This is a genomic window from Bacillus cereus (assembly GCF_002567495.1).
Lineage (GTDB): Bacteria > Bacillota > Bacilli > Bacillales > Bacillaceae_G > Bacillus_A > Bacillus_A cereus_AQ.
Window position 1 is genome coordinate 1 of sequence record NZ_NVAP01000032.1, and the last position, 42621, is coordinate 42621.

Consider the following 42621-nt stretch of genomic DNA (forward strand, 5'->3'; position numbering starts at 1 on the left):
GCATAAAGTTTATGAAAAAAATGAGAGTATAATTTGGTATTGTGTAATAAAGAAAAAACCCACCTACGGAAATAGGTGGGTTTTTTGTTGGGTATTTCTATCTCATTGCACAAAAGGGAATTTCTATTAAAACCATAGCATATTTTTATAGCTCTTATATTGAGAAAAAAGAAAAGACACCCAAATAAGAGTGTCTTTTCCCATAGTTTTTAGCAGAAGCAAGAAGCTCCAACAATAATTAATAAAATAAATAATACAACTAATAAAGCGAAGCCTCCAGCAAAACCGCCGCCGCCGCAACTACCGCAGCTACCACCATAACTCATATTAATCTCTCCTTTTAGTAAGAGGCGAAAAAATGAGGTCACTCATGTATTTTAATGGATTCTCTTTACCTTATGTTTTTAAGAGTTAAATGAGCAGGTCCTTTTGAAAATAAGGGAAAGATGATCTAAGGCGCTCCACCTAAATATAAATAAATTGCACATTTTTTCAAAAACAAACTATCTAATTATATCAATAATATAATTATTTAATATAATGTATTAATCCTAGCAGAAGGGAGGAATAGCCATGCAATTAGTTTGTTTTAAAGTAGTAAGTGGACAATACTTCTTAGTTGTAGAAGGTATCGAGATCCCTGTGCCAATTCCAGCGTTTGCTGCAGCTCTATTAATTGGTTTAGGAGTAATCCCACTTTGTTCTTAATTTAGGGTAATTCCAGACAGCTCTACCTTTCAATTGATAAGCCCTCAAGTGTATGAATGCTTGGGGGTTTTACATAAAAAAAGACACCCAAAGGTGCCTTCCTCCGACTTGAACCATCTTAATTTTAATAATATATATTGGACGCCAATCCAAATATTATTTTATTACTTGCTACACATATTTACTTTTTCTTGGTACTTTACAATACTTTCTTTTATGGCCGGATTCTGTTCTGCATTTTTTAATTGTTCAAGAACATTTTTCGCGTCATCACAACTCATTTTTTCTCGTTCTTTATCCTCAAATGATTGTGCTTTCCTTTTTGCATACTCCAAACCTTCTCGTTCCTGGCGTTCTTCTTTTTCTTTAAGTTCTTTTTCAATCTTTTGCTCATTTTCCCATTCTTTTTGAACGTGTTCACATGTTATTCCAACTTCTAGCGAACCGCAAAGTTCAGGTTCTTCTTTCTTTTGTTGCTTCACTTCACGTTGCTTTTGCGCTTGTGCTGCTTGTTGTTTACGGGCTTGTTCCTGCTCTTGACGTTGTTGTTCTTCTCTTTCTGTTTGTTCTTGCTTCGCTTTTTCTTCTGCCTGTCTTTGAGCTTCTGCTTCTTGTTTTGCTTTCTCTTCTTCCTCTTTTTTAACTTCTGCTTCTTGACGTTGCTGTTCTTCTTGCTTCGCCTTTTCTTCCGCCATCTTAGCTTTTTCTGCTTCTTTTTGTATTTTCTCTTCAGCTTTAGAGTCATTAGCTGTACTTGCGTTTTCGTTAGATGAGCATGCTGCCGATCCTATAATTAAAACGCAGCTTGTTAGTGCGAGTAATAGTTTATTGTTCATAATATGTATCCTCCGGTGTCTAAAATGTAAGATTTCTTGAACTATCATAACAAACTGTCAATCTGTATATTGTCATATTATGTCGAATGCTAATAGAAAAGACACCCTAAGGTGCCTTTTTTGACTTGAACCATCCTAATGCGGTGGCGATTAATAAATTAAATTATAAAAATAATTTGTTATACTTCCGTGTACCCTAGCTGATATAATGTATAAGGAAATTATTGGTTAATTAATGATTCACATATATGAGGGAGGTACATAAGTCATGGAGTTAATAATTTCTTCATTTGTATTAGTGGTAGTATTCTTTATTCTTTCTATATCTTTAAGTGGTAAAGGTCAGCGAATTGCAAAAGAAGTTTTAAAAGAGCTTATTAATGGTCCTGAGGGGAAAATGTTGGTAGGTGCTGCTATGGGACTTGTAATTTCTGTAATAATTTTTGGTTATTGGTTTATGACGATAATAAATTTTTAACTAAGAAGAAAAGTATTAGAGAAAACAAGATATTAAATAATATACAAGGATCTCGCCATTTCTGTTGGATGGTGAGTTTTTTAATGTACAAAAGAAAAGACACCCTAAGGTGCCTTTCTCCGACTTGAACCACTTTAATTTTAATAATATAGCTCTAATTTAAAAAACTATAGGGATTTTTCCTGTGGGCTTTGTAAGTAGTTTTTACGAAATTATGAGTGGTTATATTTTTTTACGAAATATTCTTTTTTAATTATTTTTAATTTATTTTCGTTTTTTGTTAATTCAAATATAAATAACGCTGTTTTCATGTTATTAGCAACATTTTCGTCATTAGATTGTTTAAGCTTTAATAAGTTTGAACCTTTTCCATAGTATAGTTCACCCAATAAGTATAAAGTATTTAGATTAATAGCTAATTGGATGCCCTTATCAATGTATTTTAGTGCCTCTTCGTATTGACATGTGTAACTTAAACATTTTGATAAATTATAAATGATTTTTAATTTAATTTCTCTATCTCTAGGAAAATCTAACTTGTTAAAATTAGTTAAACATCTTCTTAATATATTAATACTTTTTTTGTATTCTTTATTTTTTGCATGAAATATAGCCATTGTTTGCATAATATCTATTTCTCTCTCAGATAAAAAATTAATATTTGTTAAAGTTAGTTTTAATGCATTATTTAAAAGAGTTAAAGCCGATTTTATTGAGTTATTCACAAGATATATAGCAATTGCTTCATGCCATAGTAGAAATTGTTTATCTTCTTTTGTTTGAAAATTATTTAAGTTTTTTTCTTTTGTTACTATTTCATAAAGCTCTGTATATTGATGTTGTCTTATGCAATCCTTTATTACATATTTTACATTTTCTATATATTTTAATTTTTTATTTTGAGTTAGTGCAAATATATTATTTGGATCAACACCAAGTCTTTCTGATAATTGATATAACAATATGCTAGATGGATAAATCACACCTTTTTCGATCTTGCTAATTTGGCTTTGTGAACATATTCCATGACATAATTCGGATTGAGATATATTTTTTAAAATTCGAAGTTCTTTAATGGTAATACCCAAATCGTTAAATTCCATTTTCTCCACCTACTATTTAGCGCTTTATTAGTATAGTATTCTCTAATCTTAATGTAATGTAAAATTAATTTAGTTGCAATTATTGTTTTTAAGGGCTTACCGTTTCTATAAGATGGAGAGGCTTTTTTCTACATAAAGAAAAGACACCCTAAGGTGCCTTCCTCCGACTTGAACCATCTTAATTTTAATAATATGTATTGGACGCCAATCCAAATACTATTTTACCATGTTTAGCTGTTTCAGACATTGATAAATGTTGTTAAAATCTATATTTTATTGAGATCTTCTTTTTATGTATTTGGCTATATTATCATAATCTCCATAAATAAATTTCTCGTTAATACCTATAAAATCAAGTTGATTAAGAATATTTATCTTATCATCAATGATAAGTATTTTATCTGGCCAAATTCTCTGTACGCTTACAATATAAGGGGGATTTAAAAATTTACCCTCCTGAATATAATTTTGATATACAAACAATCCTTGTTGGCTACGTCCTCGTTCGAAAGTTAATATGGGAGCATATTTGAAATGAGGAAGTATATTTAACAGTGTGCCCTGGTTTGGCATGCTATCTATATTTTGTAATAATATTTGTAGATGAGCTGTGTAAATAAATACTGAATAAGAATTATCATGTATCTTTGTAAAGAACTTGTTAAATCGTGATGATTCCAGTAACCTCATAAAATATTCAAAGAATTTAATTTCATATCTACCTTCGTCATAAACTGGGAATTCATTTAATTTCATCATAGGAATAAAAGCAGGGAAATTTTCGAAGTGTTTATGAAACTCAATGTATAGTTTTTTAAAGTATTCATAATATGCTTCGGGATGTTCTGCTTTAAATTTTAAAAATAAATTATAAATATCTAAGAATACATCATCTTTATCTGATGCGAAAATTTCTAATATATTTGCGTCTTCAAATTTTGTTAAAACGTTTGTAATGTCAACAAATTGATCTTTAAATAAATACACAAATCCTCTTTGTTCATCGAATTGGAATTTATTTTGATCTTTGGGATTTTTATAGTCCTGACATGCAAAATATAATGATACTAAGGGTGATGTAGTTATATCGATGAGATTTGTTGGAATTCCATGATGTTGGGAAAATGCCGAAAAATGTGTACGCTCATCAGGAGTTAATTTGTACCAAACTTCTCTTTTGAAATCTTTTTGCATATTGAGAAATGTATTTTCGTTTTTAACTCCTTGTTTTGGATTATAACCAGGTATGGTTATATCCCTTAAGGCAGAAGAGACGGTTTCATTGTAATTTGTAGGCTCCCCCCTAAACAAATAATTTGTGAATTCCCCACTTGAGAAATACTCTATATACTCAGATAAGTTACATATCATAAATTCATCAGGCGTATTAAGCCCTTCTACTTTGCGGTTTGAATATCGTTCTGTATTTGTCATAATAACCTCCAAAATTAAAATAATAAAAGCACTCTTTCGAGTGCCTTCGACTATTCTACTTTTAATTTAATTTCTTTACCCATCATACCGCCACGAGCTTTTAAAACTAAGCCTTGTGCGTCAGCGGGAACATCAAAGATAATTTTCCCTGTTTGAGATAAGCCAGGGTTAAGTTGTTTTAAGAAGAAATCAGACTTACCACCATTGCCTACATCGAAAGCAGTTTGAGCTTGTGTAGAGTATGTAAATTCACGATCTTTATTATCAACTAATTTGAAGCTGTTAGCATCAACAGTAATAGCGTCTTTTTGATTATTTGTAATTGTAATTTCAACTACTTTAAACACGCCTTGCGCTTTTTCGTTTAAGTATTCGCCACCTACTGAATCTGTTGATTCAACAGAGCCTACCGCAATTTTAACTTTAGAAGACTCGCCCTCTTTAGAAAGTTCCTTTTTAGGTTCTTCTTTTTTAGGCTCAGTTTTAGCTTCTTCCTTCTTAGGTTCATCTTTCTTCATTTCCTGTTTAGCCTCTTGTTTTGGTTCAGTAGAAGCTGTTTTAGTTTCTCCTTTATCCTTATTGCTATTACCATAAGCTCCGAGCACTATGATAACAACGATAAGCCAGAACCACCATTTTTTGTAGAACGGTTTTTTCATTTTATTTCCTCCAGTTATGTAAAATGTAAGATTTCCGAGCTTATCATAGCAAACAATTAATTCGAATATTGTCATATTCTGTCGAACGAAAATAAAAAAGCACTCATAAGAGTGCTTATCCTTCAATCTAATGTTTTTTACTAGATTTTTTATGTCCTTTATTTCGTTCACAAGCTACACCATCGCCATCACGATCTAAATGCGAAGCATAAGCTGGGCTATCTGGAGTTATATCATAGTAACCGGCATTATTTTCATCTGTACAGTTTGCAAAGTGAACTTTCTCTTGTTTAGGTGTAGCTTGTTGCTGAGGTGCTGTGTTAGCTGTAGCTTTTTGTTGTTCCTGTTCTGTTGCTAGAGCTGCTTCTTGTTGTTTCTTTTGTTCTTCCTGTTGTCTTTGAGCCTCTTCTTGTTTACGTTGTTCATCTAATCGCTTTTGCTCTTCAGCCTTTTTCTGTTCTTCCAATTGCTTTTGCTCTTCGGCTTTTTTCTGTTCTTCTATTTTCTTTTGTTCCTCTTCCTGTTTTTGCTCATCTAGCTTCTTTTGTTCATCTTCTTTTTTAGTTTCTTGTTTTGGTTCTTCTGATGTACTTGCTTTATCATTTGAACCACAAGCAGCCAATCCCATAAGTAACACGCTGCATGTTAAAGCCATTAATAATTTTTTGCACATAATTTAATTCCTCCAAGATATAAAAAATGTAATATTTCTGGACAATCTTATCAAAATAAACATTTGTATATTGTTATATTGTGTCGAATAAAAATAAAAAAGGAGAGAGCCATAACTCTCAATGGGAAAATGATAAGAATTTACTAATGGATATTAGAGGAATATCCTATTTTTTACTAATATTGAATAATAGTTTTTATCAAATCTATAGGGAGATGTGTTTTTAATGTGGGTAGGAAGGAGTGTGTTTCAAAAGGTGTACCTTTTGAAGTGCTTTGAACTTTAAAGGTTCTGGTGCAAAAACTTCAAGATAATTGAAAGTAATCTCTTAAACTTTGACATACGGATAGTATTACTTTAAAAAGGTGTGTAATTCGTATGGCAAAAGAAAATTTGTTCAAATGGAAGCTTTATCAGCTGGGACTAATACATGTCTGGAGCCATAAAGATAAGGCAAGTTAGATATCTCAATTATATAGTGGAACAGGATCATCGTTTTATTAAGAAACGCGTGCGTCCTATGTTGGGGTTTAAGTCATTTAAAATTACAACTTCAATATTGAGTGGTGTTGAAGCCATGCATATGATAAAAAAGGGATAAATCTATGAAGCCAGTTTGTCCAAAATCAAAAAGAGCTCATTCACCAAGTGTTTGGACTTATAGCATAAAATAAAATTCCGCTAAAAATTTATGCACTATATTCTCTTTTATTGTATCTTTGCACCAGAATTGATTTTTCTCTATGTAAAATTCCAACCACATGCTTAGTAAAAAACAGTTAATAATTATTTTTCAGAATTTTATTGATTTTATCAAAAAACAGCATTAAAATTTATTTTAACGATTAAATAAATTTTAATGAAGGGATATTATTTTATATGCACACTCCTCTGAAAAGGAAAGAAGTACCGATTTACAAAAACAAATCATTTTTATTACTCTGGATTGGTAATGCTGTTTCTAGTATTGGAAGTGCCTTTTATTCCATGACTATTATGTGGATTGTATTTACAGCAAATAAATCTTCACTCGAATCTGCATTTGTTATTATAGCTATGATTACTGCTCAAATAATTGTTTCACCATTTGCTGGTGTATTTGCAGATCGATACAACAGAAAAGCTATTTTATTTTTTACTCACATAGCCTCTTGTACCGTCGTTCTTCTTATATTAGCGATTTACTTATCAACTCACCATATTTCACTCTACATCGCTATACTCTCGACTTTTTTATTAAACGTTCTAACAACTTTTTTAGGGCCAACTGAAGCCTCTGTTTTACCTGAAATTGTCGGAAAAGAAAACTATGCTAAATATTACGGACAATTTATGGCTGTTAATCAACTCTCTCGTCTTATAGGCAATGGTCTAGCTGGTTTTATGGTCGTTTGGCTTGGTGCTACGTTTTCAATTATTCTTAATGCCTGTACATTTTTATTTGTAGCAATTTGTGTCCTATTAGCAAAAATTCCAGCGTACTCAATCTCACGGCAAACTCCTTCTAAGGAGAAAGCACATTGGATTCAAGATATGAAAGATGGTTGGCACTATATTCAAATATATCCGTACATTAAAGGGCTCATTTTCATTGCATTTATCGTCAATATTGGAGCTGGTTTACTAAACCCAATCTTCCCTGCTCTCGCTTATAAAATTACAGGTGGACCCGAAAGTTTAGGGATGATAAATATGAGCTATATGATTGGTGGTATTATTAGTGGATTCATCGCGGGGTATATCGGGAAGAGATTCAAAAAAGGAATAATTTTAAGTGGAAGCATTTTCTTATCAGCATTTGCAATGGTTGGGCTAGCCTTCTCCCTTTCCATTTGGACAGTATTAATTTGTATGCTCACTATTTCATTCTCTCTTACTTTATTTACGATTATTGATGAAACCATCACAGTACTTCTCGTAGATCAAAGTTATCGCGGTAGGATTGATGGCCTAGCAAGTACTATAATCACTTCCACAATGCCATTTACAATGCTCTTTAGTGGGTGGCTGGCAGATATGTATGGAGTTACGCTACTTATTCTATTAGGGAGCTTATTTTTCTTTTTAGGAGCTGGAATTGCCTTGAAAAACCCTCATATTCGCAACGTATCCATAGAAACAACAGTTAATGAAAAAGCTCTCTCGTAATTGTATTCTCTTTTCCTTCAGAGTTATGTAACAATAGGAAACGTGTTATTATTGAAATAATTAAACACATATTCAAATTGAAGGAGTCGTCTTTATGAATATAAACGAACTCGCCCTATATAAATTAATTTGTGATCCAAAGCGGCAAAATATTTTATACTATGCGACTGAAAAACCTATTACTGTAAAAGAGCTAGCTGAAAAGCTAAATGAAAAACAATCCCGTCTTTACTATCATGTCAAAAAGCTAGAAGAAGCTGGCATATTAGAAGTTGTAGAAACGAAAGCTATTGGTAATTTGACTGAAAAATACTATCAAGCAAATCGTACCGTGTATACTCTATCCGATAAACTAAAAAAAGAACATAATGATGAAATTATAAATCATACGAGGCATATTATTGAAACTGGTCTAAAAAGAGTTCACTTAAATATGAAAAAAGACGATCATGATGAACTAGCTTATTTAAGTACTATGTATGATAATCAAACTGAGGAAGAATGGAAAAGAACATGTGATAACATCCTAAAGCAATTAAATCCATCAGCAGATACAAAAACTTCAAATTCATTTTCTCCTGCTCTTGCAAATCCAGATTCAAGTAAAAAAAGTACATATGCATATGTCATCATAAGCTATCCTGTAAATGACTAATAAAAAAGATGCTGCCCGGCAGTGATATGGTCCCCATATAGTAGACAGTAAAAAGAACGCACATTCATCTGTTTACTATGAGGGGATTTTTTCTATGGACAATTGATTTCTATTCTCCCTTTGTAAACAAAAGAATAATAAATTAGTGTGTCATATAAAAAATAAGTTTAATGAGAGAAGAATAAATATTGGTAGTACGTGTATTAATGACTTTCACATCTTATTAATTTCTATAGATGGAACCCTTACAGAAAAAGGATTCCGTCTATTTTATATCGTCATCCTTTATTTAGGTGAAAATTTACTTCCATTGTTATTAGAAAAACAAAAAGAACTTGTAGGAATCCCTACAAGGGGTACGGAAACGATTCTGGGTATGAGGGGCCACTATGAAAGAAAACCTAATTGATACAATAAAAACCGTAGAAATTAAATATTTCCACGGTTTTTATGTTTACCTAAGGCTCTTTAAATTATTTTACAACAATATAGAATTTACCTGGCATTTTTTCTTGTGCATCTTGAAATGTTTCTAAAATTATATCTGCCTCTTGACCTAACATATTTTGACTTTCCTTAAAAAACTCCCACTCTATTGTTAACGGAAGAATTACCCATGCCGTTAAGCAATCCCATAGTGCATCAGCATTTTCCCCATAATAATCAGGGAGATCTAATTTTTCCTTTAATACTTTGTGTAAAACTTCTTCACTTGTAAATTGTCGACCATCTAAATTTAAAAATTCCATAAAAACTTCTCCTACTTTATCTCAGTAAATGTTTTATAATGATCCGAGGTTTTATAAATTAGTCCATCACTAGAATAGACAATTCTATCATTACCTCGATAACTTGAAATATAATTTATATCCGCTTCATACCAAGTTCTACCCGGAACGTCGGGTAGTTGCTTCTTTCTGTTTTCAAAAATATCGCCACCTATACTTTTACCAGGAGCTACTCTATGCAGATTGCCATCTCTATTCACCCACCCTAGTGCTTCTGCTTGATCTTTTGTGATAAAATTATCCGGTAATTTCTTATTTTGTTTTATATACTGAGCGACTTCATCAAAACCCGTAGGATATTTCGTGAATTTTGTATTTTTGGCAGCCGCTTCTAAAGCCTTACCTTTCTTCTCAAGATCAGCAACCTTTCCAAAAACTTTACCAACAACTCGTGTTGTACCACCAGATACGGCAGCCAGTGTCCCCCATACATAATCTTCTGGACCATATTTTTGACCTGTTACTAAGTCTTCCCCTTTTATGAGTTGTCCAATTTCTTTTCCTGTACCAATTATAGGCGTAATACCCAATACGAAAGATAAATCTCCATCATTCTTACGATCATATACTCTAGATGGATCACCACCTAAATCACGTAGTGCATTACTCAAGTCAATATTTCCAATGTTTTGGGATGCTGCAGGTACATCAATTTTATAACTCGCAATTTTATTAGTAGAGTCCATAATATTATTGGCAGCATCTAATCCAGACATAATATCTGTATGTAGTGTTGGAAATGCTTGTTGAGCTTCTGCAACATGCGTTGAGACACTATTAATTAGTCCATCAGCCATTACTGCTTGTTTATGAAGTGATGCCCCAGCTTTTTGTACAGAATCTCCAAACTTATGGAAACTTTGATTTACTACGCGTAAATCACTGGCCATTTGTTTATATTCAGGTAGTCTGTTTTTGAATCCTTCCTGCATGGCAGTAAGTTGCTGTCCATAGTCGCGAACACCGTCTGCAAATTTTTCTATTTCACCTTTTGGTAATGTGCCAACCCATTTTTCTGCTGGTTCGATAAACACCTTATTAATTGAGAGTGAGTAAGCTGTTGTCATATCCATAAACATTATCATGGCATCTGTTCCTGCATCTACAGCATCTACAAACCAATCCAACATTTGCTTTTTATAGGCTGTCATACTATTTTTATAATCGGTTAACCCATTCACAACGTTAGCTTTATCCTGCTGTACTAAATATTTACCTTCTTGAATTTGTTGAATAATATTACCTGAACCCTGATTCGCTTTATCGATAATCATAACACTATCTTTTAGTAGCATTAATTTATGGATTTTCCCAAAATCCTGATTCATCATCTCTAAAGTTGCGATAGTAGAATTGTATTTTTCTCTTACAGCTGGATCAGCTTCTTTTTCATAAATCTTATCTACAGTGTTCTTCAATTCAGATTTTTTTAGTGTGGTTAGTAATTGAGAGACACTTTGTGCAAGTTCACTAGATTCAACTAAAGCCGCATCATCATTTTTAGTTTCTTTTGCTTTTTTATAGCGTTCTGAATATTTTTTTACTAACTCAGTACTCTTTTTTAAATCATCAATATCTTGACGAATTCTATCTATTTTATTAGATAGAGATTGATCAAACACGACTGCAAATAATTTTTGCACAACGTATGTTTGACCATTGTAGTTCACCTTAAACCATAGAGGACCGTCTTCCCCTACTACTTCAAGAATTTCATCCTTTCTAACTTTTATCGGGTCAAATCCCCTTACAACTGTTCTGGATTTGTAGATATTTTGGTCGAGGGATTGGATTGTTATCCACCCTTTTACCATTTTACCTGTTCTATCAAATTGGAATTGTTTTCCCTTATAGGTTACATCGCCTTTTTGAATCACACCGTTATCGTCTGCATAATACCAATGAGTAGTTTGAGAGATCCATCCTTTTTGTGCAGCTCCACTTACCGTATCAAAATAGTAGTCCTTTCCGTCTACAGTATTCCATCCTGAAGCTAGATTACCATTTTTATCGAAGAGATAGGTATCATCCCCTGAACGTAATAATCCAGTATGTTTCACGCCTGGTTTGTCATAATAGTATTTCTTTTCTCCATCTATAACCCAGCCAACCGATTCATTGTTTTTTATACCTGATGTTGCCATAATTGTTCTATATAAGAACACAGAAAATTGCTCTCTTGTGACAAGTCCATTTGGATTAAAATTTCCATCACCAGTACCATTTGTGATTTTATTTCCAGCTAATATTTTGACATATTCGTTAGCCCAATGACCTTTCATATCCGTAAAGTCAAAATTCCCTTGCGGTTTTAAATTGAATGTTCTGACAAGCACTGCAGCCATTTCAGCACGCGTCATATTATTTTTCGGATTGAATTGTTTCTCTACATTTACGCTAAATATGCCCCGTGCAGTAAGTGCCAAAATTTCCTTTTTAAAATTGCTGTCACCAATATCAACAAATGGATTATTGGTACTATCTTGCGGTTTTAAATATCGATACAAGAAAGCAGCAAGATGTTCGCGAATAATAGGATCCGTAGCACCGAAATATCCATTTCCGTATCCTGTTATGATCTTATTTTCAGCCATATACATCATTTCTTTATATGCCCAGTGGGTTTTAGGAACGTCAATAAAAGATGATGAATTCGCTTGACCATTTTGTTCTGCATACGCTGTTCCTACTGTACTGAATAATAAAATACATATCACAGAACTTAAAAATAATTTCTTAATTGTATCCATAATAGATCTCCTATTCAATTTTTAAAAATATAATTGCAAAATCAGCACTTATTTTATCCTTCATTTACGGCGTTTTATATAATTATCAAATTTCTATTCATACTAATATTTCGCATAAGGACAACCTAAGTCATTCTATCTAATCAATAATTAGTTCATAAGATGTTTCATTTTTTAAATGTAGTAGCCCGTTTATGGAACCTTCTTAATCTACAGTAAAACCAAGTTTTTTAATTTGAAAATCCCTTAGTGTAAAATTCGCATTATGTTGACGAGATCCATAATAATACCAATCTCCTTTCTCTTTGACGCGGCCTATTTGATTTAAAATTTCGACCTCCTCTGTAAACATTGGTGCATAGGTAGAAAGTAATTAAAATAATGATAATATAAGTCCTATGGTTTTCTTCATACTCGCATCTCCTTATCAATTCGTAAAAAACTTTTTAATTATATATTAGGTTTCATTACTATAAAATAAAAAAATATAAATATGCATAATTGCATATTTACCTTCTCAATAGAGTGTACCCTATTGAGAAGAAATCCTTTCCTTGATATTATTAGTCTCAGAGACTCTCAATAACACTTATCAAAAATATATTTGAAATGAGGAGAAAAATGGTCTATGGATACGCTCGTGTAAGTGCACAAGATCAAAATCTAGATACACAGATTCAACAGCTCATGAAATATGGAGTAGATGAAATTATTAAAGAAAAAATAAGTGGAGTAACAAAACAAAAGCCAGAGTTAGACACTATACTGTCAAAACTAATTACTGGGGATACTTTGGTCGTAACTAGAATGGATCGTTTAGGTCGAAATACCATTCAGCTATTACAGTTAGTAGAACAACTTCGGGAAAAGGATGTTCACTTTGCAATTTTAAATTTAGGAATTGATACAAGAACTCCAACGGGCAAGTTCTTCTTAACTGTCATGGCTGCCTTCAGTGAATTAGATCGTGAAATGATTAAAGAAAAACAACATGCGGGAATAAAGCTAGCAAAACAAAAAGGAGTATATAGAGGAAGAGTGAAGAAATACACAGATAAACATCCTGGCATGAACCATGCAATTGAATTACGAAAACATACCAATAAAACAGTAAAGGAAATATGTCAGATTACAGGAGTGAGTCAGGCCGCTCTATATCGTAGATTAAAAGAACTTGAATAAAGTTCTTTTTTTGATTTGTAATTAAATTCCAGAGTGGCCCCTCATACCCAGAATCGTTTCCGTACCCCATTACGAGATAAAAATTCTTTAAAAAAGCAATAAAATGAATAACCGATTCCTTAACGTACAGGGAATCGGTTAATTTGTGTCTAAATTGTGTCTAAACGTACAATTTTCTCGAAATGATATGGTGACCCCATGCCCATCAACTTAAGAGACTAATTGTTCCCCAAAATGAAAAAAATGAACTGAATTTTCATAAACAACTATGGAGAGATACAATTTTCGTTTTGGGGATACTCTAAAATATTAGCTTGATAGCGATGTGGCGGTACCCCTAATAAACATTAATCAAAAAACCTTCAGTAAACCTGAAGGTCTTTTGATTAATATTTATTTTTCGGTTCATATAAGTAAAAATTGCCTTCTCCAGGAAACTTTATAACAATAACTTTTCTATTTTCCTTTTCAAATACAGTAGTAGCTCCTTCTTCATGCGTTTTTTTCCACCCTTTAGCTCTTATAGACATTAAAGGTAAATATCCAAAAGTATATTGATAATCTGCTGGCTTATCATCTTCAACATGGTTAGAAAAAATAAACACAGGAAAATCTTTAATTTTTGACTCTTTCGTCATTAAGAATGTAGAGAGAATCAGTAGTAATAAGACCCCTAGAATTATCTTTGTTTTTTTAAACTTCACAATTTATCACTCCTATTGATATTGTACTAAATATCATAATAGAAAAATATAAAAATTAGTTCATTTGGCGAGATAAACACAAAAAGTAATATGTGTTGATGTGTAGAGATAATAAAATCATATAATTTCGAACGTAGAAATAAAGTAACCATCTATCGGTTAAATAGATGGTTATGGAGTGCTGACGCATCGCCATAAAGCTAAAGCTTTACACTATCCATTATGTAAAATAGACGTTATTCTTTTTGTAGAAATATACAGAAAGGATGGCGTTTTGTATGAATCTATCGATTCAGGATGAGTTTCATTTGTTCGCTAAAAAACTACAGCGATATCTATCTCCACATATTCTTCAACAACTTGCACAAGAGACAGGTTTTGTAAAACGTAAAAGTAAGTATGGTGCACGAGATTTGGCTGCTTTATGTATCTGGATTAGTCAACAGGTAGCAAGCGATTCTCTAACTCGATTATGTAGTCAGCTTTATGCAAATACAGCTACACTTATGAGTCCAGAAGGACTTAATCAACGTTTTAACCGATGCGCTGTTTTATTTCTACAGCGTGTATTTTCCCTTTTAATCAAAAGCAAACTAAACGATTCGTCTCAAATCTCAAACCAATACACCTCTTATTTTCAACGTATACGTATTTTAGATGCTACTATTTTTCAAGTACCCAATCATTTGGCTCCTATTTATCCTGGTTCAGGAGGATGTGCACAAACAGCCGGTATTAAGATTCAGCTAGAGTATGATTTACATAGTGGGAAATTCCTCAATTTTCAAATGGAACCAGGTAAAAATAATGATAAAACCTTTGGTACACAGTGTTTAGATACCTTACGCCCAGGAGATTTATGTATTCGAGATTTAGGATATTTTTCTCTAAAAGATTTAGACCAGACGGATCAACGGGGAGTATTCTATGTTTCACGTTTGAAATTAAATAATAGAGTATATGTAAAAAATGAATCTCCAGAATTCTTTCGGAATGGGACAGTAAAAAAACAATCTTTATATGTTTTGCTTAACCTTGAAGATATTATGCATCAGATAAAACCAGGAGATACTTATGAAATTCAGAATGCCTATATTGGGCAACAAAAATTACCCTCACGAGTTGTAATATATAGACTCACATCAACTCAAATTCATAAACGTAGGAAACAACAAACTTATGTTGAGAAGAAAAAAGGAGTTACATACTCTGAAAAAAGTAAACGTTTAACAGAAATCAATGTTTATATTACCAACATCCCATGGGAAGTTGTTCCGATGGAACATATTCACGATCTCTATTCGCTACGTTGGCAAATAGAGATTGTATTTAAAACATGGAAATCTCTTTTTGGTATCAATCGTTGTCATAATGTTAAGCGGGAACGTCTAGAATGTCATCTTTATGGCCAATTAATCGCTATTTTACTTTGTTCTTCAACTATGTTCAAAATGAGACAACTGCTACTACAAAAAAAGAAAAAAGAATTAAGTGAATATAAAGCTATTTACATGATTCAAGATCATCTGTATTTGGCATATGAAGCTCTACAAAAAAGTACTCAAGAAATAACAAAGGTTTTTCTCCATCTTTTTAATCTCTTACAAAAAAACGGACGGAAATCCCACCGGTATGAGAAGAAGACAGTCTTTGATATTCTGGGCATTGTATATGAGTATAGTGGTTTGAGAAGACAAAAGAAAGCTGCATAATTTTTTGAAAATAATGCCTATCTAGGTTTATTTGGCATGCACATTTTTAAGAGTGTACCTCTACTTTAAGAATTTTTTAGTCCTAATGAACGAAAGTTCATTTTGCCTATGTTCTTAAGTTGATGGATGTGTATGGTGACCCCTATTAGCGTTTTGTTTCTTTCTCTCCCCAGGTACTGGGTTCATCGCCTGCTCGGCCAACTCTGGATACTGTAGTTTTCCCGAAAACTCTTCTTTTTTTACAGGTACCGTTGCTGCATAACTATCCTCTTCTCTCTTATTTTGCTTTGTTTCGATTCCTTTCAGCTGGTCTTTCTCCGCTACATTTCTTGTAACGGGAATTCCAGTGTCATATTTGCTACTACACCCTGTACCAATCCTAAAATCATGCACAATGTCGAAATGAACCATAAAAATTTCTTCATCGTATGCCTCCCTCTCTTCTTGTTTTTCTTCCCTTACATCATAACGAGATTGGAATCATTGTTTGCAAAACTATTGATTTCTATGATTTAGCCAAGGTTTATGTATAAAACCATTGATTAACTCCTCTACTCTTTCAAACGGAATTTTTATGATATGTATGCAGGATTCCCCCATACATGTACCGAAACCTCCACAAGGAAACATTCCACTAATTACCATTCCTATTTCATACCATTACATTTTGGAGGTTAAACAGGATGAAAAAGATGAAAAAAAAGAAGTTACAAAAATCAGCACTTTCTTTTACCCTACTCTTTTCTTTAGGTGTTTCTTCTTTTCCGCTTACAACAACAATTCATGCGGATTCACAAGTGACACAAACTGCAGAAAAGAAACCAGTCTCTTTAACAGAACGTACGTCTTTATTTTTTGACTATCTCCAGCAAGGTAAATATGCAGAGGCACTCCAGTTGACGTCTGCTGCTTTTCAATCCAAGTTTACGGCAAACATATTACAAAGCTGGTGGACACAAAGTGGCGGGAGTATGATTACAAGCATAGGGACACCTGTTATAAAAGAACGAAACTTAGTCCACCAAACGGTTGAAATTCCAGGAGCTATCGAAGGAACTACTATTCCACTACTCCTTAAATTCACACCTGGTGGTAAAATTGATGAAGTTGGCGTAAGGACGACACCAGATAAATCTTATACTATCCCGCATCCTAGCTATGACCAACCTGATTCCTACCAAGAGCGCGAAATCGTCATTGGAAATGCTACATTCCCGTTACCAGCCACATTAACGGTTCCAAAACATAAACCTGGCGAAAAAGTGCCTGTTGTTGTTCTCGTTCACGGTTCGGGTCCGCAAGATCGTGACAGTACAATTATGGGAGCTAAAATCTTTAGAGACCTTGCAGCTGGTCTTTCATCAAGCGGTATCGCAGTGTTACGTTACGAGAAACGTTCCTTAGAACACGGTTTTAAAATGAGTGCAGAACCTGCTACATTAGACCGAGATACTACAGATGATGCCATATATGCAGCAAAATCAGCAGCGCAGCAGGAAGGAATTGACCCAGATAACATTTTCATTCTCGGACATAGCCAAGGAGCTGGCACCATGCCGCGTATACTAAGCAAAGCACCTTCATCACTTGTAAGAGGAAGTATTTTAATGGCACCTCCTGCACGTCCTTTTACTGACATACTCCTTGATCAGTATCAGTACCTCGGGGCACCTAAGGAATTTATTGATGAACTAAAAAAACAATTCGCTTATATTGAGGATCCCACTTTTGATCCAGATCACCCACCAGCTGGTTATAATTATCCTTTTCCACATTTCATGTATGATATGACTCGTTGGCGTCCAGTTGAGGAAGCGAAATTACGAAAAGAGCCATTACTAATTCTGCAAGGCGCACGTGATTATCAAGTAACAGTAAAAGACGAGTTTACGAAATGGAAAGAAGGGCTTTCAAGCCGCAGTAATGTTCAGTTTAAAGAATATCCGAAATTGAATCACATCTTCACGGAGGGCGACGGGGAATTCAGTCACCCTAGTGAATACGAAGTCCCTTCCAATGTTCCTGCGTATGTCATCCAGGACATCGCTGCATGGGTCAATGAGACAAAGAAATAAAAAAACAACAAAAGCCATCATGCAATCATCATTACGTGATGGCTTTTGTGATATTAAAACATGTCATATCAGAAATTAATCGCTTTATTCGTTCATATAGGGGTCCCGCCACACATCCATCAACTTAAGGTATATTTTTATACAAAATGCGGTCTTTCCATATAGTTTTTTATTATCTTTTATAGATTTTATAAAAGTAGGCATATCAAATAAACCCTGACGGGCTTCAATTTTTTTACTATGCTACCTGATGAGTAGAAGTGGTATACTCATAAACAACACCCAAAATATCAAAGACTGTCTTTTTCTCATATCGATGAGATTTTCGTCCGTTGTGCTGTAGGAGGTTAAACAGACGAAGAAGAACCTTTGATAATTCTTGGGTGTTTTTGTGTAATGCTTGGTAAAAAAGTAAAAAATAATCCTTAATTATGTACATCGCTTTATATTCACTTAGCTCTTTCTGTTTCTTACGTAACAGGAGTTCTCGCATTTTAAACATAGTAGAAGAACATAATAGAATACTAATGAGTTGCCCATAAAGGTGACATTCTAATCGTTCTTGTTTAATAGATTTACAACGATGAATTTGAAACCAAGATTTCCATATTTTAAATAACAGCTCAATTTGCCAACGCAGTGAATATAGATCATAAATTTTCTCTTTTGGTACCCATTCCGTAGGAATGTTTGTCATATATACCGTAATACCTTGTAAAAGTTTTGTACGCTCTGTATATGTAATTCCTTTTTTCTTTTCGCGAATAGCTCGATCACGTAGACGTTTCTGTTTTTGCTCCTCGGTACATCTATAAACTACAATTCGAGTAGGCAGTTTGTCTTTACTCCCTACATATACATCATGTAATTCATACACTTGGCCAGGCTGCAATTGTTTCATGATGTCTTCCAAATGAATTTGTATATATACCGGTTTTAATTGAGCGGGTTTTGTTTTAAATACCACTGTTTCAAATTCTTTTCTATATATTTTAGTTGGTAACTTTAGACGTGATAAATAATATCCTTGCTTATCTTGAATAGACTTAAAGTCTTGTAGACGAAAACATCCTAAGTCACGAATATATAGTTCATTCTTTTGTGCCATGCCTGTTCGAGTCGCACTATATGCCTGATCACTTCGTTTTCCTGGTTCAATTTCCACATCAGAAAATTTCCCACTCAACAAGTCATACTCTAGTTGGATTTTCACACCAGCTGTATGACTACACCCTCCGGCACCAGGATAAGTAGTTGCGAATCGATCTGGAACTTGGAAGGTTGTAGAATCAAGGACGAGAATCCGCTCAAAATAAGAAGAAAGAGAATGAGAAATCTTAGATACTTCTCCAATTTCAGCTTGTAGAAGTGTAGTAAATACAGTGCGAAAGAAGGCTACAGAATCCGAATTAAATCGTCGATTAAGTCCCTCCGGACTTAATAAAATTCCTGTTGAAGTTTCTAATTGACTACAAAGTTGAGTAAGAGAGGTAGTAGCGATTTGTTGATTTAACCATACACACAAAGATAAGAAATGGTGCCCGTGGCACTTGCGTTTTCGTTTCATTCCGCCTGCTTCTATAGCTAATTGATTAAGTGTAGCGGGAGACATATATCGATATAGCTCTTCGGCAAATAAAGATAACTCTTGTTTTTGATGCATATTCATAAAAAGCACGTCACCCTTTCTCATTAACATAAGAAAATAGTAACGTGCTTTTAACTTCAAAAACAGTCTAAATCCTTAAGTTGATGGATGTGGGGTCCCGCCACATCGCTATCAAACTAAAATTTTATAGTACCCCCAGAACGAAATTTTGTGCTAACTTGTAACAAAAAGCCCATTTTTTCGTTTTGAGGTATTTCAAAATATGAGTTGGATAGGCATGTACGGTGAACCCTACTTAATTATTAGAAAAACATTAGTTTTTAAATTGTATACACGCTGATCACGGTGATTTTTCGATGCACCCATCATAATGAATCTCCCCTTTTCTTCTTTTTATCAGTATTGGTAGGTAAAGAGGGGGCCAGACACAAGAACAGGTTGTGAAGAAGACTTTCTCCACAACCTGAGATTAAGTTATATATCCAAATATGACCTGTTCTTTTAACTATTTAGTCTTTTATAATCTGTTATAGTCGATATAACTAGAGTCATAATAAATCCACTGACCTGTTCCAATTCTTATCCAGCCATTCTTTTCTTCATATACTGTAACTTTTTCGCCTTTACTTGTCTTTCTAACAATAGAATAGTTTGTACCTGATCCGCTTCGAACATTTACCCCAATACCATTAATTTGAGCCGTTCCAATTATCTTTTCAACACTACCATTTTCAATTACTTGTAGCATATTTAGAATGAATGTTGCTGTTTCACCACGAGTTGTTGTTCCTTTAGGGTCGTATTGATTGTCACCCTTACCTCTTACAATACCTAGGCCATACAATCTTTGTACGTCTTCTTTATAAATAATTTGGTCTTTGTCTGAGAATGGTAGGTTTACAACTGGTCCCCATATACCTTTATGCTGTAAAGCCTTGTTTACAATAATTGCTGATTCTTCTCTTGTAATAGGTGTGTTTGGGTCAAAATAACCATCACCTCTACCTAGAATAATACCTGCACTTGCAGCACGTTTAATACCATCTCGTAAAGTTGAGTTTGCATCGTTTAGATCTTTAAATGAAGCATCTCCAGCTGGCAGGTTTAGAGATTTAGAGATTAATTGAGCAAATTCGGCTCTTGTTATCGCTCTATTAGGTGCGAAAACTCCGTTTCCTTCTCCTACCATAATACCCCTTCTATTTAACTCTCGTATAGCTTCTTCATACCAACCTCCAGTAATGTCATCATTTGGTTGATAAAGATTATTATAATACCCACCAACACCATTTACGAATGCATCCCATTGTCCATTATTAATCATATTAGCAGGACATATTTTACCACTCCATCTTTGGTGTTTTACAATGTTATTTAACGGTACACCAGTTTCTTTCATTAAATAAGCTACAAGTTTCTTAGCATTATCTACTGCTTTACTATAGTTACCGTCACTATTAACTGCGATTTCAATTGCAATAGATTCTCTATTACCTGGACCATCACCGTCTCCTGCGTGCCATCCGTTCTCGTTTAATGGTAGGTGTTGATAAATCTCTTTATCGTCTACTGTAAAATGCCACGATGCAGCTCGGTCTGTGTTGCCTACTGCTTGGTTATATAGGTATTGGGCGTGGTTTCTAGCACCTGCTCCTACACTTGTATTATCAGTCTCATGAATTGTAATGTACTTTGGACTCATATAGTTTTGAGGACGAATATTATCGTTACCTGCTGGAACAATCCATTCAGTGAATGGAACACCATTTATTGTACTAGAGGTGCTAGGTGATATGGGAGATAGACTACGTTTTGTTCTGTTTGAATTGTTAGGAACTGTTAGTGTACCTGTTTCTTCATGAATACCTTCTGAACGTTGAAGACTATCTACTTTCTTATTGTCGACAGTACCTCCACCACGTCCGTCTACCTCTTCAAAACTAGCTTCAATACTTTTTAAAGCCTGTTCATCTGATGTTGTTTTACTTTGTTCCTGAACGTTTGTAGGTTGCTTATTGTTTACTAATTGTTGTTCTTCTGCAAACGATACCAACGGTGAAGATAATACCGTTAATCCTGCCGTGAATGCTACTACTTTTTTATTAAATTTAATGTTCATTTCTAATTTGGTATACCTCACTATTTTAATAGATATACCTTCCTCCCTGTACTTCTTTTAGTGTGAATGTTAGTTTAAATAATGGTAGCCTGAACCCTCAAAATAACAGATTGATTTTACATTTCATATGTCAAACCGACATCTATAAGTCCTACATGAAATGTTAGTACTTTAGAAGTATAACACAGCACGGTTGCAATACTTCCAAGACTCTTGCAAGTAATCTTCTAATCTTGGATATACTAATAGTATAACTCTAAAGAAGGGCATGATCACATCGCTATCAAGCTAACAAAATAAAATCCCCCCTTAAATGAAAAAACATTTAAGTCCTATAGGTTTCTTACAAAGAAGAATGGAATTTTATCTATTAGAGGTAGCACCACACATCCATCAACTTAAGGATTTTATAACACCCCAAAACAAAAAGTCATGAACTAACGAGCCCATGACTTTTTATATGCTATATCACAAATAATCTGGGAACACTTTACAGCCCTTTTCTTGCTCCATATCATGTCCAAAGAAAATAATCGGATTTTCTTTCCTAACAACATCTTTTAAACGTTTTATTGAAGATAAAGCTAAATCCGAATCAAATCCAGCAAACGGTACTTCATCTTCAAAGTTTTCTTTCGTATATGATGCATCAATAGTTAGTAACACTGGACCTGATTTTTCCGTCTCAATTAATAATGACTGATGCCCTGGTGTATGTCCCGGTGTATATATTAATTGCACACCTGGCACTACTTCATAATCCCCTTCAATGATTTTATAGTTTAAATTCGGCAATATACATTCTTTCAAATATTCCTCTCTATGGAGTGCTACCTCATATTCCGCACGCTGTACAATAATTGGTGTATTTGTAAAAACGCCATTTCCTCCTGCATGATCAAAATGCAAGTGAGAACTAATGATATAAAGAAGATCTTCTGCCTCATATCCGGCACGCTTTAAAATATTTACGATCCTATCGTTCTCATTCATTTTAGGTAAAACTTGTCCTTCAACAAATGTACCTTTAAAAAGATTCTCATTATTAAGCGCACTTTCTGGCATACCTGTATCTACTAAAATAAGTCCCTCTTCTGTCTCCAAAAGATAACACCAAACAGGTAAGTTTAGTAGTTTACCCGGTGTAAGTGTACTATTAACTGAAGAATGATCCAACATACAACGACCTGCTGGGAGGAAATAAAGCTTCTTTACTGTCATTATGTATCCACCTTTACAAATAATTTGGATAAAACAATACAATATAATATTTCGCTTATTAGAAATAAACTCCTTCTCACCTTTCATTATTTCGACCATTATTTTTTTAATTGTTCACAACTTTTCATAAAAAATTACTGCACCACAAGCTGTAATTTCTTCGTTATCTTCCACTAGCCATTGAATTAAAGTACCTTCACTTAGTTTATTTTTAAAGAAAGCATATAGTTCTCTACCAATATCTATATTAGTTTCTATCCCCTCATCAACTAATTTCTTTTTTCTTAACTCGACCAATTTATCAATATCATCGATATTTGCTTTGCGATAATTCAACTTCTCACAACTCCTTTATAAAATTACAACTGACCAGCCCCATATCATAATTAATTCTCATCATTTTACCAATGATTCTTATTAAACTAAACTGCCATCAAGTTATTTGGGGTATATGCTCTTCTTTGCTTGATAGCCGTATGTGTACTACCACGAATAGAACGATACCTTTTATATATTTTGTTTCGTAATATTAACCCCATATTCCCTATAAAAATCTAAAATTACAGATGCATTCATACCCAAATCTAATAAATTTTCCGGAAAGTAAATTTTAGAATTCGGAACCACAATATCAGATGTTTGTAAAATGTTCTCTGCTTGGACAGCTGCTCCTAAAGCAGTAAGATGTGTCTGTCCTAGCGGATCTGATATGTTCACACATCGTCTATGCAATACACCATTAGCATCATAACCTTTAAGGTGAATAACTATGTTATGTGTACTTCCACTTCCGGGTTTATAAAGAATTTTTTTTCGTAAGTCATTAAATTTTTCTCCACTAATCAGTTTCCAAATTCCTGTATTCACCAGAGAAACCAGTCCATATGTAGATATTTTACTATCAAAAGCAATCCGAAAGTTAACCGAAACAGCATGAATTGATTCTGGCAGGGTTACGTGATCAGGAGTATCCAAACGATAACATTTGGTTATATAACCGTTGGGAAAGCGGACTTTGATTGGATCAGTCATTGGATAAGCCTGTCGCATTCCCTCTCGAGCTTTGACTTCAAATGGAATCGTTAACCGGTCCATATATGCTGTTGCATTTGGTCCTGCTTTGTCTTGAAGAGAATATAGTGCGTTGATATCAACCGTAACCTCTTGAAGATCTTTTGAATACATTTTAGCAAAAAGGGCTGCTGTCCCCCCCATCCACCCTGAAGCTAATACAACAGGGGATTGGACCTCAACATTTTTTAATCGATCAATAGAACTCTTAAAGCGTTCAGTCCAACGAGTAATGTCAACCAATGGGATTTTTTTTCGAACTGCGGATAGGAGTAGTCTATCTTGCGGGTCATTAACCGCATTAACAACTAATGTGAAATTATCATCCAAATTTCTTAAAGGATCATCTGTTGTGTTGTCTACCTTGACTATTTTTACTCTCTCTGATTCAAAAGGTAACTCTTTCCCTAAGGTTCTTCCTCCTAATCTAATTTCCAAATCAGGATGTCGATCATGTAAAATCCGAGCAATTTGACTACCAACAACTCCATATCCACCAACAATTAATACTGTTTTTTTATTCATCTGAAACCTCCATTTTAATTAGTTTGAGATTATAAGTTTAAATGATTAAAAATTTAAACCTTTTAACTTATTATCACTAAAAAAAGGGACAGAAGGTGTCCCTAAACTATAACTGAGTGCCTAGTTCTTACATTCATCTTCAACTAAAGAAACAAGTTCTTTTAAAAGATTTATTGTTTCATTAAATTCAAGACAATAATACATTTCAGTGCCTTTTTTCTGAACTTGAAGTAACCCTGATTGTTTCAATATTTTCAAATGATGAGATACAGTAGGTCTTGACATGGGAATATGCTCCGCAATTTGCGTCACATTCAAGCTATCTTTATCAATTAAAAGTGATACAATTTGCTGACGAGTTGGATCTCCCAACCCTTGAAAACATGGTCTTAAATTTTCTAAAATATGCATTACTTTATCATTACAGTTCATTTCGCTAACATTACCTTCCGTTTAAGAATTTAATCATTTAAACGTATTATAAATTACATTGCTATCTAATGCAATAAAGAAGTAGCACCAACTTTAAGTATAAATATTGAACTTTATCCTCACAAAGCAACTCTATTTCCTTTCTTTAAATAACTCTATTTATTTTTTATACACTCCTATACTAGGCAAACTCTTAGCATGAATGTTTTCGTAAATGCAAACGTTCTCCCTCACGGTTCCTCACTAAAACATTAAGTACATTAGTCCATTTCTTCGTTTAAGAGGAGCTAGTTTTACATAAGATAAAGCACTAAAAAAACTGTGCACAAAAACTTGCATGGTAACAAGTTTTTGTGCACAGCTCTATTATTTTATCCCTTTCATAAGTACCTGAATCTTTGGAGACATAAAATATAAAATAACACTTAAAACAATTGATACTCCGCCAATTACGCCGAAATAAATAATCTCAGTTTCAGGAGTATATAAACGAACAAGCTGCGCATTAATACCTTGTGCAGAAGCACTCGTTAAGAACCATAGACTCATTGTTTGAGCAGAGAACGCAGCTGGTGCTAGTTTTGTAGTAATAGATAACCCTACAGGTGATAAACAAAGTTCCCCGATTACGACTAGAAGGAAGCTAATGACTAACCAAATTGGGCTAACAAGGGATTCGGTACCATGGATATATGCAGGGATAATCATCACTAAGAATGATAAACCAGCGAATAATATACCGATTGCAAATTTAATTGCTGTACTTGGTTGGCGTGAATTTAGCTTTACCCATAGCCAAGCAAATACAGGTGCTAGTAAAACAATATAAATAGGGCTTAAGGATTGGAACCATGAAGATTGGACCTCAAGTCCTGCCAAGTTTAGTTGCGTACGTTTATCAGCATAAGTAGCTAATATAATCGCTCCTTGCTCTTGAATCGCCCAAAACATTGTTGCCGCGATAAATAGTGGTATGTATGCAATTAAGCGAGATTTTTCAATTTTTGTCGTCTTTGGACTACGATACATAAAGACAAAGTAACCTGTTGGAATCAAAATACCAAAGATACTGACTAGTAAAGTAAACCGACTAATAGTCAATATACCTGTTGGGATTGTTATCGCGCACAACAGCACAATCGCTATTATACCAATACTAAACTGTGTCATGACTTTTTTTCTTTCCGTGCCCGTTAATGGATTCGGCACTTGTGTGCCTGCTAAGCCAAGATTTTTCTTTTTCGTAAGAACATACAAAATTAATCCGAATAACATACCAATTGCCGCCACACCAAAACCTAGGTGGAAGTTATACTTTTGACCAAGTGTTCCTATCACAAACGGAGATAATAGTGCTCCTAAATTAATACCCATATAAAAAATGCTGAATCCTGAATCACGCCTAGTATCTGATTCACTATATAAATCTCCAACAATACTAGATACGTTCGGTTTTAATAATCCTGTCCCAAGTACTAGAAATACCATCGAAATAAATAAAGTACTCACCGTACCTGGTAGTGCTAATATGAGATGGCCAATCATAATTAGAACACCACCCCAAAATATTGTTCTACTTGAACCTAATAGACGATCGGCTATCCAACCACCAATAATTCCAGACATGTAAACCAATGAACCATAGATTGCCATAATGGATGCAGCTGTTGCATAATCCATCCCCAGGCCACCTTTTGAAATGGAATAATACATATAGTAAAGTAATATTGCTCTCATGCCATAGTAAGAAAATCGCTCCCAAAATTCTGTAAAGAATAGGGTAAATAACCCTTTTGGATGTCCAAAGAATCCATTTTGCGGAACGGTGCGAATGATATCGCTTTTGTTAAGCTTCTCCATACGAATACACTCCTAATATACAAATATAATGATGTGAAATATAGTATATACCAAAAATTAGTAAATTTGAATAAATATTTATTCGTCTAATAATTAGATTTTTAAGAAAAAACTAATTTATCTGTTGTTTTTAATGATAATTTTATGTAAATTATATAATATAGATATATTAATTATAATGGAAATATTGTACAAATATAAATACAAATGTAGGAGGATTTATATATTGGCAATGAAAGCAGTTACGATAGAAGATATTTATCAAGAAATATTGGATGGCAAAAGGAAACGATTCCCTCCGAATACTTGGAAAAAAGATTTGGATAATAAACAGGCCCGCAGGGTAATCACATATTTACTACACAGTATTTTGAAATGGAATAAAGAAGACATCAGAAAAAAATGGAACACTCAATTGTTTGTAAAATATAAACTACGAGGCTTGCTGAAACATAGATACGAAAGTAGCCCTTTTAAAGCAATAAATGATTTATATCCAAACGAGTTTAACGAATGGGAATTTGGTATGACTCCTTTAAATTTTTGGACGAAAGAAAAGGCATTAACGATTTTGAGATGGATGATTGAAGAAAAAAAAGGTTTATCAAAAGAAAAGCTCTTACGCGTATACGGGAAAAAATGGTTAGAGAAAAACAAGCTTAGTGCCCCTCTGGCTATGTACTGGAATAGTAGTCCGTTTGCAATGATTAACGATCTGTACCCTAGTCGTTTTAAAGAATGGGAATTTCTCATGACGCCCAATAACTTTTGGACAAAAGAAAAAGCATTAGAAGCATTGAAATGGACCATTGAAGAAAAAGAAAAATTAACTCCCGAACAAATACTGGATGTATATAGTATAAAGTGGTTAAAGACTCACAGATTAGCGTCTCCATGTCAATTAATGTGGGGAAATAGTCCATTTAAAATGATAAACGACTTATATCAAGGTCGCTTTAAAGAATGGGAATTTAAAGTTACACCAGTTGGATTTTGGTCCAAATGTAAAGCACTAGAAGCATTAAGATGGACCATTGAAGAGAAAGAAAAACTGGGTGAAAAACAGCTATTAAAAGTATTTAATCAACGATGGCTCATAAAACAAAAATTACGGACACCCTTACAACGCTATTGGAAAGGAAGTCCCTATGGAATGCTTTTTGCTTTATATCCAAATCGTTTCTCTAAAAGTATGTTAAAAGGGGATTGTAATAATTAAAGTGGAAATGCAAATAGTAAAGGACTTATCGCAACTGCTTATAATCATCTTGCTTATGTTTACGCATCTATTGCGGCTATAAAAGGATTATAGCAATACCAATGTTTACAGAAATAATAAAGGTATTTAATTTTATCCTCAGAAAAGTAATAATCTCCCATCAAATATTGTGATAGGAGATTATTACTTTTAGTTAACATAGATTTTTTGTTTAAATGTTATATCTGGGCTGTCTATACTCTCTGGTGTTATCTCAACAATATGGCTAACAATAAATACACTTACCCCTTTACTATGTGTTCATACATACTATTTAATGTCATTTGTATAACTTCTCTTGTTTACATTTTTAAATTTTCATATAATACTTTACGTCTTTACTTATATGCGATTAAGATATATCGGAATTAGAAAAAAGCAGTGGATTCGCTACCTATCCATATTCTCCTCCTTACAGTAATTCCTTTAAATTATTTTATTAAATCCTACCCTTTTAAATTTATTTATTCGAATGTGTAATTATAAATGACCACTAACATTTTGAATCGAGGTGACAATCATGAGGAGTTTTGGTTCATTATTGATCTCTACTATCTGTTCAACATTCCTTTTAGTTTGGAGTTCCTTCTCTTTCTTTACTGAATTCACAACAGGACATACATACTACTGGCTTCACGGAATCATAGCCTTGGTTTTCCTTCTATTCTTTATCCTAAACATGCGAGATATTATCAAGAAAAATTACAGAACATAAGGAAAATAGGAGTTAATACATATGTGGAAAAAGATTAATAATTATAAGTTTCATCTAAAAGATTTGAAATTTATGACTTGGCTATTCCCAATTGTCGGTTTATTATACGCTTATGAATTCTTCTCTGGACTAATATTCCACCAGGAGTTTCGTTGGCTCAAGCTAATATGCACGACTATAATGATTAAAGGATTTATAGATATTAGAACGAAGCTTAAAAACAAAGATTATAGAGCGGCATGAATCAACAAAAACTCTTGAGCTCATTCTCAAATCATGGCATTATAGTTTCGAATCTCACTGAATTAAATCTACATCCAAAATAGTACATTAATAAAATTGTTTTTATTAACTGTACAAGCCTACCTGTGGCAATAGTCTCAGGTATTTTTTCGTTCATTGTATTTGTTTGTTTTATTATCTTTCCTTAACAACAAACAAGTCCCCTCTCAAATCACGGCAGAGCCTCCGATAATTGCTATAAGCTTGATCAAACTTATTTATCCTCACATTATTTATTTCTTTGCTTCCATACCCCATTATCTTTACAATAAGTATTCTTTCCATCCATGAAGTCAGCCGTTTTACCCGAAATGCTATACTTCTTATTCTTTTTCTTAGCCTTCTTCTTCAGCCTTTTCTCTTCTTGAATAGCTTGTAAATCCGCCTTCCATTGTTTCAACAAATCCTTTTCACGTCGCATCGAATTTGTACCCCTTGGATTAAAATATGAACCAAATAATTAGATTCTACCTATTTATATAGATATCCTCTAATCCAATGTACCAAGTTATTTTTTCCTTTTTAAATAGATCAACAACATATTAAAATATTCTATATATCCAAGGCGGTTTGTCATGCTCAACTTTCATAAAGAATTACCCCTATTAGGATTCTTTTTGTTTTTATACAGTTTTATTGGTATCATCTTTTTATTACTATTCCTTAGCGTATAGTAGATTTTCCTTGGCGTTCATAAAAAACATCGAAATACAGCATTAGGTTCTTTACTTTGTTTATATCGTTTAACTAAACTCTTCATAATTTGAATTTCAGCTTCAATTTTGTTTTGTCAACGCATTCCGTTGAGTTATGTATATAAACACCATCAAAGTAAAAATACTCATTACCTTAATAAACCTCTTGAGAACACCTTTCGCAATTTCCAATAAAATTATCGGCTGATGAATCATGATGATTGCCAATTAACACTGGATTCTCAATAATTCCCAAATCATTCCTTGATTTAAGGTAGGAGAAAACATTTGGTATAATATAAGTGCTTTATTATATATGTTTTCTTCAAACCGTCTTAGGGGAAAAGCAGTTTTTTATTTTTTCAATAGTACTTACTAAGTATTTCTATTAATATTTAGTTACCGATATGTGTATCAACTGGCCTGTACTTCTGTACGGGCTTTTTTGATGCTTTCACGCTTCGTAATACCCAGGAACCTGTCTATTAGTTGGGGAATTCTACTAGATTCCCGAATATTAAGACAAACAAAAGCCTGTCCTATTAACTCTATAAAGACACCATTGCAAACATAATCCCTTATAACTTCTATAGATTATCAACTTTTTCATAATACTTATTAGAGTTTTTTATATTCACATTTTTGTAACATCATTATATAACGTTTTAATATATTACGTGTTAAACTTAAAACATTCCAAGAAGTCCTTTACTTTTAGAATCGACAATTCTTCAATACCCTTAGTCTTGCCCTGCATCCCCTGCAGGGTTTTTATCATTTAGCTAGAGTTGATAAACCTTTTGTAGGTTTCTTCAACCTTATCTGTACTGTTATTTATACCTCTATCTCTTAAATTCTTTATGGTCCACAAGATTTTCTTTCGTTCGTATTCATCTCTCTGCTATTTATCCGTTATTTTCCATCCTTAATAATCCGTTCCATAACTTTATCCTTAGTTAGATTTTCAATAACAACCTCTATTTTCCTAAAATTCAATCAAATCTTTATAAATTTCTAACGAGTATTAATTGATAGGAATCCCACAGTAGGAAATGGAATTTATTCTCAAATGTTATTAATTATTGTATCTGTCAAACTATTAATTAATTTATCTCTTCTTCATATTTTCAATGTTATTTGACCACGATCAAACAAATAAATAAAATACACAAATAGGTAAGGAGCATTAGTATGATTATACAAGAAAAATTATCTTTTTCAGATCTAGATTCATTAGATTCAACTACAGATTCCATAATGGATGCGTTTAAAGAACTTTATGGAATACTTCCTGATGAAATTGCAGTAAATAATGAGACGTTTCCAATTCATAATAAGCCTGCTATTACTGAACGTTATGATCACGCTTGTTATAAAATGCTGGGCCCTTTTATATTTCGAGATTTTGAAGAACCTTCAATAAATGAAATAACCCTAAAGGAGCAATTTGTATATAATCCTAATAATGAAGAAAAAGAGATTGTAGTGACAATAAAAGAACAATGGGCCAATATACAATCTTGGACTTCGAAATCTATTACAGGTTTAACTTTAAAATCAAATCTTATTATTGCAGGTAAATTTCAATCGGGTAATGAATGTAATATTTCAACTTTTGTAGGAGAAAGTAATTCAAAATTAATTCATACCTCTCCTTCAATTGAACATTCTATTAAAGTACCTCCAAATAGTAAAATGAAAATAGCAATGATAGGAACATTAATTACTGAGGTTCTACATTTCCAATCAATTATAACAATACAAGGCATGTTTGGTGCATGTTTTCCACGTATGGTTCGTGGACATTATGTTGGGTTTAAAAGTGCCGGTCACATCCTAAATAAAACATTTGGAATAATTGAAGGATCCATTAACAATACAGTACTTCAGGATATTGAAATAAATATTAAAGAGATAGAACCTTATTCCTATAAACAAAAAGTGATCAAGTAGTAAAGTTGAAAAACAAAAAAATATACTGTTTTTTGATTCTATATCATATATAGATCATTAGAATAAGGAAAGGAGAAAATCAATTGTCAAACAAAAATGAGTTAAGTTTTTTCATTATTAGATTAGTATTAGGCTTAACTTTTTTTGCTCATGGACTCATAAAATTTCAAGATGGCATTCATAATACGGAAAATTTCTTCAACAGCCTAGGAATATTCGATTGGCTTGCATATCCAGTAGCAATTCTTGAACTAGTGGGGGGAATTTTAGTTATTTTGGGGCTTGGTACACGAATTATTTCAACCTTATTTTCTTTACTTATGGCCGGAGCCATTATTACTGTGAAATTTGATCAAGGATTTATAGGAGGATATGAATTTGATTTATTATTATTGGCTGTTTCTTTATTTTTTGTAGTAAATAAAAGCCAATCTATTTCATTAGATAAATTACTATCGAATCGTAATAATAAACAACAACACACTCTATAAACATAAAGTTTCTCCTTAACACGTAAACTCTTTTTTGGCGAAGAAGCTTATTTATATGAATTACTTAATTTAGATCCGAAAAAAACAAAAAGAATCCCTTATATTTTGAAAAGATTTTTTCAAAACATAAGGGATTTATAATTTTTTTAAAAATTATTGTATAAAAAGGACTTCAACTTTTGGTTACATAAATACCTTCTTATCTTTTTTAAAACGCTCTGTATGCATTTTCTCAGTTGTTAATACCACTTTCTGTGGAATCTTATATAATGGTAGTTTATCTTTACAGAACTCTCTTAATCGCTTTCTAAATTCACTTACACTTTCATTTGTATTTAATTTAACCACCACCTTAACCATTTGCCCTGTGATTGCATTTTTTTCACCAACAACAGCAACCTCCTCTACTCCATCCATTAGCTGTATTACATTTTCAACTTCAGCTGGAAATACTTTTTCTCCGCCAATATTTATAATCTCTGATTTTCTTCCTAAAATTTTAATATAATCTCCATCTACTTCCACCATATCTCCTGTCATAAGCCAGCCATCTTGAGTAAATGGACTTGGAGCATTAATATAACCAATCATTGTAGACACTGATTTGATCTGCAACATTCCATCCATTACTCTTGACTCAATATTCTCATCGCTTAGTTTGATCCACAAGGAATCATTCGATTTAGATTGTGAATATAAAACTCCATATTCTGATAACCCATACATTTGTATAATTTTGACACAAGGGAATATTTCGTTTATTTTACTTAGTGTAGCCTCAGGCATAACTTCTGATCCATAAGAAATAGTCTGCAAACTATTTAAATTATACCTTTTATAAACCTCACTCAGTATAAGTAGATTTATAAAAGTTGGTGATGCGGGTAAAGCTTGTACTTGATGTTTCTCAATCATATTACATACTCGATTAGGGGTACGATCATCAATAATTACCAAACACCCTAAGCTGGAAATAATTTGGAATAGAGTATTAACTCCTCCAATGTGATCAAATAACATAAATGGTATAACACGTTTTGCACTCCTTGCGACACTGTACTTCTTTTGAAGTAATGTAAAATCATGTACAATTGCTTTACTACGTCCGGTTGTACCAGATGAAAACAATACTAATCCTGGATGTTTTAACTTTTTCAGTTGTAATAATAATTCATTTTGAATGTAATCCCTTTGTATATTGATTATTTGAAAGCTTCCCCTTTCAACTTTAATTACATTTTCTAATTCAACTATTTCATAGTATTCTTTCTTCTTACTATCAACCAATGAATTTAATATCGGTACTACAGTACATCCTAATTCAATAAGTGCTAAAAACATTGATATAGAGTATGGAGAATAATCCGCTTCCAAAGAGACTATAGTATAATCCATCTTTCTATGTTCATTTAACTCCTTTGTATAAATCTTTATTTGATTTAGAAACCACTCATATGTGTAAGTTTTATCCTCCCAAACAATAGCTTCGCATTCTTTATTCATTTCAAATCTTTCAAATAAAAAATCAATATGCATACCTAACCTCCTTTTAAATTTTCTCCTTTAATATTTTGTTATGTTAGTGATTTTAATTGTTCCTGGCATTCTAAAATATACGCAACTAATGCTTCTATTGTTTTAAATGGGCTATTATGTTGTGACATTGTATCTAAATTCACCAAATCAACTGATAAACCCAATTCATCTTCTAAGCCTTGTTCAATATTTACCAATAAAGATACCAGCCCTAACGAATCTAAATATCCCTCCCAATCATAAAGATGTGCTTTCAAGCCTTTTTCAAGATCAATTTTATTTTCAAGATTTTCATTCACTTCTTCAACACAGCACAATACGATTTGAATAATCTTTTCTTTATTTGTATCTTCCAAGTAAATACACTCCTTTTTATAAATCATCTTTTTACTATGAAGATTTCCTTCCGGCAATTGTAGTAGTATATAACATCAACACTAAATACACTTATTCTTCTACTGATAAAGTTTGTAAGTATACGTAGTAGCCTTACTCTACTTCTCTCAATTATCTTTTCCCTATTAAGACTGAAGACTATAATTATGTTGCAGAAGAAATAAAATATTCTCATGTAAGACACACTCTCTATTAATAATATCCATCATTATCAAATTAAAAGATTCGAGATCACTTAAGTTACTATCTTTTTTTAATAATTTAATATGTGCAATCTTATACAGTCTTTCCCATGATTGTTTTATATCCATTAACTCACTAGTAATATGAATAAATTTATCTTTAAATAACTCGTTCATGTCTATAAGTAAGTCATATAAAAAATATCTACTCCATCTCATATCAAATAAACATTTCAAATACAAAGGAAACATATTTCTTTGTTTATGAAAATCTGCATTTATATTTTCTTTAAGTTCAAGGGCTGCAATCTTACCAAAATAATATATCTTATTGTTTTTTTGCATAATTAAACCTCGAACATACTCACTTGATATTTTTTTTAGTGTTCTCAAAAAAACATCTTTAAGATTTTCCATGCTTATTTTTTCCTGTATAATCACATCAATTGATGAGTAAGATGAAATTCTTTCTATACCTTTTGCTTGAGCCAATTCAGGTATAGCTTTTCCTCCTTTCCAAAAAGAATGAAACTCCTCCATTAATATCTCACCCATAAATTTATTAGGAACTGGATCTTGAACAAATACTCTATCTTCTGTAAGTTTGTTAATTGCGAGGTAATGGTCTGTAACATATTTATCCGTATGGACATCTATATGACTTTTTATAAATTTGGGGTTCAAATAATCATTACTATATGGTAGAAAAAAGGTACTTCCTAAGGAAATAAATACTTCTTGACGATTCAAACATTCTTTTATATATTGAAGCCCTTTTTCGAAATTAGAATATACATGTTTCTCCATACGAAATGTTTGATTATATTCTAACAACTGTGTATATCTTGCTACAGAAGGTACGGATGTGATAGTATCCATACGATATGATGGTATACTATATAGCTCTTCATTCGCTATTAAACTCATGTAACTAATACTACCCATACTTTTTAATTTATCGTGAAGAATTGGTATATAGCATGAATAATAATAAGGGACATCAAAAGTTGGAATTAATTCTTTCATTTTCACTACAGCACTCACCCCATATTTATTTTTTTACAGCCCTATCCAGTTCTCAACAGTATAATTCAACTGTAAGTCCTTAGTAGCTTTAAATTTTCTATCTGAAATAGGTTGTCCTAATTTATCCACTTCAAAGAGCCTAAAGCCCCTTGAAAACTTAAACCTGCATGCAAGGTCCCTCGGTACTTTAAAATTCCCTGCAAAACGATTTTTTTCTATTCTATCTAGTATCATGCCAACACTCATATAAATTCGTTCACCAACTGGTGTATTTTCAGGTACTTCGACTGTTACAGAAACATCTACAAATTCTGATAATGTTTCTATTACCTTATATTTTTTAGGTATCCCTTTTACACCTTGTGTAACAAAGGTAACTTCGGCTTCTCCTATTTTCTTAGGTATAATTGTTCCATCCCCCATAACCTCTAGCACGTCTGGTTTATCGACTACAAACACACCATCTAAAACACTCATTTCAAAACCACTATTGAACGAAACAATTGGATTAATTTTCACTTTCATTCCTGTTAATCCAACTACATCTCGCCCATCTAATGTAACATTAACTATATTGCCAACATCTCCAAAGAAATATATTAATGGTAGATGCATACGTTCTCCCCAGTCTTTTTCAAAATGTGCACCATTTGGATCCTGATAAAAAATTAAGTCATCTCTATATTTGTAACCACTTTCCAATAAAGTTTCTGCAATATCTCTCACATGTTTTACCAAGAAAAAACCTTCCGCACTACCTATATCCATCCATATTTTCAAGTCTTTTTTTCCTTCATACATTTCATATAATTTTAATTCCGAATGATCATCTTCAACTTTCACAAAGAATGGAGATAACATCCCAATTTTCCCAAATACTTCAGGATTGCGGAAACCAATATTATAAGTTGATAAACCACCTGCTGATGACCCTATTAGAGCTGTATTTTCAGCACTAGTCAATGTTCTAAAATTTTCATCAATGTAAGGTTTCACCTCATTGATTATAAATTTCTCATATAATAACCCTGAGCATTCTATATGTTTATCTGGTGAAATAAAATGACAAAACTCATTATTTTCTATAATTCTTTTATGTGCTATACCTACTATTATTATCTCTTGAATTTTCCCTTCATAAATTAGCATATCAGTCGTTTTGTGGACATTCCATGATTCATCATTTTTTATTAAAGGTTCAAACAGGCGTTGTCCAGCATGCATATATAATACAGGATATTTTTGGTGCGAATTACTTTCATAACCAGGTGGTAAATATATAAATAGTTTCCTACTATTCTCAAGTATTTCAGAATGAAAATTTTCAATCGTAATCACTTTAGAAGCTCGTTCCATAGTAACCTCCAATTTTCTATTTTTCACTTTCATTAATACAGATTTTTTAGCTTTAAAACCGTATTCTTTATTAACTTTTAAGAGAGTTTTTTTGTATAAGCTTTTGTTTTAGGGGACAGGATGACATCCCCCCGATTTTAATTACAATTGTCAAAAAAAGTAGCCCCATATATTTAAGACTCTACCAAGATAGTTTTTTCTGCAGTTTGCCACTTTACAACCACCTCTCCAGTTCCAAAACTCGGGGTCCGATACTTATGATTCTCTCCGCCTTCAATCAATAGTGTGTTATTGATCTTTCTAATAAATTTAAATTCAAGCAAGGTATCAGCCGGAACACTTATATCAAAATAACCCGTAGGAAATTGATACATTATTTGATTAAACAATGGCCCTACTGCTTTGCAAGGATTCATATTTCCTAATGAATATGTGTTCCCCATTATAAAAACTTCACTCTCTGGTATTTCATATCCATTTTCAATAACAAATCGAATACAAACTTGCTTTTTATTTAAGACCTCTACATGTTTATAGATATTACTCCTAGTTCCTGTATCTGTTATAACAGTAATTTCATATTTACCATCGTTCACTTCTGGAATTTTTACTTTTATACTGGTATGTGACCATGAAACAACTTCCGCCTCTTTTTCCCAAAAAAATACGGATCCTTTTTTAGAAGTAAAACCACATCCTTCAATACAAATTATTTGACCAACTGTTGTCATTTTATGTCCCACAGTTCCTATTAAAGGTATACTATTTACTCCTTTATGGTGCCAAACATGTACTGACCCAGGTCCAAGCCATAATGAATCTATATTATTATTTTCAACTCTAATTGCTTCACCATCTAAAAGGCCATCTAATATGTCCTTATACTTTCTAGAAGGAAGAATTGTTTTAACATCTTTTATTTCATATCCTTCTGTTAAATTTCGATTCAACGCTATTAAAACCACATCACTTCCAAAGTACCTTTCATATACATAAATATCATCAGTTATATATCTTTCTTTAGTATTTCCATATGGAAGTGCATAATTTAAACTACGAAGCGAAGATAAAGATTGTATTATCTTAAAGTTATCTGTATTCACATCAAAAGATTCCATTTGACCACGATTGTTCGGATCTCCATTTCCAACCATATATTGCTCTGTACCATAGTATACAGAAGGTATTCCCCTTGAAGTTAACAAGAATACTAATGATTGTTCTATTCTACGTTTACTTTGTCCATTAATGTGAAAACGGTCCATATCATGATTGTCAATAAAAGTAACAAGATTATTTACATCATTATAAGTTTGATATGTTTCTTCAATCATTTTGTGTAACCCATGCATGGAATCCATTCCATCTCGAAAAACTTCACGTACTTTATGAGCAAAACTAAAATCTAATAAACTCATACCACTATTATTTGCAAAATCAACATTTCTATGGTCATACTCATTCGGATTGATATACCATTCACCAAAAATAAATACTGGTCTATAATTATAGATTGAATTTAGCCAACTTTTTTGCCAGCCATATGACATGTGTTTTACTGCGTCAACTCGTATACCATCTATCCCTTGATCTAGCCATAGTTTAATAGCTTCTTTAAAATACAAATCAATAGCTATATTTTGGTGATTTAGATCTGCAAGATCAAATAAATTACGATAAACTCCGTCCTCATATTCTTCAAAATCCGTCCCACCATTATGATGAAAATAATGATTGTAATCATTATCGTATCCACCAAGTAACAATCCATTATCGTATAATCTACCATTTTCAGCATAGGTCGCATCATCATGTAATGCTGGTGAAGTGTGATTAGGTGCAAAATCCATAATAATTTTTATATCTTTTGCATGAGCGGTTGTTATTAAGGTTTGAAAGTCTTCAAATGTCCCAAAAAAAGGATTTGTTCTTTTAAAATCACGAGCCCAATATCCATGATATGAAGTACTTCCTACCAAATCATTTATTGGAGTAAAGATATTTTCTACCGGTTGAGATATCCATAATGACGTCACACCTAGTTCAGTAAAATAATTTGTATTTAATTTTTCAATAATCCCTATCCAATCTCCACCAAAGTATTTCTTTTTATTTTCCCTAGATTTATCGTATAATTCCCCTTTTGGATTATATGATGGGCATCCATTATGGAATCTGTCCGTTACAATTTGATATATTATATCTTTAGAAAAATTAACGTTGTTCCTATTCATCTTAAGCTTATTTTTTTCTTTCAAATGACAACCTCCATCCCATAGAAGCATTTACCAGCTATTTTCAAACGTTTAGCACTCTACCCTTAAGTACTATTTGAAAAATAGTTAAAATATATTTCGCCTCCTAACTAGTAACTCATGTTTCAATTCAATTTTTCATACAACATAATGTCTACAAGTGGGTTCTATATTTGTCCTATAAACTGTAACATTTGATTTATGTCGAAGTAAGGGAAAAAATGTCATTATATAGGGAGGATACATATAGAAAATTCTTACATAGAATTATGCTTACAAAATATAGCCCAAATAAAATGCATAGACAAAACATTTTTTATTTGGTAATATTCACCTGAAAATATTTGGTAAAAATTTATGCGGAGAGGAGTATTAAAAGTAAATACTAGATTATTAATAAAAATACTATTTATACTACTAATACCAATCTTATATTCCAAAATAAACTATAAAATATAAATATAGCTTCCGCTCTTACAAATATTAAAAATCTAGGGAAAAGCTGTAAAGAAATTTCAAAATAATCTGGAGAAATATTTTATTTTTAAAAATCTTATATAAAAATTAAAGCACTATTGTACAGTTAAAATGTTCCTCCCTAAATGCTAATTAACATTTTCTCTATAATTAAAGATTTACTTCTACAAATTTGATAGTGCCATTAGTAGATATTTTCTAGTAATTTAATTTCATAAAAATTTATATCCACTTACATTCTAAGATTTCTATGATCAATTTATATTGCATTTTGTTTTTCAAACATTTATGTACTTAAATCCATTTTATACCTACCGTTTTTACATCAAAATAACAATATTTTATATTAATATAGCTCTTTTACAATTAGATTCCATTTCATTAATCATCTAATTAACTTGATTACTAAAGTTCACCACTATTAGTTTGCAAACAAATTTTTACAAATGAGATACTTAAATTTGTGAGGTGACAATACTATGCAACAACAGGTCGAATTAGATTCCGCTCTTGCTGTTTCTTCGAAAAAGACATTATGGAAAAATCGTACATTTACTTTTGTATTTACAGGTTATACCTTATCAATGTTCGGAAATTCATTTCACAGTATTGCTTTAAACCTTTGGGTACTACAAGCAACAGGAAGTGCCAAATTAATGTCTACAATTGCCATAACTCATATGGTAATGAGCATGTTGTTTTCTTCCATTGCAGGTACTGTTGCAGATAGGGTAGATCGTAGAAAACTAATGTGGATAACAGATATAATAAGAAGTCTTTTAATACTAAGCATCGCATTTTGTATTGCAATACCCGGTACCCCCTTTATTCTTATTATTATCTTAACCGCTCTTACTTCCTGTGCAGGATTATTTCAGTCACCTGCATTCCATGCTTCCTTAGTTGATATTGTAGGAAAAGACAAAGTTCAACAAGCTACTGGAGTATTAAATGTAGCAGATAATGTATCTCGTATTTCGGGGCTAGCAATAGGAGGAGTTGTAGTTGCAGCATTTGGTGGTAGCATTGCTATCTCCGTTGACGCAGTTACTTTTATGTTATCCGCTATTTTAGTGTTGTTAAGTGGAAAGTTTCCTAATTCTACAAAAAAAACAGGAATCAAAAATTCATTTCAAGAGGACCTTGTTGCAGGATTCAAGTATATATGGCAGAACCCTTTTGCTAAATCTGTTATTATACTCTCGCCTACTTTAATCACATTTTTCACTGCTTCATTAATGCTTATTCAAGTAATGTCTGTAAAAGTGTGGAAGGCAAATCCGATTGAATTTGGGATAATTGAATCTAGCATTCCAATAGGTTATATGTTAGGCGCAGGCATTATTATCTTTTTTGATAATAAGTTACATCGACGGGGTTGGTGGATAATCCTTAGTATGGTTTTACTAGCTCCAATCTTTGTAGGGCTATCTTTTGCTCCATCTGTTCTTTATGCAGTACCATTAATTCTCCTCTTAGGAATACTTTTTTCATTTTGTACATTGCTTGTCAATGTGATTATTAAAGTTGAGGTAGATCCTGAGTTACAGGGGAGGACTTTTGGAACACTTGGTTCTCTTACGAGTATTGCATCACCGGTTGCTTTAGCAATTTCCTCATTTTTCGCTGACATATATGGTCCACCATTAATCTTATTAATAAATGGGGTCTTATTATTTATTTCAGGACTAATTGTACTGTTCTTTCTTAAATCAATTAGGTCATATAAATGATTCTTTTTCGTTATAAAAAACATTAAGTATCCAAACTTGAAAAATGCCGAAATTGTTAAGGATATCAACTCTTTCGGCATTTTTCCTATATCACTTAAGGAGAGATTTTATGCCAAAGAAAATACTTATACTCGGAACCTTTCTGATAGCGGCTAGCCTGTTAGGTTGCACAAATATAGAACACAAAGATACTCTCACCAAATTAGAAGCAACCGAAAAAGAGCCAGTGGATGTAAAAGAAAAAGTTGCGCTTAAACATATGACAGCAGAAGAATATTTAAAAAACTATAATAAAATTAAGAGTACTGTATCTACACAAGGTATTGAAATTCTTCCATTTAATCTTGAACTAGAAAAGCAATCCAATACATATAGGTTTTATTACCCTAAAGAAGTAGCTAAATCACATCAAGATATGAAATGGGTAAGTGTCATGTTAGGAGAAAACGGAAAAGTAGTTGATGGAATTATGTATACTGGCTACGCAGATATACCTACGATTAAGGCAATGATTCAAGCTACTAACATTACATGGACTAATGAATTAGATCAGTTAATTGGTTCAATAGGAAATGAAGATTTTTCAAAAACATTGGAAATTGAAAAAGTGAAACTATCTGTTAAAGGTAATTCGAAAAATATTAAAGTTATGATAGATTCAATGAAATTAGATCCACCTCAATCCCTTTAAAACAAATATAGTCCCAAATTCCTATTTAATTTCTTTAATTTTTCACTATATAGAAATTTATTTAGCTTTTAATAATTAAGTCTAGCTACGAGACAATACAAAAAATCGTCAGCGCTTTTAAAAAGCAACTGACGATTTTTTTATTCTCTTACATTTTTATTTAAATTGGCATCAACAATATGACTCTGTCTATTTATTTAATTCTAACTTCCAAAACATTATTCTATAATTTCAAAAAGGTTATTGCCATTATTACCACCTGGTAATATAAATTTCACATGTTGATCTGCTGGAATAGTTATATAATGATATTGATCAGGTTTATTTAATTTAGTTGTACATTTCCAAGTTCCTGAAGTCCAGTACGTTACTTGTAAAAAAAATGCTAGTGGCGGGAATTTCTCTGGATCGGTTGACTTTATCATTTTCTGATATACTTTCAGGCTTAATTCTAATTTTCTTTCCTGCCACATTTTTAAATTGAAAATCATTAACAATTCCATAGTTTCCTTCAAGCGTCGGGTTAGAATTTTCTAGATACCTTATAGGTGCTTCGTATTCATTAATACCAATACGAGATTGAGGATAGGCTTTACTTGTCTTTGAACCTACTTGAACTCCCCCCACTTTCACTTCGTTTAGAAGTGAGGGATTCCTAAGTAAAGAGTTCTATCGAACTCTAATTGATTAGGCTAACCCCGCAGTCCTTGCGGTTAGAAGCCTTATCGCTTCATTCTTTAGATTGATACTTGCGTTAATATCCCTATCATGGTGTGTACGACAAGAAGGACAGTCCCATTCACGTAGGTTTAGATTTTTAACGTCTTTATTTT

38 protein-coding genes and 3 pseudogenes are annotated in these 42621 nt (G+C 32.6%); 16 read left to right on the plus strand and 25 right to left on the minus strand.

The window, feature by feature from the left end; all coding sequences use genetic code 11:
* Positions 1–209: 209 nt before the first annotated feature.
* Positions 210–326 (minus strand): YjcZ family sporulation protein, encoded by a 117-nt coding sequence (locus COK05_RS14690; protein ID WP_088096962.1) that lies wholly within the window; start codon positions 324–326, stop codon positions 210–212.
* Positions 327–573: 247 nt separating this feature from the next.
* Between COK05_RS14690 and COK05_RS31740 the strand changes: the two genes are divergently transcribed.
* A complete protein-coding gene (locus COK05_RS31740) occupies positions 574–708 on the plus strand; it encodes a hypothetical protein (RefSeq protein WP_255290326.1) in 135 nt (44 codons plus the stop codon).
* Between the two features lie 164 nt (positions 709–872).
* Here the strand turns inward: COK05_RS31740 and COK05_RS14695 are convergent, their stop codons facing one another.
* The gene (locus tag COK05_RS14695; RefSeq protein ID WP_098613157.1) at positions 873–1544 is read right to left on the minus strand and encodes a hypothetical protein; all 672 of its coding nucleotides are present in this window, start codon (positions 1542–1544) and stop codon (positions 873–875) included.
* 268 nt (positions 1545–1812) lie between these two features.
* Here COK05_RS14695 and COK05_RS14700 point away from each other — a divergent pair, with 268 nt between their 5' ends.
* The gene (locus COK05_RS14700; protein WP_098391677.1) at positions 1813–2022 is read left to right on the plus strand and encodes a hypothetical protein; all 210 of its coding nucleotides are present in this window, start codon (positions 1813–1815) and stop codon (positions 2020–2022) included.
* Between the two features lie 212 nt (positions 2023–2234).
* On the opposite strand, the gene COK05_RS14705 is transcribed toward COK05_RS14700, so the two are convergent.
* From COK05_RS14705 to COK05_RS14720, 4 genes are all read right to left on the minus strand, one after another.
* Complete coding sequence (locus COK05_RS14705) at positions 2235–3125, minus strand: helix-turn-helix domain-containing protein (RefSeq protein WP_098613158.1); 891 nt, start codon at positions 3123–3125, stop codon at positions 2235–2237.
* 273 nt (positions 3126–3398) lie between these two features.
* Positions 3399–4559 (minus strand): FRG domain-containing protein, encoded by a 1161-nt coding sequence (locus COK05_RS14710; RefSeq protein ID WP_098613159.1) that lies wholly within the window; start codon positions 4557–4559, stop codon positions 3399–3401.
* 50 nt (positions 4560–4609) lie between these two features.
* Complete coding sequence (locus COK05_RS14715) at positions 4610–5218, minus strand: DUF4352 domain-containing protein (protein ID WP_098613160.1); 609 nt, start codon at positions 5216–5218, stop codon at positions 4610–4612.
* 127 nt (positions 5219–5345) lie between these two features.
* Positions 5346–5891: an excalibur calcium-binding domain-containing protein gene (locus COK05_RS14720; protein ID WP_098613161.1), complete on the minus strand. Its 546-nt coding sequence runs from the start codon at positions 5889–5891 to the stop codon at positions 5346–5348.
* Between the two features lie 436 nt (positions 5892–6327).
* On the opposite strand from COK05_RS14720, the pseudogene COK05_RS14725 reads away from it, so the two are divergent.
* The 3 genes and pseudogenes from COK05_RS14725 to COK05_RS14735 form a co-directional block, all read left to right on the plus strand.
* Positions 6328–6560, plus strand: a pseudogene (locus COK05_RS14725) (DDE-type integrase/transposase/recombinase); the annotation flags it as partial.
* A 210-nt stretch (positions 6561–6770) separates the two neighbouring features.
* Positions 6771–8039: an MFS transporter gene (locus COK05_RS14730; protein ID WP_098613162.1), complete on the plus strand. Its 1269-nt coding sequence runs from the start codon at positions 6771–6773 to the stop codon at positions 8037–8039.
* Between the two features lie 94 nt (positions 8040–8133).
* Positions 8134–8694 carry an ArsR/SmtB family transcription factor gene (locus COK05_RS14735; RefSeq protein WP_098613163.1) on the plus strand — a complete coding sequence of 187 codons (561 nt, stop codon included), beginning with the start codon at positions 8134–8136 and terminating at the stop codon, positions 8692–8694.
* 473 nt (positions 8695–9167) lie between these two features.
* Here the strand turns inward: COK05_RS14735 and COK05_RS14745 are convergent, their stop codons facing one another.
* Entirely contained in the window at positions 9168–9443 is a 276-nt protein-coding gene (locus COK05_RS14745) for a barstar family protein (RefSeq protein WP_000395059.1), read from the minus strand.
* An 11-nt stretch (positions 9444–9454) separates the two neighbouring features.
* On the minus strand, positions 9455–12232 hold the full coding sequence (locus COK05_RS14750) for an S-layer homology domain-containing protein (protein WP_098613165.1): 2778 nt from the start codon (positions 12230–12232) through the stop codon (positions 9455–9457).
* A gap of 621 nt (positions 12233–12853) precedes the next feature.
* Here COK05_RS14750 and COK05_RS14755 point away from each other — a divergent pair.
* Positions 12854–13414, plus strand: a complete 561-nt coding sequence (locus tag COK05_RS14755) for a recombinase family protein (RefSeq protein WP_098613166.1) — start codon at positions 12854–12856, stop codon at positions 13412–13414.
* Between the two features lie 386 nt (positions 13415–13800).
* On the opposite strand, the gene COK05_RS14760 is transcribed toward COK05_RS14755, so the two are convergent.
* On the minus strand, positions 13801–14118 hold the full coding sequence (locus COK05_RS14760) for a hypothetical protein (RefSeq protein WP_098613167.1): 318 nt from the start codon (positions 14116–14118) through the stop codon (positions 13801–13803).
* A 278-nt stretch (positions 14119–14396) separates the two neighbouring features.
* Between COK05_RS14760 and COK05_RS14765 the strand changes: the two genes are divergently transcribed.
* On the plus strand, positions 14397–15830 hold the full coding sequence (locus COK05_RS14765) for an IS4 family transposase (RefSeq protein ID WP_098613168.1): 1434 nt from the start codon (positions 14397–14399) through the stop codon (positions 15828–15830).
* Positions 15831–15944: 114 nt separating this feature from the next.
* On the opposite strand, the gene COK05_RS31355 is transcribed toward COK05_RS14765, so the two are convergent.
* The gene (locus tag COK05_RS31355; RefSeq protein WP_176539444.1) at positions 15945–16241 is read right to left on the minus strand and encodes a hypothetical protein; all 297 of its coding nucleotides are present in this window, start codon (positions 16239–16241) and stop codon (positions 15945–15947) included.
* Between the two features lie 281 nt (positions 16242–16522).
* Here COK05_RS31355 and COK05_RS14775 point away from each other — a divergent pair, with 281 nt between their 5' ends.
* Entirely contained in the window at positions 16523–17905 is a 1383-nt protein-coding gene (locus tag COK05_RS14775; protein WP_141539106.1) for an alpha/beta hydrolase family protein, read from the plus strand.
* A 238-nt stretch (positions 17906–18143) separates the two neighbouring features.
* On the opposite strand, the gene COK05_RS14780 is transcribed toward COK05_RS14775, so the two are convergent.
* The 7 genes and pseudogenes from COK05_RS14780 to COK05_RS14810 form a co-directional block, all read right to left on the minus strand.
* Positions 18144–19574 (minus strand): IS4 family transposase, encoded by a 1431-nt coding sequence (locus COK05_RS14780; RefSeq protein WP_098613169.1) that lies wholly within the window; start codon positions 19572–19574, stop codon positions 18144–18146.
* 457 nt (positions 19575–20031) lie between these two features.
* Positions 20032–21633 carry an S-layer homology domain-containing protein gene (locus COK05_RS14785; RefSeq protein ID WP_098613185.1) on the minus strand — a complete coding sequence of 534 codons (1602 nt, stop codon included), beginning with the start codon at positions 21631–21633 and terminating at the stop codon, positions 20032–20034.
* A 468-nt stretch (positions 21634–22101) separates the two neighbouring features.
* On the minus strand, positions 22102–22854 hold the full coding sequence (gene aiiA / locus COK05_RS14790) for a quorum-quenching N-acyl homoserine lactonase AiiA (protein WP_098613170.1): 753 nt from the start codon (positions 22852–22854) through the stop codon (positions 22102–22104).
* Positions 22855–22977: 123 nt separating this feature from the next.
* Positions 22978–23190: pseudogene (locus COK05_RS14795) on the minus strand (GNAT family N-acetyltransferase); the annotation flags it as partial.
* 171 nt (positions 23191–23361) lie between these two features.
* Positions 23362–24450, minus strand: a complete 1089-nt coding sequence (locus COK05_RS14800) for a saccharopine dehydrogenase NADP-binding domain-containing protein (protein WP_098613171.1) — start codon at positions 24448–24450, stop codon at positions 23362–23364.
* Positions 24451–24570: 120 nt separating this feature from the next.
* Positions 24571–24882 (minus strand): ArsR/SmtB family transcription factor, encoded by a 312-nt coding sequence (locus COK05_RS14805; protein ID WP_000995769.1) that lies wholly within the window; start codon positions 24880–24882, stop codon positions 24571–24573.
* A 366-nt stretch (positions 24883–25248) separates the two neighbouring features.
* Positions 25249–26742, minus strand: coding sequence for a peptide MFS transporter (locus COK05_RS14810; protein WP_098613172.1), 1494 nt, complete (start codon positions 26740–26742; stop codon positions 25249–25251).
* 226 nt (positions 26743–26968) lie between these two features.
* On the opposite strand from COK05_RS14810, the gene COK05_RS14815 reads away from it, so the two are divergent.
* The 4 genes and pseudogenes from COK05_RS14815 to COK05_RS31755 all read left to right on the plus strand — a co-directional run bounded on the left by COK05_RS14815 (position 26969) and on the right by COK05_RS31755 (position 28958).
* Entirely contained in the window at positions 26969–27961 is a 993-nt protein-coding gene (locus COK05_RS14815) for a DUF4046 domain-containing protein (RefSeq protein WP_098613173.1), read from the plus strand.
* 12 nt (positions 27962–27973) lie between these two features.
* Positions 27974–28051: pseudogene (locus COK05_RS31745) on the plus strand (cation-efflux pump); the annotation flags it as partial.
* Positions 28052–28520: 469 nt separating this feature from the next.
* Positions 28521–28715, plus strand: coding sequence for a hypothetical protein (locus COK05_RS31750; protein ID WP_088066746.1), 195 nt, complete (start codon positions 28521–28523; stop codon positions 28713–28715).
* Between the two features lie 21 nt (positions 28716–28736).
* Entirely contained in the window at positions 28737–28958 is a 222-nt protein-coding gene (locus COK05_RS31755) for a hypothetical protein (protein WP_098613174.1), read from the plus strand.
* A 268-nt stretch (positions 28959–29226) separates the two neighbouring features.
* Here the strand turns inward: COK05_RS31755 and COK05_RS14830 are convergent, their stop codons facing one another.
* Entirely contained in the window at positions 29227–29418 is a 192-nt protein-coding gene (locus COK05_RS14830; RefSeq protein ID WP_098613175.1) for a hypothetical protein, read from the minus strand.
* A 1465-nt stretch (positions 29419–30883) separates the two neighbouring features.
* Between COK05_RS14830 and COK05_RS14835 the strand changes: the two genes are divergently transcribed.
* Together COK05_RS14835 and COK05_RS14840 are read left to right on the plus strand one after the other, a co-directional pair.
* Positions 30884–31645 (plus strand): hydralysin-2, encoded by a 762-nt coding sequence (locus tag COK05_RS14835; RefSeq protein WP_098613176.1) that lies wholly within the window; start codon positions 30884–30886, stop codon positions 31643–31645.
* Positions 31646–31728: 83 nt separating this feature from the next.
* Positions 31729–32136, plus strand: a complete 408-nt coding sequence (locus tag COK05_RS14840) for a DoxX family protein (protein WP_098613177.1) — start codon at positions 31729–31731, stop codon at positions 32134–32136.
* A gap of 183 nt (positions 32137–32319) precedes the next feature.
* Here COK05_RS14840 and COK05_RS14845 read toward each other — a convergent pair whose 3' ends face one another.
* The 5 genes from COK05_RS14845 to COK05_RS14865 form a co-directional block, all read right to left on the minus strand.
* Positions 32320–33672: an ANL family adenylate-forming protein gene (locus tag COK05_RS14845; RefSeq protein ID WP_098613178.1), complete on the minus strand. Its 1353-nt coding sequence runs from the start codon at positions 33670–33672 to the stop codon at positions 32320–32322.
* Between the two features lie 38 nt (positions 33673–33710).
* On the minus strand, positions 33711–34028 hold the full coding sequence (locus tag COK05_RS14850; protein ID WP_098613179.1) for an acyl carrier protein: 318 nt from the start codon (positions 34026–34028) through the stop codon (positions 33711–33713).
* Positions 34029–34193: 165 nt separating this feature from the next.
* The gene (locus COK05_RS14855; protein ID WP_098613180.1) at positions 34194–35282 is read right to left on the minus strand and encodes a hypothetical protein; all 1089 of its coding nucleotides are present in this window, start codon (positions 35280–35282) and stop codon (positions 34194–34196) included.
* A 27-nt stretch (positions 35283–35309) separates the two neighbouring features.
* Positions 35310–36632, minus strand: coding sequence for an alpha/beta hydrolase (locus tag COK05_RS14860; RefSeq protein ID WP_098613181.1), 1323 nt, complete (start codon positions 36630–36632; stop codon positions 35310–35312).
* 173 nt (positions 36633–36805) lie between these two features.
* Complete coding sequence (locus tag COK05_RS14865) at positions 36806–38890, minus strand: alpha-amylase family glycosyl hydrolase (RefSeq protein WP_098613182.1); 2085 nt, start codon at positions 38888–38890, stop codon at positions 36806–36808.
* A gap of 953 nt (positions 38891–39843) precedes the next feature.
* Here COK05_RS14865 and COK05_RS14870 point away from each other — a divergent pair.
* Together COK05_RS14870 and COK05_RS14875 are read left to right on the plus strand one after the other, a co-directional pair.
* Positions 39844–41097, plus strand: a complete 1254-nt coding sequence (locus COK05_RS14870; protein ID WP_001187351.1) for an MFS transporter — start codon at positions 39844–39846, stop codon at positions 41095–41097.
* A gap of 109 nt (positions 41098–41206) precedes the next feature.
* The gene (locus COK05_RS14875) at positions 41207–41788 is read left to right on the plus strand and encodes a hypothetical protein (RefSeq protein ID WP_098613183.1); all 582 of its coding nucleotides are present in this window, start codon (positions 41207–41209) and stop codon (positions 41786–41788) included.
* 218 nt (positions 41789–42006) lie between these two features.
* Here COK05_RS14875 and COK05_RS14880 read toward each other — a convergent pair whose 3' ends face one another.
* Together COK05_RS14880 and COK05_RS14885 are read right to left on the minus strand one after the other, a co-directional pair.
* Positions 42007–42291, minus strand: a complete 285-nt coding sequence (locus tag COK05_RS14880) for a hypothetical protein (RefSeq protein ID WP_255290328.1) — start codon at positions 42289–42291, stop codon at positions 42007–42009.
* Between the two features lie 184 nt (positions 42292–42475).
* Positions 42476–42621: zinc ribbon domain-containing protein (locus tag COK05_RS14885; RefSeq protein ID WP_141539105.1), on the minus strand; the 146-nt coding region annotated here is incomplete at its 5' end.

Excerpts from the sequence above, each read along its gene's own strand:
- COK05_RS14735 (WP_098613163.1), top strand. The coding sequence starts at position 8,134 with ATGAATATAAACGAACTCGCCCTATATAAATTAATTTGTGATCCAAAG.
- COK05_RS14870 (WP_001187351.1), top strand. The coding sequence starts at position 39,844 with ATGCAACAACAGGTCGAATTAGATTCCGCTCTTGCTGTTTCTTCGAAA.
- COK05_RS14730 (WP_098613162.1), top strand. The coding sequence starts at position 6,771 with ATGCACACTCCTCTGAAAAGGAAAGAAGTACCGATTTACAAAAACAAA.
- COK05_RS14845 (WP_098613178.1), bottom strand. The coding sequence starts at position 33,672 with ATGCATATTGATTTTTTATTTGAAAGATTTGAAATGAATAAAGAATGC.
- COK05_RS14720 (WP_098613161.1), bottom strand. The coding sequence starts at position 5,891 with ATGTGCAAAAAATTATTAATGGCTTTAACATGCAGCGTGTTACTTATG.
- COK05_RS14710 (WP_098613159.1), bottom strand. The coding sequence starts at position 4,559 with ATGACAAATACAGAACGATATTCAAACCGCAAAGTAGAAGGGCTTAAT.
- COK05_RS14880 (WP_255290328.1), bottom strand. The coding sequence starts at position 42,291 with ATGGAATTGTTAATGATTTTCAATTTAAAAATGTGGCAGGAAAGAAAA.
- COK05_RS14745 (WP_000395059.1), bottom strand. The coding sequence starts at position 9,443 with ATGGAATTTTTAAATTTAGATGGTCGACAATTTACAAGTGAAGAAGTT.
- COK05_RS14780 (WP_098613169.1), bottom strand. The coding sequence starts at position 19,574 with ATGAATATGCATCAAAAACAAGAGTTATCTTTATTTGCCGAAGAGCTA.
- COK05_RS14705 (WP_098613158.1), bottom strand. The coding sequence starts at position 3,125 with ATGGAATTTAACGATTTGGGTATTACCATTAAAGAACTTCGAATTTTA.
- COK05_RS14690 (WP_088096962.1), bottom strand. The coding sequence starts at position 326 with ATGAGTTATGGTGGTAGCTGCGGTAGTTGCGGCGGCGGCGGTTTTGCT.
- COK05_RS14805 (WP_000995769.1), bottom strand. The coding sequence starts at position 24,882 with ATGAACTGTAATGATAAAGTAATGCATATTTTAGAAAATTTAAGACCA.
- COK05_RS31740 (WP_255290326.1), top strand. The coding sequence starts at position 574 with ATGCAATTAGTTTGTTTTAAAGTAGTAAGTGGACAATACTTCTTAGTT.
- COK05_RS14775 (WP_141539106.1), top strand. The coding sequence starts at position 16,523 with ATGAAAAAAAAGAAGTTACAAAAATCAGCACTTTCTTTTACCCTACTC.
- COK05_RS14715 (WP_098613160.1), bottom strand. The coding sequence starts at position 5,218 with ATGAAAAAACCGTTCTACAAAAAATGGTGGTTCTGGCTTATCGTTGTT.
- aiiA (WP_098613170.1), bottom strand. The coding sequence starts at position 22,854 with ATGACAGTAAAGAAGCTTTATTTCCTCCCAGCAGGTCGTTGTATGTTG.
- COK05_RS14700 (WP_098391677.1), top strand. The coding sequence starts at position 1,813 with ATGGAGTTAATAATTTCTTCATTTGTATTAGTGGTAGTATTCTTTATT.
- COK05_RS14785 (WP_098613185.1), bottom strand. The coding sequence starts at position 21,633 with ATGAACATTAAATTTAATAAAAAAGTAGTAGCATTCACGGCAGGATTA.
- COK05_RS14860 (WP_098613181.1), bottom strand. The coding sequence starts at position 36,632 with ATGGAACGAGCTTCTAAAGTGATTACGATTGAAAATTTTCATTCTGAA.
- COK05_RS31355 (WP_176539444.1), bottom strand. The coding sequence starts at position 16,241 with ATGGTTCATTTCGACATTGTGCATGATTTTAGGATTGGTACAGGGTGT.
- COK05_RS14755 (WP_098613166.1), top strand. The coding sequence starts at position 12,854 with ATGGTCTATGGATACGCTCGTGTAAGTGCACAAGATCAAAATCTAGAT.
- COK05_RS31750 (WP_088066746.1), top strand. The coding sequence starts at position 28,521 with ATGAGGAGTTTTGGTTCATTATTGATCTCTACTATCTGTTCAACATTC.
- COK05_RS31755 (WP_098613174.1), top strand. The coding sequence starts at position 28,737 with ATGTGGAAAAAGATTAATAATTATAAGTTTCATCTAAAAGATTTGAAA.
- COK05_RS14810 (WP_098613172.1), bottom strand. The coding sequence starts at position 26,742 with ATGGAGAAGCTTAACAAAAGCGATATCATTCGCACCGTTCCGCAAAAT.
- COK05_RS14835 (WP_098613176.1), top strand. The coding sequence starts at position 30,884 with ATGATTATACAAGAAAAATTATCTTTTTCAGATCTAGATTCATTAGAT.
- COK05_RS14800 (WP_098613171.1), bottom strand. The coding sequence starts at position 24,450 with ATGAATAAAAAAACAGTATTAATTGTTGGTGGATATGGAGTTGTTGGT.
- COK05_RS14875 (WP_098613183.1), top strand. The coding sequence starts at position 41,207 with ATGCCAAAGAAAATACTTATACTCGGAACCTTTCTGATAGCGGCTAGC.
- COK05_RS14765 (WP_098613168.1), top strand. The coding sequence starts at position 14,397 with ATGAATCTATCGATTCAGGATGAGTTTCATTTGTTCGCTAAAAAACTA.
- COK05_RS14695 (WP_098613157.1), bottom strand. The coding sequence starts at position 1,544 with ATGAACAATAAACTATTACTCGCACTAACAAGCTGCGTTTTAATTATA.
- COK05_RS14750 (WP_098613165.1), bottom strand. The coding sequence starts at position 12,232 with ATGGATACAATTAAGAAATTATTTTTAAGTTCTGTGATATGTATTTTA.
- COK05_RS14830 (WP_098613175.1), bottom strand. The coding sequence starts at position 29,418 with ATGCGACGTGAAAAGGATTTGTTGAAACAATGGAAGGCGGATTTACAA.